The organism is Agromyces neolithicus (genome assembly GCF_039529735.1).
In the GTDB taxonomy this organism is placed as follows: Bacteria; Actinomycetota; Actinomycetes; order Actinomycetales; family Microbacteriaceae; genus Agromyces; species Agromyces neolithicus.
The window spans coordinates 226493-282075 of record NZ_BAAANJ010000001.1 but is presented as its reverse complement, the minus strand read 5'-3'; the positions used below and the strand labels follow the sequence as shown (position 1 = coordinate 282075).

General features: G+C 70.3%; 56 protein-coding genes and 1 pseudogene (2 of these 57 running past the window's edge). 31 read left to right on the top strand and 26 right to left on the bottom strand.

Annotated features, from left to right (window positions below):
* Positions 1–264: the end of a polysaccharide deacetylase family protein gene (locus ABD164_RS01345; RefSeq protein WP_344292632.1), read on the top strand. The gene continues 1194 nt to the left of window position 1, outside the view; only the last 264 of its 1458 coding nucleotides appear in the window; its start codon lies beyond the left edge, outside the window; it ends in the stop codon at positions 262–264.
* A gap of 164 nt (positions 265–428) precedes the next feature.
* Here ABD164_RS01345 and ABD164_RS01340 read toward each other — a convergent pair whose 3' ends face one another.
* Positions 429–923: a GNAT family N-acetyltransferase gene (locus ABD164_RS01340; RefSeq protein WP_344292631.1), complete on the bottom strand. Its 495-nt coding sequence runs from the start codon at positions 921–923 to the stop codon at positions 429–431.
* Positions 924–972: 49 nt separating this feature from the next.
* Here ABD164_RS01340 and ABD164_RS01335 point away from each other — a divergent pair, with 49 nt between their 5' ends.
* The 4 genes from ABD164_RS01335 to ABD164_RS01320 are packed head-to-tail and all read left to right on the top strand — an operon-like array spanning position 973 to position 6642.
* A complete protein-coding gene (locus tag ABD164_RS01335) occupies positions 973–1809 on the top strand; it encodes an SDR family oxidoreductase (protein ID WP_344292629.1) in 837 nt (278 codons plus the stop codon).
* Between the two features lie 59 nt (positions 1810–1868).
* Entirely contained in the window at positions 1869–3350 is a 1482-nt protein-coding gene (locus ABD164_RS01330; protein ID WP_344292627.1) for an MFS transporter, read from the top strand.
* On the top strand, positions 3347–6046 hold the full coding sequence (locus tag ABD164_RS01325) for a PEP/pyruvate-binding domain-containing protein (protein ID WP_344292625.1): 2700 nt from the start codon (positions 3347–3349) through the stop codon (positions 6044–6046). The genes ABD164_RS01330 and ABD164_RS01325 overlap by 4 nt, the downstream gene beginning before the upstream one ends.
* On the top strand, positions 6043–6642 hold the full coding sequence (locus ABD164_RS01320) for a TetR/AcrR family transcriptional regulator (protein ID WP_344292624.1): 600 nt from the start codon (positions 6043–6045) through the stop codon (positions 6640–6642). The genes ABD164_RS01325 and ABD164_RS01320 overlap by 4 nt, the downstream gene beginning before the upstream one ends.
* Before the next feature lie 36 nt (positions 6643–6678).
* Here ABD164_RS01320 and ABD164_RS01315 read toward each other — a convergent pair whose 3' ends face one another.
* Positions 6679–7113 (bottom strand): hypothetical protein, encoded by a 435-nt coding sequence (locus ABD164_RS01315; protein ID WP_344292622.1) that lies wholly within the window; start codon positions 7111–7113, stop codon positions 6679–6681.
* Positions 7110–8387, bottom strand: coding sequence for a serine/threonine-protein kinase (locus tag ABD164_RS01310; protein ID WP_344292620.1), 1278 nt, complete (start codon positions 8385–8387; stop codon positions 7110–7112). The genes ABD164_RS01315 and ABD164_RS01310 overlap by 4 nt, the downstream gene beginning before the upstream one ends.
* A gap of 27 nt (positions 8388–8414) precedes the next feature.
* Here ABD164_RS01310 and ABD164_RS01305 point away from each other — a divergent pair, with 27 nt between their 5' ends.
* Positions 8415–9626 (top strand): FAD-binding domain, encoded by a 1212-nt coding sequence (locus ABD164_RS01305; protein WP_344292618.1) that lies wholly within the window; start codon positions 8415–8417, stop codon positions 9624–9626.
* Between the two features lie 35 nt (positions 9627–9661).
* On the opposite strand, the gene ABD164_RS01300 is transcribed toward ABD164_RS01305, so the two are convergent.
* From ABD164_RS01300 to ABD164_RS01285, 4 genes are read right to left on the bottom strand one after another with little or no spacing between them, the layout of a single operon-like run.
* Positions 9662–10504 carry an exodeoxyribonuclease III gene (locus ABD164_RS01300; RefSeq protein ID WP_344292616.1) on the bottom strand — a complete coding sequence of 281 codons (843 nt, stop codon included), beginning with the start codon at positions 10502–10504 and terminating at the stop codon, positions 9662–9664.
* Between the two features lie 52 nt (positions 10505–10556).
* Positions 10557–11291, bottom strand: a complete 735-nt coding sequence (locus ABD164_RS01295) for a hypothetical protein (protein ID WP_344292615.1) — start codon at positions 11289–11291, stop codon at positions 10557–10559.
* Positions 11291–12031, bottom strand: a complete 741-nt coding sequence (locus ABD164_RS01290; protein ID WP_344292613.1) for a hypothetical protein — start codon at positions 12029–12031, stop codon at positions 11291–11293. The genes ABD164_RS01295 and ABD164_RS01290 overlap by 1 nt, the downstream gene beginning before the upstream one ends.
* Positions 12028–12381, bottom strand: coding sequence for a PadR family transcriptional regulator (locus tag ABD164_RS01285; RefSeq protein WP_344292611.1), 354 nt, complete (start codon positions 12379–12381; stop codon positions 12028–12030). The genes ABD164_RS01290 and ABD164_RS01285 overlap by 4 nt, the downstream gene beginning before the upstream one ends.
* Positions 12382–12508: 127 nt before the next feature.
* Here ABD164_RS01285 and ABD164_RS01280 point away from each other — a divergent pair, with 127 nt between their 5' ends.
* Positions 12509–13669: a DUF4232 domain-containing protein gene (locus tag ABD164_RS01280; RefSeq protein WP_344292609.1), complete on the top strand. Its 1161-nt coding sequence runs from the start codon at positions 12509–12511 to the stop codon at positions 13667–13669.
* Positions 13670–13766: 97 nt separating this feature from the next.
* On the opposite strand, the gene ABD164_RS01275 is transcribed toward ABD164_RS01280, so the two are convergent.
* Entirely contained in the window at positions 13767–14249 is a 483-nt protein-coding gene (locus ABD164_RS01275; RefSeq protein ID WP_344292607.1) for a DUF6328 family protein, read from the bottom strand.
* 97 nt (positions 14250–14346) lie between these two features.
* On the opposite strand from ABD164_RS01275, the gene cofE reads away from it, so the two are divergent.
* From cofE to ABD164_RS01240, 7 genes are all read left to right on the top strand, one after another.
* A complete protein-coding gene (gene cofE / locus ABD164_RS01270; protein WP_344292605.1) occupies positions 14347–15120 on the top strand; it encodes a coenzyme F420-0:L-glutamate ligase in 774 nt (257 codons plus the stop codon).
* Positions 15121–15687: 567 nt separating this feature from the next.
* Entirely contained in the window at positions 15688–16686 is a 999-nt protein-coding gene (locus ABD164_RS01265; RefSeq protein WP_344292603.1) for a TIGR03557 family F420-dependent LLM class oxidoreductase, read from the top strand.
* Positions 16683–17378, top strand: a complete 696-nt coding sequence (gene cofC, locus ABD164_RS01260; RefSeq protein ID WP_344292601.1) for a 2-phospho-L-lactate guanylyltransferase — start codon at positions 16683–16685, stop codon at positions 17376–17378. Before ABD164_RS01265 ends, cofC begins: the two co-directional genes overlap by 4 nt.
* The gene (gene fgd / locus ABD164_RS01255; protein ID WP_344292599.1) at positions 17375–18397 is read left to right on the top strand and encodes a glucose-6-phosphate dehydrogenase (coenzyme-F420); all 1023 of its coding nucleotides are present in this window, start codon (positions 17375–17377) and stop codon (positions 18395–18397) included. Before cofC ends, fgd begins: the two co-directional genes overlap by 4 nt.
* A 73-nt stretch (positions 18398–18470) precedes the next feature.
* Complete coding sequence (locus ABD164_RS01250) at positions 18471–18923, top strand: nuclear transport factor 2 family protein (protein WP_344292597.1); 453 nt, start codon at positions 18471–18473, stop codon at positions 18921–18923.
* A 57-nt stretch (positions 18924–18980) separates the two neighbouring features.
* Positions 18981–19142, top strand: a complete 162-nt coding sequence (locus ABD164_RS01245; RefSeq protein WP_344292595.1) for a hypothetical protein — start codon at positions 18981–18983, stop codon at positions 19140–19142.
* Positions 19139–19483: a type II toxin-antitoxin system PemK/MazF family toxin gene (locus tag ABD164_RS01240; protein WP_344292593.1), complete on the top strand. Its 345-nt coding sequence runs from the start codon at positions 19139–19141 to the stop codon at positions 19481–19483. Before ABD164_RS01245 ends, ABD164_RS01240 begins: the two co-directional genes overlap by 4 nt.
* 28 nt (positions 19484–19511) lie before the next feature.
* Here ABD164_RS01240 and ABD164_RS01235 read toward each other — a convergent pair whose 3' ends face one another.
* Positions 19512–20075, bottom strand: a complete 564-nt coding sequence (locus ABD164_RS01235) for a dihydrofolate reductase family protein (RefSeq protein WP_344292591.1) — start codon at positions 20073–20075, stop codon at positions 19512–19514.
* Between the two features lie 22 nt (positions 20076–20097).
* A complete protein-coding gene (ggt, locus tag ABD164_RS01230; RefSeq protein WP_344292589.1) occupies positions 20098–21903 on the bottom strand; it encodes a gamma-glutamyltransferase in 1806 nt (601 codons plus the stop codon).
* A 157-nt stretch (positions 21904–22060) separates the two neighbouring features.
* On the opposite strand from ggt, the gene ABD164_RS01225 reads away from it, so the two are divergent.
* Genes ABD164_RS01225 through ABD164_RS01215 form a run of 3 tightly spaced genes read left to right on the top strand, consistent with a single transcriptional unit; the run spans position 22061 to position 25369 of the window.
* Positions 22061–23347 (top strand): LolA family protein, encoded by a 1287-nt coding sequence (locus ABD164_RS01225; protein WP_344292587.1) that lies wholly within the window; start codon positions 22061–22063, stop codon positions 23345–23347.
* Positions 23344–24351, top strand: a complete 1008-nt coding sequence (locus tag ABD164_RS01220) for an ABC transporter ATP-binding protein (protein WP_344292585.1) — start codon at positions 23344–23346, stop codon at positions 24349–24351. The genes ABD164_RS01225 and ABD164_RS01220 overlap by 4 nt, the downstream gene beginning before the upstream one ends.
* Positions 24341–25369, top strand: a complete 1029-nt coding sequence (locus ABD164_RS01215; protein WP_344292583.1) for an ABC transporter permease — start codon at positions 24341–24343, stop codon at positions 25367–25369. The genes ABD164_RS01220 and ABD164_RS01215 overlap by 11 nt, the downstream gene beginning before the upstream one ends.
* A gap of 3 nt (positions 25370–25372) precedes the next feature.
* Here ABD164_RS01215 and ABD164_RS01210 read toward each other — a convergent pair whose 3' ends face one another.
* From ABD164_RS01210 to ABD164_RS01180, 7 genes are all read right to left on the bottom strand, one after another.
* Positions 25373–25867 (bottom strand): nucleoside/nucleotide kinase family protein, encoded by a 495-nt coding sequence (locus tag ABD164_RS01210; protein ID WP_344292581.1) that lies wholly within the window; start codon positions 25865–25867, stop codon positions 25373–25375.
* Between the two features lie 123 nt (positions 25868–25990).
* A complete protein-coding gene (locus ABD164_RS01205) occupies positions 25991–26857 on the bottom strand; it encodes an ABC transporter ATP-binding protein (protein ID WP_344292579.1) in 867 nt (288 codons plus the stop codon).
* The gene (locus ABD164_RS01200) at positions 26854–27858 is read right to left on the bottom strand and encodes a putative F420-0 ABC transporter permease subunit (RefSeq protein WP_425545878.1); all 1005 of its coding nucleotides are present in this window, start codon (positions 27856–27858) and stop codon (positions 26854–26856) included. The genes ABD164_RS01205 and ABD164_RS01200 overlap by 4 nt, the downstream gene beginning before the upstream one ends.
* A gap of 242 nt (positions 27859–28100) precedes the next feature.
* A complete protein-coding gene (locus ABD164_RS01195; RefSeq protein WP_344292575.1) occupies positions 28101–29111 on the bottom strand; it encodes a putative F420-0 ABC transporter substrate-binding protein in 1011 nt (336 codons plus the stop codon).
* 167 nt (positions 29112–29278) lie between these two features.
* On the bottom strand, positions 29279–30295 hold the full coding sequence (locus ABD164_RS01190) for an EamA family transporter (protein WP_344292573.1): 1017 nt from the start codon (positions 30293–30295) through the stop codon (positions 29279–29281).
* 45 nt (positions 30296–30340) lie between these two features.
* On the bottom strand, positions 30341–31423 hold the full coding sequence (cofD, locus tag ABD164_RS01185) for a 2-phospho-L-lactate transferase (protein WP_344292571.1): 1083 nt from the start codon (positions 31421–31423) through the stop codon (positions 30341–30343).
* 149 nt (positions 31424–31572) lie between these two features.
* Positions 31573–32970, bottom strand: coding sequence for an HNH endonuclease signature motif containing protein (locus ABD164_RS01180; protein WP_344292569.1), 1398 nt, complete (start codon positions 32968–32970; stop codon positions 31573–31575).
* Positions 32971–33259: 289 nt separating this feature from the next.
* Between ABD164_RS01180 and ABD164_RS01175 the strand changes: the two genes are divergently transcribed.
* A complete protein-coding gene (locus tag ABD164_RS01175) occupies positions 33260–35407 on the top strand; it encodes an elongation factor G (RefSeq protein WP_344292566.1) in 2148 nt (715 codons plus the stop codon).
* Between the two features lie 22 nt (positions 35408–35429).
* On the opposite strand, the pseudogene ABD164_RS01170 reads toward ABD164_RS01175, so the two are convergent.
* Positions 35430–35576, bottom strand: a pseudogene (locus tag ABD164_RS01170) (DNA polymerase IV); the annotation flags it as partial.
* A gap of 240 nt (positions 35577–35816) precedes the next feature.
* Here ABD164_RS01170 and ABD164_RS01165 point away from each other — a divergent pair.
* Positions 35817–36485: a hypothetical protein gene (locus ABD164_RS01165; protein ID WP_344292565.1), complete on the top strand. Its 669-nt coding sequence runs from the start codon at positions 35817–35819 to the stop codon at positions 36483–36485.
* A gap of 9 nt (positions 36486–36494) precedes the next feature.
* Positions 36495–36713, top strand: coding sequence for a hypothetical protein (locus ABD164_RS01160; RefSeq protein WP_344292563.1), 219 nt, complete (start codon positions 36495–36497; stop codon positions 36711–36713).
* Between the two features lie 190 nt (positions 36714–36903).
* On the opposite strand, the gene ABD164_RS01155 is transcribed toward ABD164_RS01160, so the two are convergent.
* Positions 36904–37989 (bottom strand): DNA polymerase IV, encoded by a 1086-nt coding sequence (locus tag ABD164_RS01155; protein ID WP_344292560.1) that lies wholly within the window; start codon positions 37987–37989, stop codon positions 36904–36906.
* A gap of 75 nt (positions 37990–38064) precedes the next feature.
* On the opposite strand from ABD164_RS01155, the gene ABD164_RS01150 reads away from it, so the two are divergent.
* Positions 38065–38631: a GrpB family protein gene (locus tag ABD164_RS01150; protein ID WP_344292559.1), complete on the top strand. Its 567-nt coding sequence runs from the start codon at positions 38065–38067 to the stop codon at positions 38629–38631.
* A 15-nt stretch (positions 38632–38646) separates the two neighbouring features.
* On the opposite strand, the gene ABD164_RS01145 is transcribed toward ABD164_RS01150, so the two are convergent.
* Together ABD164_RS01145 and ABD164_RS01140 are read right to left on the bottom strand one after the other, a co-directional pair.
* Positions 38647–39636 (bottom strand): epimerase, encoded by a 990-nt coding sequence (locus tag ABD164_RS01145; protein ID WP_344293363.1) that lies wholly within the window; start codon positions 39634–39636, stop codon positions 38647–38649.
* 68 nt (positions 39637–39704) lie between these two features.
* The gene (locus tag ABD164_RS01140) at positions 39705–40607 is read right to left on the bottom strand and encodes an alpha/beta fold hydrolase (protein WP_344292557.1); all 903 of its coding nucleotides are present in this window, start codon (positions 40605–40607) and stop codon (positions 39705–39707) included.
* A 144-nt stretch (positions 40608–40751) separates the two neighbouring features.
* On the opposite strand from ABD164_RS01140, the gene ABD164_RS01135 reads away from it, so the two are divergent.
* A complete protein-coding gene (locus ABD164_RS01135) occupies positions 40752–40973 on the top strand; it encodes a hypothetical protein (RefSeq protein ID WP_344292556.1) in 222 nt (73 codons plus the stop codon).
* Positions 40974–41015: 42 nt separating this feature from the next.
* Here the strand turns inward: ABD164_RS01135 and ABD164_RS01130 are convergent, their stop codons facing one another.
* The 3 genes from ABD164_RS01130 to ABD164_RS01120 all read right to left on the bottom strand — a co-directional run bounded on the left by ABD164_RS01130 (position 41016) and on the right by ABD164_RS01120 (position 43714).
* Positions 41016–41669 (bottom strand): hypothetical protein, encoded by a 654-nt coding sequence (locus tag ABD164_RS01130; RefSeq protein ID WP_344292554.1) that lies wholly within the window; start codon positions 41667–41669, stop codon positions 41016–41018.
* A 106-nt stretch (positions 41670–41775) separates the two neighbouring features.
* Positions 41776–42207, bottom strand: coding sequence for an MmcQ/YjbR family DNA-binding protein (locus tag ABD164_RS01125; RefSeq protein ID WP_344292552.1), 432 nt, complete (start codon positions 42205–42207; stop codon positions 41776–41778).
* 112 nt (positions 42208–42319) lie between these two features.
* Complete coding sequence (locus ABD164_RS01120) at positions 42320–43714, bottom strand: aminotransferase-like domain-containing protein (RefSeq protein ID WP_344292550.1); 1395 nt, start codon at positions 43712–43714, stop codon at positions 42320–42322.
* Between the two features lie 238 nt (positions 43715–43952).
* On the opposite strand from ABD164_RS01120, the gene ABD164_RS01115 reads away from it, so the two are divergent.
* The 9 genes from ABD164_RS01115 (at position 43953) to ABD164_RS01075 (ending at position 54482) form a co-directional block, all read left to right on the top strand.
* The gene (locus ABD164_RS01115; RefSeq protein WP_344292548.1) at positions 43953–44801 is read left to right on the top strand and encodes a nitrilase-related carbon-nitrogen hydrolase; all 849 of its coding nucleotides are present in this window, start codon (positions 43953–43955) and stop codon (positions 44799–44801) included.
* Positions 44802–44898: 97 nt separating this feature from the next.
* The gene (gene hydA, locus ABD164_RS01110; RefSeq protein ID WP_344292546.1) at positions 44899–46362 is read left to right on the top strand and encodes a dihydropyrimidinase; all 1464 of its coding nucleotides are present in this window, start codon (positions 44899–44901) and stop codon (positions 46360–46362) included.
* Positions 46363–46479: 117 nt separating this feature from the next.
* On the top strand, positions 46480–47511 hold the full coding sequence (locus tag ABD164_RS01105) for a TIGR03842 family LLM class F420-dependent oxidoreductase (RefSeq protein ID WP_344292544.1): 1032 nt from the start codon (positions 46480–46482) through the stop codon (positions 47509–47511).
* Positions 47512–47648: 137 nt separating this feature from the next.
* Entirely contained in the window at positions 47649–48500 is an 852-nt protein-coding gene (locus tag ABD164_RS01100; protein ID WP_344293361.1) for an ABC transporter permease, read from the top strand.
* A complete protein-coding gene (locus ABD164_RS01095) occupies positions 48497–49330 on the top strand; it encodes an ABC transporter ATP-binding protein (RefSeq protein ID WP_344292542.1) in 834 nt (277 codons plus the stop codon). The genes ABD164_RS01100 and ABD164_RS01095 overlap by 4 nt, the downstream gene beginning before the upstream one ends.
* Positions 49330–50142, top strand: coding sequence for an ABC transporter permease (locus ABD164_RS01090; protein WP_344292540.1), 813 nt, complete (start codon positions 49330–49332; stop codon positions 50140–50142). Before ABD164_RS01095 ends, ABD164_RS01090 begins: the two co-directional genes overlap by 1 nt.
* A 217-nt stretch (positions 50143–50359) precedes the next feature.
* Positions 50360–51508 (top strand): ABC transporter substrate-binding protein, encoded by a 1149-nt coding sequence (locus ABD164_RS01085; protein WP_344292538.1) that lies wholly within the window; start codon positions 50360–50362, stop codon positions 51506–51508.
* Between the two features lie 91 nt (positions 51509–51599).
* Entirely contained in the window at positions 51600–52928 is a 1329-nt protein-coding gene (locus tag ABD164_RS01080) for an aspartate aminotransferase family protein (RefSeq protein WP_344292536.1), read from the top strand.
* A gap of 3 nt (positions 52929–52931) precedes the next feature.
* Positions 52932–54482, top strand: coding sequence for a CoA-acylating methylmalonate-semialdehyde dehydrogenase (locus ABD164_RS01075; RefSeq protein WP_344292534.1), 1551 nt, complete (start codon positions 52932–52934; stop codon positions 54480–54482).
* A 51-nt stretch (positions 54483–54533) separates the two neighbouring features.
* Here ABD164_RS01075 and ABD164_RS01070 read toward each other — a convergent pair whose 3' ends face one another.
* Together ABD164_RS01070 and ABD164_RS01065 are read right to left on the bottom strand one after the other, a co-directional pair.
* Positions 54534–55307 (bottom strand): enoyl-CoA hydratase/isomerase family protein, encoded by a 774-nt coding sequence (locus ABD164_RS01070; protein ID WP_344292532.1) that lies wholly within the window; start codon positions 55305–55307, stop codon positions 54534–54536.
* 112 nt (positions 55308–55419) lie between these two features.
* On the bottom strand, positions 55420–55583 hold the end of the coding sequence (locus ABD164_RS01065) for a LysR family transcriptional regulator (RefSeq protein WP_344292530.1). It continues 754 nt past the right edge of the window; only the last 164 of its 918 coding nucleotides appear in the window; its start codon lies off the right edge, out of view; it ends in the stop codon at positions 55420–55422.

The window sequence follows — 55583 nt, the reverse complement described above, 5'->3', positions numbered from 1 at the left end:
GTCGGCCTGCCGCTCGTGGTGTGGGACGTCGACACGCTCGACTGGACCGACCCCGGCCCGGATGCGGTCGCCGAGCGGGCCGTGGGGCAGTCGTCGCGCGGCAGTATCGTGCTCATGCACGACACGCACTCCCAGACCATCGCGGCCGTGCCCGACGTGGTCGACGGCCTGCGCGATCGCGGCCTCACGCTCGCGACGGTGAGTGACCAGTTCGGCGGCGCACTGCCGCCGGCCGGGCAGACCGTGTCGCATGGGCCGCGCTGAGCGCCGGCCAACCGCACGCTGTGCATCCCTTCCCGCGTTCAGGGGGTGCTTTCGCGCAACATCCTGCGTCGAATCACGGTGGAAATGGCGCGAAAGCACCCCGGAGTCGTTGGTGCTGCGTGAAGCGGGCCGCGTCGGCCTGCGTGGCGAAGGTGCCCGAGCGGTCAGACGTCCTTGAACATGTGCAGCGAGGTCGTGAGGTACCCGAGGCTCTCGTAGAGCCTGATCGCCGGCACGTTGTTCGCGAACACGTTGAGGCCGAGCGACGCGGCACCGTGTTCGCGGGCGATGCGCTCGGCCTCGAGCATCGTCGCGCGGCCGATTCCGCGGCGCTGGAAGGCGTCGTGCACGCGGATGTCCCACACCCACCACGGGTCGCCGTCGCCGCCGTCGCCGTCGGTGTCCTTCCAGGGGCCGATCCACAACCAGCCCGCCTCGTCGCCGTCGGCGAGCACCGTGAAGATGAGCTGGCCGGCGGCGGGGCGGCCGTCGGGGAAGAACCGCGCCTCCGACTCCCTGCGTGCCACGATCGCCTGTTCGGGGGTGTCACCGGCGGCGACACGGGCCTTCTCGTACTCGGCCATCGACTCGACGAGCCAGCGCTCGAGCTGCGCGCCGGTCTTCGGGGCGAGGGTGATCGAAGCGGTTTCGGCGGCCATGGCACCCATGGTGCCACGAGCGGTCGGAAGCGTGCGCGAAGATGGAGGGATGACGAGAACGGTGCGTGGCGCGAGCGTGCTCATCACGGGTGCGGCCGGTGGCATGGGGCGCATGTACGCCGAACGCGCCGTGGCCGAGCACGCGGCATCCGTCACCCTGTGGGATCTCGACTCGGCAGCGCTCGCGCGCACTGCCGACGCGCTGGGCGCGATCTCGCAGGGGCGCACGCGCATCTCGTCGTACGTCGTCGACGTGGGCGACCTCGGCGCCATCGCCAAGACCGCGCAGAAGGTGCGCAGAGACATGGGCAACCCCGACGTGCTCATCAACAATGCCGGCATCGTGCGCGGCAACCGGTACTTCTGGTCGACCGACAACGGCGACGACACCCGTCCGACGATGCAGGTCAACGCGCTCGCGCCGATGTACATCACCCGCGAGTTCCTGCCCGGCATGATCGCGAACGCCTACCGCGAGGCGCGCATCGTGAACATCGCGTCGGCGGCCGGCACGCTCGCCAACCCGCGCATGGCGGTCTACGCCGCGTCGAAGGCCGCGCTCATCGGGTGGAGCGACTCGCTGCGACTCGAACTCGAACAGGCCGACCACGGCAACGTGAAGGTCACGACGGTGACCCCCAGCTACGTTTCGACGGGCATGTTCGCGGGTGCTCGCGGGCCGCTGCTCGCGCCTGTGCTCGAGCCCGGGTACGTCGTCGACAGGGTGTGGCGCGCGATGCTCGCCGGTCGGCCGCTCGTGCAGCTGCCGTGGAGCGTCGGGCTCTCGCGGGCACTGCGCGGACTGCTGCCGACGCGGGCGTTCGACCGCATCGTCGGCGACGGGTTCGGGGTGTACCGCACGATGGAGCGGTTCACCGGAAGATAGTCGCGATCCAGCCGATTGAGGCGTAGAGTACGAATCGTACTCTACGCGGAGGACGCAACATGCCCGGCACCACCCGACGGCTCTGGCCGATGCTCACGTGCCTCATGGTCGTGATGCTGCTCGGTGCGATCGACCAGACGGCCTCGGCGCCGGCGCTGCCGTTGATCGCGCAGGAGTTCGGCGGCGTGCACCTCATGCCGCTCGTCGTGGTCGCCTACCTCGGTGCCGCGACCGCGGCGATGCCCGCCTACGGAAAGCTCGGCGATCGATTCGGGCGCCGCCCGGTGCTGCTCACCGCGATCGTGCTGTTCGCGGCCGGCGCCGTCGTGGCCGCGACGGCGGCGAGCCTGCCCATCTTCGTCGGCGCCCGCATCGTGCAGGGGCTCGGCGGCGGCGGGCTGATGCTCAGCGCGCAGGCGATCATCGGTGAGATCGTGAGCCCGCGCGAGCGCGGCCGCTACCTCGGCTGGATCGGCATCGTCTACGTCATCGCCGCCGTCGGAGGGCCACTCATCGGTGGCGTCGTGATCCAGACCGTGGGCTGGCGGTGGATCTTCGTCGGCTATCTTCCGCTCGCCGTCGTCGCGTTCGTGCTCGCGGTGCGCACGCTGCGCCTGCCCCGACCGAGCGAAAAGCGCCCGCTCGACATCGTCGGCGCGGTCTCGGTGGCCGTGCTCATCGCCGCGGTCGTGGTGCTGGCGAGCGTCGTGGAGCGCGGGCAGCCGTGGCCGGCCATCACAGCCCTCATCGGCGTGATCGCCCTCGCGGCGACGACTTGGATCATCACGGCACTGCGGGCGACCGACCCCGTGATCCCGCTCGGCCTGTTCCGCGACCCCGCATTCAGCGTGCCCGTCGCGGTGAGCCTGCTCATCGGCGTCGCCCTGTTCGGCACGATCAGCTTCCTGCCGGCCGTGGTGCAGCTCGGCCTCGGGGTCTCGCCCGTGATCGCCGGCTCGACGGTCACCGTCGCGATGGCGGGGGTCATCGTGACGATGACCGTGTCGGGGCGCATGATCGCGCGCACCGGGCGATATCGCGTGTACCCGGTCGTGGGCACGGCGACGGCGGCCGTCGGGCTCGGCCTGCTCGGCCTGCTTCGCGCCGACACGCCCCTCTGGGCGGCCGCGCTCGTGCTGCTGATGATCGGCGCCGGCATCGGGCTCGTCATGCAGGTGATGCTGCTCGCCGCGCAGAACGCGGTGGCGCATGCGAACCTGGGTGTGGCGACCTCGACCGTGGTCTTCATCCGGCAGGTCGGCGCGACGATCGGCGTCGCGGTCACAGGCGCCCTGATCAACGTGCGCAGCGAGGCCGCAGCGCCCGGCGAGTACCTCGACGCCGTCGCGCCGGTGTTCGGGTACGGGTCGATCGTGCTCGTGCTCGCCTTCGCGCTCACGCTCATGCTGCCCGAGCGCCCGCTGCGCACGACCGCGCATCGTGGGACCGAGGAGTCGGACGAGCCCGAGGAACCCGGGAAGCCCCGGGCGAGCGGTGAGCGCGCATCGTCGCGCGATCGAGAAGGAGAGTGGACGGCATGACCCAACGCGACACCGCACTGGTCCGCGACACTGCATCGGTCGTGGGGCTCGACGACGTCGGTCGCACCGATCTCGCGATCGCGGGCGGCAAGGGCGCGAACCTCGGCGAACTGATCCATGGCGGCTTCCACGTGCCCGCGGGGTTCGTGGTGACGACCCACGCCTACCGGGAGGCGTTCAAGGCGGCCGGGCTCGCGCTCGCCATCCGGCCGGGCATGGGCGACGCCGATGCCGATTCCGTGCGCGAGGCGGTCGGCGCGCTCGCCGTTCCCGCTGCGATCGAGTCGGCGATCGTCGACGCCTACCGCAGGCTCGGCGGCGGGGCATCCGGTGCCGGCGCGAAGCCAGACGTGGCCGCCGATGCAGCGGTCGACGCAGCCGCGGTCGCAGTCGCGGTGCGCTCGAGCGCCACCGCCGAAGACCTGCCCGGCGCCACGTTCGCCGGGCAGCAGGACTCGTTCCTGAACGTCGTCGGCGAGCGGGCCGTGATCGACGCCGTGCGCCGGTGCTGGGCCTCACTGTGGACACGGCGGGCGGTGGCGTATCGCAACCGCGCGGGCATCGACCACCGGCAGGTGCAGATCGCCGTCGTCGTGCAGCGGTTCGTCGACGCCGACATGGCCGGGGTCATGTTCACCGCGAATCCCGTCACCGGGGTGCGCGACGAGACCGTCATCGACGCGAGCCCGGGGCTCGGTGAGGCGGTCGTCTCGGGGCGGGTGACGCCCGACCACTTCGTGGTCGGCCCCGATGGCCGCGTGCGCCAGCGGCGACTCGGTCGCCGTGAGGTCGTGATCCGGGCGAACGCCGATGGCGGCGTGCGCGAGGACGTCGAGGAGGCCGGCACCGACGGCACCGGCCACACCGGCGGCACCGACGGCACCGACCGCACCGACGGCACCGACCGCACCGGCCGCACCGGCCACACCGGCCGCACCGACGGCACCGGCCGCGCCGACCACCTCGGCGATGCGATGTTGCGATCGATGGCCGAGGTCGGCACGCGTATCGCGCAGCACTTCGGCGCACCACAGGACATCGAGTGGGCCGTGGCCGGTTCTGCCCTGTGGATCGTGCAGGCACGCGCGCTGACCGCGCTGCCCCCCGAGCCGGTCAGGGTGAACCCGATTCGGCGGATGATCGCCGGCATCGTCGCCGAACTCCTGCCGGTGCGGCCCTACCCGCTCGACATGACCACGTGGACCGTGCACGGACACGGCCGCATCCTCACACGGATGGTGGCCGAGATCCCCGCGCTGCGCCTGTCGATCGCCGACATCCTGCCAGAGGTCGACGGTGTCGTCGATCGCATCGTGCCCCCCGAGCCCCGGCCGTCGGTGCGTACGCTTGCAACGCCGTTGCGCATGGCGCCGAGGATCCGACGATTCCGCACCGAGCAGTGGACGGCTGATCCTCGCTTCGCGGTCTTCGACCGCGAGGTCAGCGCGCTGCGCGCGATCGATCCGGCCGCACTGGACTGGAATGAACTCGTCGCGATTCCGCGTCGCGCACTCGAGATCCTCGACGGCCTGATCACGTTGCGCATCGACTACCTTCCCCGGGCGGGGTTCGACCTCCTTCGATTCCGGCTGCTGCTCGCAGTCCTCGGTCTCGGTCGCGAGTCGGGGTCGCTCATGCGCGGGGTGCACACGCGAACCGGTGACGCCAACGCGGCTCTGTCGGATCTCGCGCGCGCAGTGGCCGAGCACCCTGCCTGGCGAACGGCGTTCAGCGCGTCCGACGACGACGCCCTCGCCGCACTCATCGAATCGTCGAGCGAGTTCGCCGAGCTGCGCCCACGCATCGATGCCTTCGTCGACGAGTACGGCCACCGCGAGACCACGAGCCCGTTCCTCGCCTCCGAGCCGACCTGGGGCGACGACCCCGCTGTGCTGTTCGGCGCGATCCGCGCGCTCCTCGCCCTGAGCACGCACGACGGGAGCACGGCGAGCGGCGACCCGGGCGGCGCCGACGCTGCCGCCGAGCGGCGCGTCCTCGGCCGCAGGCGCGTGCGGATGCTCCGACTCGGGCACCGGATCGTCGCGGCGGCGCAGCACGCCCGCGCCGCCATCGCACTGCGCGAAGACACCCACTTCCACGCGATGCGCCCCCTGCCGCCACTGCGACGGGCGCTGCTCGAGGCGGGCTCACGCCTCGCCTCTGCGGGCATCCTCGCCGAGCCGAGCGACGTCTTCCACCTGCGCTACGAGGAACTGCTCGACATCGAGCACCCCACCGGGATCCCCGATCGCACGCGTGCGCATCGCGCCGCGATCGTCGAGCGCCGTGCGGGGCTGCGCGCCGCATACGGCGGCGCACCGCTGCTGTCGCCGCTGACCCTCAGAGCCGCCGAGCGGTCCGACGACGAGGCGCTCGTCGCGGGTACGCCGGCGGGCGGGGGCCGCGCCACCGGTCCGGTTCGGGTCATCCGAGAACCCGCGGACTTCGGACGGCTGCGACCCGGCGACATCCTGGTGTGCCCCTACACGAATCCCAGCTGGACGCCCCTGTTCCAGATCGCCGCAGGCGTCGTCGTCGACACGGGCGGGCTCGCATCGCACGCCGCGATCGTGGCACGCGAGTACGGCCTGCCGGCCGTCATGGGCACCGGCAGCGGCACGTCGCTGCTGCGCGACGAACAGGTCGTCACCGTCGACGGCAACACCGGTCGCGTCGACCTCGAGCGGCCGGCATGATCGCGCCCGACCATCGATCGGGGCCCCGCCGGCGGGGCGACGAACTGCGCGGGGCGATCTTCGATGCTGTGCTCGCCGAACTCGCCGAGACGGGCTACGCGGGGCTCAGCATCGACGCGGTCGCTGCGCGAGCCCGGGTGAGCAAGGCCTCGCTCTACCGCAGGTGGCCGGGCAAGCCCGAGCTCGTCATCGACGCGGTCTACACGACCCTTCCGGTTCCGTCGGAGTCGGACGACACCGGGTCGCTGCGCGGCGATCTGTTCGCCGCGTTCAGTCGGGTCGCAGACTCCCTTCAGGGGCCGTCGGGTCAGGCGTTGAAGGGGCTCATCAGTGAGACGCTGCGCGACCCCGACGTCGCCGAGCGATTCCGTGCCCGCGGACGCGGTCGTGGCCTCGAGACGATGCGCACGCTCGTCGCCCGCGCAGTCGCCCGTGGTGAGCTCGGGAGTGCCGCGGTGTCCGAACGCCGGCTCGAGGTCGGGCACAACCTCATGCGGCACGAGTTCCTGCTCAACCGCGACATCACGCCCGAGTTCCTCGCGTCGCTCATCGACGATGTCGTGCTCCCCCTGCTGAGGGTGCCCGACGGCGGCTGATGCGTCGCACCTGTCTGGACGAGCAGCAACGCAGGTTCAGTCGTCGTCTTCGTCGCCGCCCCTGTCCTTCTTGCCGTTGCCGTCGTTGCGATTGTCGCCGCTGTTGCCCGGCCCGCTGTTGTCGCCCCCGCCCTCGTCGTCAGCGTCGGTGGGCGTGGGAGTCGGGGTCGGCGTCTGCGTCGCCGCGGCGTCGAGGTCGGAACGGACCAGTTCGATCGCTGCGCGAATCTCGGTCTCACGCGCGTTGTCGAGCTCTCCGGCGGCGACCGCTGCATCGACGGCGCGCTCGAGCAGCAGCAGCTCGGCCATGGCCCCGGTGAAGTCTTCGGCGGCCGCCTGCCGGCCGATCTGCACGACCGACGCGTGCAGGCCTTCGGAGAGCGACGGCTGTGGTGCGGCACAGCCGCCGATGCTCAGGGCCAGCGCGGCCGTCATCACCGTCGCCGTCAGGGTGGTTCGAAGACGCATCATGGGGTCACCGCCTCATCGAGTTGTCGCAGGTGCTCGCCGAGTTCGCCGAGTTCGGCCGGAAGCGTGGGCAGGGGTTCGGGCGTCGCCGGCTCGGGATCGAGCGCGGCGAGCAGCCCGGGGATGAGCAGCACGCCGGCAACGACCGCGGCCGCGGCGATGACGAGGGTCGCGACGAGGGGCCCTCGGCGGCGACGCCCGCCTCGCTTCGCCGGCGGCACCCCGTTGGCGCCCGATGGCGCGGCCCCCGGCGCGGCGCCCGGCGCAGTCATGACGCGCGTCTGCGCGGTCGCGAGCGCCGGCTCAGCACCCCCGAGCGGCGGCTCAGCACCCCCACGCGCTGCCACCGTGTCTGCGGTCGCCGCGCCCGCGGGCAGCAGCCTGGTCGCGGCGGTCGCATCGTCGACCGGTGCAGATGCGGATGACCCGTCGTCGAGCCGCCCCGCGGCGACCGCGACGTCGAGGGCGGTCGGCCGGGCACCGGGATCGCGTGCGGTCATGGCGCGCAGCAGCTCGACCCACCCGTGCCCCAGCGCATCGGGGATCTCGGGGTCGCGCACGAGTCGCGCACCGGCGGCCTCGGCAGCGGGCCCCGGGAACGCGGTGCGCCCGGTGCGCGCCTCGAGCAGCAGCAAGCCGAACGCGTAGACATCGGTGGCGCTGCCGACGACCTCGCCGCTCACCTGCTCGGGGCTCAGGTAGCCGGGTGTTCCGATGAGCAGTCCGGTGCGGGTGATGCGGGCGTCGTCGATGAGTCGCGCGATGCCGAAGTCGGCGAGCTTCGCATTCCAGGTGCGCGTGGGCAGATGGGCCGGCTCGAGCAGCACGTTCGCGGGCTTGATGTCGCGATGCACGATGCCGCGCGAGTGGATGACGTGCAGCGCCTCGCCGATCTCGGCCGCGAGGCCCGCGGCATCGGCCGCACTGATCGGCCCCGAACGCAGCGTCTCACGCAGATCGCGTCCGCCGACCAACTCCATGACGAGATACTCGCGCCCTGACGTGTCGTCGTGCGCGGCGTCGTAGAGCCGCACGAGCGCGCGGTGCTCGACACTCGCGAGCAGCGCCACCTCGGAGCGGCGCCGGGCGGCGTCGTCGATGCCCTCGGCGGCCTCGGCGAACACCTTCACGGCGACCGTGCGCCCGAGCGAGATGTCGGTGCCGCGGTACACCGTCGCCATGCCGCCACGGCCGATGACGGCGTCGATGCGGTACCGACCGCCGAACACGACGCCCGTGAACGCGTCGGTCGTGGTGGGATCGGGGGTGGTCGTCATCCCTTCGAGGGTAACCTGAGGAGCCTGATGAGAATCGGCATCAACGGCATCGGCGTCGCCGGGCCCGCCCTCGCCTACTGGCTCGATCGCCTCGGGCACGAGCCGGTGCTGTTCGAGAAGGCGCCCGCGTTGCGCACCGGCGGCTATGTGATCGACTACTGGGGGCTCGGCTACGACCTCGCCGAGCGCATGGGAATCCTCGGCGAACTTCGCGAGCGCGGGTATTTCATCCACAGCCTCGTGACGGTGGATGCCGCGGGCCGGTCGACCGCGACGCTGCGGGTCGATCCTCTGCGCGAGGCGATGGGCGACCGTTTCGTGAGCATTGCGCGATCCGACCTGTCGGCTGCGGTCTTCGCCGCGTGCACGGATGTGCCGGCGAACTTCGGAGTCTCGATCGACGCGGTCGCACAGGATCCCGACGGCGTCGACGCGACCATGTCGAACGGACGCACCGAGCGCTTCGACGTCGTGGTCGGCGCCGACGGGCTGCACTCCCGCATCCGTGCCCTCGAATTCGGCCCCGAGGAGCGGTTCGAACGGCCACTCGGATGCGTCGTCTCCGCGTTCCGGGTGCGCGGCTATCCGCACCGCGACGAGCTGGCGTACGTGTCGCACACCGTGACGAAGCGGCAGGTCGCGCGCATCGCGCTGCGCGACGACGAGACGCTGTTCCTGCTGATCTGCCGCGACGATGTCGTCGACATGAGCACGCTCGACTCGGTCACGCTCGACCGCGATGCCGAGCAGAAGGCCGCCCTTCGGGCCGCGTTCGGCGACATGGCGTGGGAGGTTCCCGAGATCCTCGACCTCATGGACGAAGCCTCTGACTTCTATGTCGACCGGGTCAGCCAGATCCACCTCGACCGCTGGTCGTCGGGCCGGGTCGCGCTGGTGGGCGACGCCGCCGCGTGCGCCTCGTTGCTGGCAGGCGAGGGCACCGGCCTCGCGATGGTCGAGGCGTATGTGCTCGCCGGCGAACTGCACCGGCACGGCAACGACGTGCGTGCGGGGCTGCGCGCGTACGAGCAGCGCCTGCGCGTGTTCATCGAGGGCAAGCAGCGCTCGGCGCTGCGGTTCAGAGGCTTCTTCGCCCCGCGTACGTCACTGGGCGTCGCGGTGCGAAGCCTCGGAGTGCGGGCGGCGTCGATCCCGCTGTTCGCGCGGGCGATGCTGCCCGGCAGCCTGCGGGACCCACTCGAGCTTCCCCGCTACGAAGACGCCCTGCCGAAGCAGTAGGGCCGCGCGTTCGGCACGATGCGGTCGTTCGCCGCTCAGCCGAAGATCATCGGCAGATCGCCGTCGTCGCCGCCGAGGGCGAGGTCGACGAGCACCGGCACGTGATCGCTCGGCGCGACGCCCTTGCGTTCGTTGCGGTGGATGGACGCGTCGGTGACCGCGTCGGCGAACGCCGCCGACCCGAGGATGAAGTCGATGCGCATGCCCTCGTTGCGCGGGAACCGCAGCTGCTTGTAGTCCCAATAGGTGAAGAGGCCCTCGGGCACCCGGGCTCGAGCCACGTCGGTGACTCCGGCCTGCTCGAGCGCGAAGAACGCCTCGCGCTCGGCGGGCGAGACGTGGGTCGTCTGCCCGACGACGACGGTCGGGTCGCCGTTGTCGACGTCGAACGGCGCGATGTTGAAATCGCCCATGAGGGCGAACGGCACGTCTGGGCGAGCGGATGTCTCGGCTCGCGTGTATTCGGTGAGCGCGGCCAGCCAGTCGAGCTTGTAGGTGTAGTGCGGGTCGTCGAGCGAACGCCCGTTGGGCACATAGAGGCTCCACAGCCGAACGCCGTCGACGGTGGCGCCGATCGCCCGCGCCTCTTTCGGCAGGTCGGGACCCTCGTGGCCCTTCAGGAACCCGGGCATGCCCGGAAATTCGGTCTCGACATCGCGGATCGGCGAGCGGCCGGCGATGGCCACGCCGTTCCACTGATCAAGGCCGTGCAACGCCAACTCATAGCCCGCGACCTCGAACGCCTCGGCCGGAAACTGCTCGGGCTTGCACTTGATCTCTTGCATGGCCAACACGTCGACGTCTTCACGCACCATCCAGTCGACGACACGGTCGACGCGGGTGCGGATCGAGTTGACGTTCCAGGTGGCGATGCGCATGGCTCAAGCGTATGGCAGCCCTCCGACAGCAACGGCGCGCCCGGGCGCACGGTCAGTGCATGTTGTCGTTGCCGGTGACGTGGGTGGCGTAGCCCGAGCATCCCGCGTCCTCCCAGCGGTACGCGGCGCCGGCGCCAGCGTGGCCGTACATGGCGTCCCACCAGGCCTGCGTGCCGTCGTCGAACTCGCCGAAGCCCTTCTCGGTCATGCACGACCGGATCACCTCCTGGAACGCCGCCCAATCCTCGGCCTCGGTGGGCGCATTCGGGTCGGGTTCGGGTATGGGCGCGGAGAGCGGGGTTCCGGCCGCGCGGGCGACCGCCACGGCGTGCTCCCCCACGCCGAGGCATCCTCGCTGCGTCCACTCGGAAGCGGGCACCGACCAGTCCTCTCGCGCCTCGCCATAGAACGCGTCGAGCCACATGATGGACTGCTCGAAGCTCAGTCCTCGCGGCTGCGCGTGCTGGTTGAGCCAGGGTGCGGCCGGCAGATATTCCACGTTCCTCTCGGCCATGCACTCGGCGATGACCTGCTCGCGGCCCATGTACTCCGAGCGGTCCTCGTCTGACACGAGCTCGGTGTCGAACGTTCCCGGCGGCAGGGCTTCGCCGGCCGACGAACTCGCCCCATCGCCGGAGTCGACGGACTCGCCTGCCGCCGCGGCGACCGCCGGCGGTGGTTCGAACAGGCGTATCCCGAACGCACCGGCGGCGGTGAGGGCGACCGCGGCGGCGCAGGCCAGCAGGCCGCCCATCGCCAGCGGGGCGGCCAGGCGCCTGACGTCCATCACGATGCCTCGTCGGACTCAGCGGCGGAGGCCCTCGGCGAGGTCCACCACGCGGCGATCGAGAGGAAGAAAAGCACCGCTGCACCGGTCGCGACCCGGTTCAGCAGCACCACCTGCGCGGTCGAGGTCGCGTAGAACGCCGTGAAGCTCACGCTCGTCTCGATGAGCGCATACGTGCCGAAGCGGACGAGCAGGTACGCCGCGATCGCGAGCACGAGTCCGGCGAACGCCTGTCGGCGCGCGACCATGAGCAGCCACGATCCGACGATGGCCAGGAGGAGTCCGGCCACCGAGAGCTCGGCGACGTCGGCCGCCCCGTGCCAGTCGCCGATGAGCACGCTGCGCGCGATGCGCCAGACGATGAACCCGCCCCAGGCGACGAGCGCGATCGCCGCGAGGTGCGCGAGCGCCGGCATCGCGAGCGGGTACGTGCCCCGCGGTGCGCCCAGCGCAGCCCGACGCAGTCGCGCACCACGCCACGCGAGGTCGGCCGGGATGCCGCGGACCGCCCGCCAGAGGATCGACCCCGTTGCACGGGCCCCGGAGTGCTCGCGTTCCTCGAAGAGATCGGAGGCGAGTTCGGCCCGGCGTTCGGCTGCGACCGCGTCGGGCAGGTCGGCGGTGTACCACCGGCACCAGCCGAGTACCGCCGCGTCGACACGCCCCGCCGCGCGGTGGCGAATGCGAGCGGATGCCTCGAGCTCGACCCCGCCGTCGGGCTCGAGCATGACGGCACTCATGCGAAGGCCGATCTCGGGCTCGGCGCGAGCAGGGAGCGCTGCTCGGTCTCGGCTCGGCAGGCGGCCACGCCTGCGCCGGTCACCCGGTAGAGGCGTCGCCGGGGCCTGCCCGCTTCGGCGGCGATGCCCGGGTCCTCCCATTCGGACTCGACGAGGCCGCGTTCGGCGAGGCGGCTGAGCGCCTTGTAGAGGGTGCCGTGCGCCGTGAGCGCGGTGGCTCCGGCGCGGTCGGCGATGCGCTTCGCGAGTGCGAAGCCGTAGAAGTCGTCGTGCTCGGCCTGCAACTCGATGCCTGCACCGAGGATGTCGACCTCGAGGTCGACCAGCCGCCCTTCCCGCCTGCGTGGCATGCACCCAGCATAGGAAGATATCGCTCAGAAGTATAGGAAGATATCCGTCTGCACTATAGGAAGATACCTGCCCATATGCTAGCGTCCACCCCGAGCCGTCTTATCTGGCGGCGAAGAAGGGAACGACATGTACACCAAGAGGGTGGTGTTTCGAGCGATCGCCGGGGTGGCGTTGACGGCGACGCTCGCAGGGGGATCGGCGGTGATGGCCGGCGCGACCGACGCGGGTGGGCTGGACCCCATCGGCGTAGCGCTCCCATCGGCGGTGACCAGCGAGGTCCTGGCCGCCGAGCCGACCAGGACGTCCACCGCCGCGACCGCCGAGGACCTGGCCGCAACGACGGCGGACGCGGGGAACGGCCCGGCGACATCTCAGGCACACAAGGACGATCACGCCGGGCTGGCAGGCCCCGATCACTGCGAGGACTGGAACCTCACCATGGCCTACCGAGAACGCCCCGACCTGTCGACCTCTGAGGCCCTCGGGTTCGATCTGGTCTTCACGAACGTCGGGTCGCAGCCGTGCTCGTTCGACGGCTGGCCCGGCCTGGTCGCGGAGGGTGCCGATGGCGCAACCCTGACCTGGGCGCTCTCCTCCGGATCGACGAGCACGCTGGTGGTCCTGCCACCGAACGGCGGCCAGGCCGTCGCAGAAGGCACGTCCGCGCTCCCGTCCGTGTCGGGTTGTGCCGCGGCGACGTCCGACCACCTGCGGGCCTACATCTCCTCGGATGGAGCCGGTGGCGGAATCGTCGACGACGCCCAGGTCTCGGTCTGCGCCGACGGCACGTGGTCGCTCTGGCTCGGACCCCTGATGGCCCTCCACGGCGCACCGGGCGAGGTCACCCCGCCTGAGGAACCCGAGCCGCCGCTCCCCGCGAAGTGCCAGGACGAGCAGCTGACGCTCGAGTACGTCGCTCGGCCCGATCTGTCGGTCGCCGGGGCCTCCGGATTCGAGCTCGTGTTCACGAACACGACCGACGCCGAGTGCTCGATCTGGGGATGGCCCGGCCTCATCGTGGAGTCGGCCGACGGCACGCGGATCGGCTCGTCGTGGACGATCGGCGAGATGGGCGAGCCGTTCGTGCTCGCGAACGGCGACGCCGCCATCGTGCTCGGCACGGCGCCCGACCCCGCAGCGTGGGGCTGCGAGGCGATCACGGCCGACCACCTGCGGGCCTACGTCACGTCCGACGGCGCCGGCCCCGGCGTCGTCGGCACGGCGCAGATCCCCGTGTGTGCCGACGGATCGACGGTGCTCGAGATCGGGCCGCTCACCGCCGCCTGAGAATCGGCCGCCCAAGGTGCGACGGCGCCGTCGAGTTCGCTCGCGGCGCCGTTGCACCTGCTGACCGGAGCCGCCTCACGAGCGGGCGCCGGCGTGTTCAGTCGCTCGCCGGCAACCGCGGCACGACCGCCCAGAGCAATGCCGCCGCGGCGATGGCGACGGCAAGCCCGATGAACCCCGCCGTGCGCCCGAGTGTGACATCGAAGATGAACCCCGCGACGCCGGCCGCGAGCAGCGAGACGACGACGAGGTCGATGAGCAGCAGCCGATTGCCCGTGCGCACCAGGCGGTCCTTCTTCGCTTGCCCGAACAGCCTGCGGTGCAGGATCACCGGACCGAGCCCGAGCAGCGTCGCCGCGCTCGAGAGCGCGACGAGCACGAGGTAGAACGCGAGCTGGTACCCGTCGAGGTCATGGAAGGTCGGCTGGAACGCCGTGGCGAGCAGGAAGCCGGTGATGATCTGCGTGCCGGTCTGCACCGACCGCAGCTCTTGGAGGATGTCGTTCCAGTTGCGATCGAGGCGTTCGAGGGGCGTCTCGTCGCGCCCCGCCGGCTGGTCGACCCCGGGATCCGTGGCCATACGAGATGGTAGCGCCGCGACATCCGTGCCGCCATGCACCGCCGGCCCGCCCGAACTGGGAAGATACGAGGGTGTCAGCGGCGGCAGGGGGGCGACGATGAGGTTCAGTGTCGAGGGTGTCGAGGGCATTCCCGAGATCGCGAACGGCGACGATCTCGCCGCGGTCATCGCGGGCGCGACCGAGCTCGGTGACGGCGACATCCTCGTCGTCACGTCGAAGATCGTCTCGAAGGCTGAAGGGCGCGTCGTGCAGGCCGCCGATCGCGAGCAGGCGATCACCGATGAGACCGTGCGTGTCGTGGCCGTCCGCGAGCACGAGGGCGGCGTGACCCGCATCGTCGAGAACCGCCAGGGCATCATCGGCGCGGCCGCAGGCGTCGACGCGTCGAACGCCCCTGAGGGCACGGTGCTGCTGCTGCCGGTCGACCCTGATGCTTCGGCGCGCGCGCTCGCCACCGGCCTGCGTGCGCTCACGGGCGCTCGCGTCGGCGTGATCCTCTCTGACACGCTCGGCCGTCCGTGGCGCGAGGGCCAGACCGACATCGCGATCGGCGCGGCAGGGGTCTACGTCTTCGAAGACCTCCGCGGGCAGACGGATGCCTCGGGCAAGGCCCTCGCCGTCACGATGCCCTGTGTCGCCGATGAACTCGCGGGGGCCGGTGAGCTCGTCAAGGGCAAGTCTTCGGGGGTGCCTGTGGCGGTCGTGCGGGGGCTCGGCCGGTACGTCGGCGATCTCGACCTGCCGGGGGCCCGATCGATCCAGCGGCCCGCAGAGCGCGACCTGTTCCGGCAGGGCGCCGATGAGGCCTATGACGACGGCTATCGCGCCGGCTTCGACGAGGCGCAGGCCGAGGGGCCGCTCGCCGAGTAGCGATCGTCGGTCGAGTAGGCGCGCCAGCGCCGTATCGAGACCCGGGACGAGGTCTCGATACGCTCCTTCGTCGCTACTCGACCGCCGGGTTGGACGAGGTCTCGATACGCTCCTTCGTCGCTACTCGACCGGCGGTTGCGGGAGGTCTCGATACGCTCCTTCGTCGCTACTCGACCGGCGGTTGCGGGAGGTCTCGATTCGCTCCTTCGTCGCTACTCGACGGGCGGTTGCGGGAGGTCTCGATTCGCTCCTTCGTCGCTACTCGACGGGCGGTTGCGGGAGGTCTCGATTCGCTCCTTCGTCGCTACTCGACGGGCGGTTGCGGGAGGTCTCGATACGCTCCTTCGTCGCTACTCGACCGGCGGTTGCGGGAGGTCTCGATACGCTCCTTCGTCGCTACTCGACCGGCGGTTGCGGGAGGTCTCGATACGCTCCTTCGTCGCTACTCGACCGGCGGTTGGACGAGGTCTCGATACGCTCCTTCGTCGCTACTCGACCGGCGGTTGGACGAGGTCTCGATTCGCTCCTTCGTCGCTACTCGACCGGCGGTTGCGGGAGGATGGACGGGTGCCAGCCCACATCGGATACGCCGCGATGCTCGAGCGCTTCCCTCCCGCCGAGGCGGTCGAGTACGCCGACCTCGCTGAGGCGCACGGATTCCGCGGCACGATGGCGAGCGATCACTTCCAGCCGTGGGTGCCGTCACAGGGCGAGTCGTCGTTCGTGTGGAGCGTGCTCGCGGCGATCGGCGCTCGCACCACGGGCGACCTCGGCCCGGGCGTCACGACGCCGACGTTCCGCATGCACCCGGCGGTCGTCGCGCAGGCCGCCGCGACCCAGGCGGCGCTCTACCCGGGCCGCACGTGGCTCGGCATCGGCTCGGGCGATGCGCTCAACGAGCACATCGTCGGCGCGTACTGGCCCGAGGCGCCCGAGCGCATCAATCGCATGTTCGAGGCCGTCGACGTCATCAAGAAGCTCTTCTCGGGGTCGATCGCCGGCCGAGACGTACGCCACTCGGGCCCGCACTTCACCCTCGAGGCCACCCGGCTCTGGACGATGCCCGACGTCGCCCCGCCGATCCTCGTGGCGGCGTCGGGGCCGATCACCGCGCGCCGCGCCGGCCGCACGGTCGACGGCATGATCACGACGGGCGCTCCGCTCGAGAAGCTCGCGACATTGCTCGCCCGGTTCCGTGACGGCGCGCGCGAGGCCGGACGCAACGCCGACGGCATGCCCAAGGTGCTGCAGCTGCACCTGTCGTGGGCCGAGACCGACGAGCTGGCGATGCGCAACGCCCTCTCCGAGTGGCCCAACGGCGGCATGCGATTCCCGCGCAGCGACATCCGCTCGCCATTCGAGTTCGAGCAGTTCGCCCGTACCGTTCGACCCGAGGACTTCACCGACCGCATGGTCGTCTCGGCGGACCCCGCCGTGCACCGCGCCGCGATCCAGCGCCTCCTCGATCTCGGTTTCGACCGCATCTACCTGCACAACGCGGGTCGCAACCAGCGCGAGTTCCTCGAGGTCTTCGGTCGCGAAGTGCTGCCCGGGTTGCGTTCGTGACCGATGCAGCGGATGTCCCGGGTGCGTCGATCTCGTGGACCCTGGTCATCCCCGTGAAGGGCGCTCCGGCGGCCAAGACACGGCTGGCACCCGAGGTCGCCGACGATGCACGGGCCATGCTCGCGCGGGCGTTCGCGCTCGACACGATCGCGGCCGCGCTCGCCGCGCGGTCGGTGGCTCGTGTCATCGTGGTCGGCGACGACCCCGGGCTCGCGGGGGGTGCCGAGTTCCTCGCCGAGCCGATCGACGTGCCGCGCAGCCTCGGCGGGGCGATCGCGCACGGCATCGCGCACGCGCGGGCGGGCCTCGACGGGCTCAGCCGGCTCGACCGGCGCGAGGGCATCGCAGTGCTGCTCGGCGACCTGCCGGCACTGCGGCCCGACGAGCTCGACACCGCGCTCGAGGCCGCGTCGCGGCATCCGCTCGCCTTCGTGCGCGACGCCGACGCAACCGGCACGACGCTCGCGACAGCGACGGCCGGCGCGACCGCCGCGTTCGAGCCGCGGTTCGGCCCCGACTCCGCAGCGCGGCATGTGGCTGCGGGGTTCGTCGAACTCGCGGCATCCGACCTCACCGGACTCACTCGCGACGTCGACACGGTCGACGCACTCGAAGCCGTGCTGCACGATGGAGTCGGCGACCACACCGCCGAAGTCGTCGCGCACCTCGCCGATCGAAAGGGAACGATATGACGCTCACCCTCGGATACAAGGCCTCGGCCGAGCAGTTCGCCCCCCGCGAGCTGGTCGAGATCGCGGTCGCCGCCGAGGCCAACGGCTTCGAGTCGGTGTTCACGAGCGACCACTTCCAGCCGTGGCGGCATGCGGGTGGGCACGCCCCGTTCTCGCTCGCGTGGATGGCCGCGGTCGGCGAGCGCACGTCGACGATCCGCATCGGCACGAGCGTGATGACGCCGACGTTCCGGTACAACCCGGCGGTGCTCGCGCAGGCGTTCGCGTCGCTCGGCGTGCTCTACCCGGGGCGCATCATCGCGGGCTTCGGCACGGGTGAGGCGCTCAACGAGATCGCGACGGGGTTCCGCGGTGCGGGCGAGCAGGACTGGCCCGAGTTCAAGGAGCGGTTCGCGCGCCTGCGCGAGTCGGTGCGCCTGATGCGGGCGCTGTGGAAGGACGAGCGCGTCAATTTCGAGGGCGAATACTACTCGACGCATGACGCGTCGATCTACGACCGACCGGATGCCCCGGTGCCGGTGTACATCGCCGCAGGCGGGCCGACCGTGGCGAAGTACGCCGGCCGCGCCGGCGACGGGTTCATCTGCACGTCGGGCAAGGGTGCCGGGCTCTACGTCGATCAACTCATTCCCGCCGTTCGCGAGGGCCTGGCTGCCCGCACCGACGAACGCACGTTCGACGCACTCGACCGGATGATCGAGATCAAGGTCTCGTACGACACCGACGCCACCGCGGCGCTCGAGAACACGCGGTTCTGGTCGCCGCTCTCGCTCTCGGCCGAGCAGAAGCACGACATCACCGACCCCGTCGAGATGGAGGCCGCCGCCGACGCCCTGCCCATCGAGCAGATCGCCAAGCGCTGGATCGTGGGCAGCGACCCCGACGAGGTCGTGGCCGGTATCAAGCAGTACGTCGACTGGGGCTTCAACCACCTCGTGTTCCACGCGCCCGGGCACGACCAGTTGCGCTTCCAGGAGCTGTTCGCCCGCGACCTCGCGCCGCGGCTGCGGGCGCTCTGAGGGCGGGCGCCGGTTCAGCGAACCTGGGCCAGCCTCTCGTGACAACCATGGTTGTGCAACTTAGGTTGTCGGAATGACGAACGAAACCACTGCAACCGACGCTCCGGTGAGCGAGACGCCGGCGAACGAGGCGCTGGTACGTGAGCTCATGCGGGCAATCGAGTCGGGCGAGCACGGCGATGCGCTCGCGCGATTCTTCACTGATGACGCGGAGCAGGTCGAGTACCCGAGCATCATGCGACCTGCGGGCGGGTCGCGTGGAGTGCAGGCCATGCTCGACGGCTCGGTCGCGGGCGCGCAGATGCTCGCCGAGCAGTCGTACGACGTGCTCGAGTTCATCGACGGCGGCGACCGTGCCGCCGTGCGCCTGACCTGGCGCGCGACGACGGCCACCGCGATCGCCGGCCTGCCCGCCGGCTCGACGCTCACCGCCCACATCGCGCAGTTCTACGAGTTCCGCGACGGGCGCATCATCCGACAGCGCTCGTACGACTGCTACGAGCCGCTTGGCGCGGCGAGCGTCTGATCGGCCGCACCGAGCGCGACCTCTGGTCCATGGGTCTCCCTGGGCGCGCTCGGGGGTATGACCAGACGCGCCGGTCGTCGCCTGGTCGAGGAACTCGAGGGCGAAGCTGAACTGACGGCGCTGGCGAACTCGGTGATCGAACGCGTCGGGCAGCCCTCCGCGGGCAGCCCGTTCCTGCATGAGTCGGAGCGCACGGTGCGCGAGGGCACTGACTGGTGATCTCCCACGGCGACATCGTATGGGTCGACTTCGGGTCGCCCCGTGGATCGGAATCGGCAAAGCGTCGGCCGGCGGTCGTCATGCAGGAAGACTGGCTGCTTGCCACCCAGATCGCGACGGTCCTCATCGTGCCGCTGACGTCGAACGTCGCACTTGAAGCATTCCCCGGCAACGTGCTCGTACCGGTCGACGCTTCTGGACTCGGTAAGGACTCCGTCGCGGTGGTGTCCCAGGTAGGCCCGGTCAGCCGCGAATTCCTCGGACCGTACCCGGTCGGGCACGTACCCGGCTACATGCTCTCCAAGATCGCCGACGGTATCCGACTGGCCATGGGCATCTGAGCCCGCTCACCGCCTGCATGGGGTTCGGTCAGCGCGCCACCCGGTAGCGCAGGTAGACGACTCCTGAATCGAAGGTGCGGGACTCGACGAGTTCGAGATCCACCTGGCGCTCGTGCTGGGGAAAGAACGGAATGCCACCGCCCACCAGCACCGGGTACACAACGACCCGGTACTCGTCGATCAGGCCCGACGCGGCCGCCTCGGCGGCGAGAACCGCACCGCCGATCGCGATGTCGCCTTCGCCCGGTTCGGCTCGCAACCGCTCGATCTCGCCCACCAGGCCATCTGAGGCCAAGCGGGCGTTGCCCTGCACCTCGGACAGCGTGGTGGAGAACACCACCTTCGGGAGGGGCTTCCAGAGTGCGGCCCACTCGAGCTCTGCGTCGTCGAGCGATTGCTCCTGCTCGGCGGTCTCCCAGTACAGCATCGCCTCGTACAGCCGCCGTCCCAACAGGTGCACGCCGACATCTCGAATCTCGTCGATCCAGAAGCGAAAGACGTCTTTGTCGGGCACTGCCCAGTCGAAGCCGCCGTCGGGCCCGACGATGTAGCCGTCGAGCGAGACGCTCATCGAATACGTCACGCTGCGCATCGGGAGTCCTCGTCGGTCGGTCTCACGGCGCCGGCTGCACCACCAGTCCGGTACCGCCACCCCTGCGAACGGGTTCAGCTGCTGCGGTCATGAGCCCGTCGGCATCGACCTCGATGGCGGCCACCGCACCGATCTCGGCCGGGTTCCCGAACCGGTGGCCGTACGGCGTGAGCTCGGAGGCGTAGGCGTCGAGGAACGCCTGCTCGGCAGAGACATTGGCCGTGTTGCGCTGGGACGCCCGGGGCGCAGCCACGGCCTCGGGCAGGGTCATCCCGAGGTCGATGCGGTTCATCAGCACCTGGGTGACCGTCGTGATGATCGTCGACCCGCCTGGGGAGCCGACCACGAACCGCACATCACCGCCGTCGAGCACGATGGTCGGCGACATCGACGACCGCGGGCGCTTGCCGGGCTCGACGATGTTCGGGTCGGCCGGGTTCGGCACGAAGTTGAAGTCGGTGAGCTCGTTGTTCAGCAGAAACCCGCGCCCCGGCACCGTCATGCCCGAGCCGCCGGTCTGCTCGATCGTGAGCGTGTAGGCGACCGCGTTGCCCCACTGGTCGACGACTGACAGGTGGGTCGTCGAGATGTTCTCGGTGTCGACGTCGACTTCGGCGGCCGCGGTGACGCAGCCGGCTGCGTCGAGCGGCGCGGGGGCGACGGGCTTGACCGATGCGGCATCGGGGTCGATCACGCAGGCGCGCGCGTCGGCGAAGTCCTGGCTGAGCAGGGTCGCGGTCGGCACGTCGACGAACGCCGGGTCGCCGACGTACGCGTTGCGGTCGGCGAACGCGTGCGCGGTGGCCTCGAGGTAGAGGTGCAGGGCCTGGGGCACCTCCTCGGCGGCGAGGTCGTAGTTCTCGAGGATGTTCAGCGACTCACCGACCGTGGTGCCGCCCGACGACGACGGCGCCATGCCGTACACGTCGAGCCCGCGGTACTCGATGCGGGTCGGATCCTGGAAGAGCACCTCGTAGTCGGCGAGGTCGTCGGGCGTCATGAAGCCGGGAAACGCGGGCAGCGTCGCGGCGGGGTCGGTCTCGGGATCCTGCACGATGGCCGCGATCTCGTCGGCGAGCGCTCCCTCGTAGAACCGGTCGGTGCCGTGGACCGCGATCTCGCGGAGCGTCGTCGCCAGGTCGGGGTTCGTGAACGTCGACCCGACCTCGGGCGGGGCGCCGTTCGGCAGGAACAGCTCGGCCGTGGCGGGGAAGGCCGCGAACCGCGCCTGGTTCGCGGCGGTCTGCGCGGCGAAGGTTTCGTCGACGCGGAAGCCGCGGGTCGCGAGCAGGATCGACGGCTTCAGCATCTCTTTCAGCGATTCGGTGCCGAACTCGTCGAGCGCAGCCTCCCACGTCGCGAGGGTGCCGGGGACGCCGACCGAGAGGCCCGATGACACCGCGGCGGCGAACGGATACGGCAGGCCGGTGGCCGGGTCGATGAACGCGTCGCTCTGCATTTCAGCGGGCGCCGTCTCGCGTCCGTCGATCGTGGTCACCTCGCCGGTCGCCGCGTCGAAGTACACGAAGTAGCCGCCGCCGCCGATGCCCGCGCTGTAGGGCTCGGTCACGCCGAGCGCCGCGGCGGTGGCGACCGCGGCATCGGCGGCATTGCCGCCCTTGCGAAGCACCTCGAGGCCGATGGCGCTCGCCTCGGCGTCGACCGATGACACGGCGCCGCCGAAGCCCGTCGACGTCGATGGGGCCGGTGGCGCTGGACGCCCCGCGGCAGACGCGGGCGCCCCGACGGCGACGGCGCCGACGGCCAGCACGGCGCCGAGCGCGAGGCTGAGACCGCGGAAAGCGGAGCGATGAGTGACGTGGACCATGAGAACCCCCCGAATTGGGCACAACGGCGACGAATGCCCTCACCGTAGCCCGCGGTCGGGGTCGGCGGCAATGGTCGTCTCGTCGCCGCATGCCCCAGATCCTGAGTGTTCGCCGCCGATCGATGACGGATGTCGCGGCTCGGCGTAGCCTGAACGCATGCGCGCCCGACCAGGCTCCGGGGCGTCCCGACGGCTGAGCCGCTGGATCCCCGCCATCACCGCGCCGATCGCGATCGGCGTCGCCGTCGTGGTCGTGCCGATGCAGGCGAACGCGGCCGTCGACCTGCCCGACCTCACCCCCGCCGAACTGCTCGAGTTCGCGGCGGCGAGCGATGTCGATGCCCTGTCGGGCACGGTCGAGCAGACCTCAGAACTCGGGCTCCCCGATCTGTCGGGCCTCACCGGCACGATGGGCGGGGGTGCCGGCGGCAGCGGCGGGTTCGGATCGGGCGGCGGCCCGGGCGGGCCGGGCGCATCGGACGAAGCCGGTGACGCGGCATCCGCCACCGATCTCGACGACCTCATCTCGCTCGCGACCGGCACGCACACCGCCCGGGTCTACCTCGACGGCATGAACGCGCGCCTGCAGGTGCTCGACGACCTCGCCGAGCGCAACGTCTACGTCACAGAAGACGGCGCGTGGATCTACGATTCCCGCGAGCAGGCGGCCACGCACGTCACCGTCGACCGGGCGGCGGTCGACGCGCTGAAGGCCGAGGCCGAAGCTGACGCCGAGGCCCACGCCGATGCGGCGCGCGACCGGCTCGAGGCCGAGCTCGGCACGCCGCTGCCCACCCCCGACGAGGTGCTCGACCAGGCGCTCGCGCGGCTCGACGAGACCACCGAGGTGAGCGTCGGCACCGACGCGCGCGTCGCGGGTCGCGAGGTCTACGAGCTCGTGCTCGAGCCGCGCGATGCCGACACCCTCATCGGTGAGATCTCGGTGGCCGTCGACGGTGAGACGGGCGTCGCGCTCGCCGCCTCGGTGACCGCGCGCGGGGCCGATGAGCCCGCGTTCAGCGTCGCGTTCACCGAAGTCGCGTTCGACGCGCCCGATGCGTCGGTGTTCGAGTTCACGCCCCCTGAGGGCACCGCGGTGACCGAGCACGAGGTGCCGGTCCCCACGCTCGCCGAGCTCGAGCAGATGAAGGCCGAGCACGACGGCGACGACGGCGAGACGAGCGATCGGATGCCGCGGGCCGAGGTCATCGGTGAGGGCTGGTCGACCGTGGTCGTGCTCCCGATGGCCGCGAGCGGTGCCGATGTGATGGCCGGCCTCGACCCCGAGGCATCCGCTCTTCTCGCAACACTCACCGAGCCGGTCGACGGCGGGCGCATCCTGCAGACCTCACTCGCGACCGTGCTGTTCACCGACGACGGGCGGGTGCTCGCCGGAGCCGTCACCGCCGACCGCCTGCTCGACGCCGCCACGAGCGGGCGTTGACCGACGGATCGCCCGCGGGCGCGGGCACGACTGCTGAGGCGACCACCGGCGACCTCGCGATCGAGACGCACGGCCTCACCAAGCGGTTCCGCTCGCAGGTCGCCGTCGACGGCGTCGACCTCGCGGTGCCGCGCGGCGCGGTGTTCGGGTTCCTCGGGCCGAACGGATCGGGCAAGACGACCACCATCCGCATGCTGCTCGGACTCGTCGCCGCGAGCGCGGGCGGCGCCCGGCTGCTCGGCGCCGACATGCCGCGCCACGTCGACTCGGTGCTGCCGCGCGTCGGCGCCCTCGTTGAGGGTCCGGCCTTCTCGCCCTACCTCTCGGGCGTCGCGAACCTGCGGCGGTTCGATGCCGCCGACCGGCATGCGCCCCGACGCACCCGTTCGGCCCGCGTCGACGAGGCGCTCGACCGCGTCGGACTCTCGCACGCCGGCCGCAAGAAGGTGCACGCGTACTCGCTCGGCATGAAGCAGCGGCTCGGCATCGCGAACGCGCTGCTCATGCGGCGTGAGCTGCTCGTGCTCGACGAGCCGACGAACGGGCTCGACCCGCAGGGCACCCGCGAGGTGCGCGCCCTCATCCGGTCGCTCGCCGACGACGGGACGACCGTGTTCGTGTCGAGCCACCTGCTCGCCGAGGTCGAGCAGGTGTGTTCGCACGTCGGCGTGATGAGTGCGGGAAAGCTCGTGGCGCAGGGCACGCTCGAGGAGTTCCGCAACGCCGGTGAGGCGCGCGTGCTCGTGCGAACACCCGACGCGGCGCCGGCGCGACGGGTGCTGACGCGACTCGGCATGCGCGTCGACGGCGATCTCGGCGTCGGCGGTGGCGGTGGCCGAGTCGTTGTCGCCGCCAGGTTCGCGTCGTCGGATGTCGCGCCCGAGGCCATCGTCGCGGCGCTCGTCGCCGACGGGGTGCGGGTGCGCGGGTTCGAGGTCGAACGCGCGAGCCTCGAGCAGCGCTTCGTCGAGCTCACCGGTGAGGGGTTCGACGTTGTCCAGTGAGGGTGAGGGCGGCCCCGGGGGTCTCGATACGCCTCCTTCGTCGGCTACTCGACCGGCGGGGGCGGGTCTCGAGACGCCTCCTTCGTCGGCTCCTCGAGCGGCGGGGGCGGGTCTCGAGACGCCTCCTTCGTCGGCTCCTCGAGCGGCGGGGGCGGGTCTCGAGACGCCTCCTTCGTCGGCTCCTCGACCGGCGGGGGCGCACGGCGGCACCCTCGCGCTCTTCGCCTCCGAACTGCTCACGCTATTCCGACGCCGTCGCACGTGGGCCCTGCTCGGCGCCCTCGCGCTGATCCCGGTCCTCATCGCCGTGGCGATCCGCGTCGCGGGCGACGCCCCGAGCGGGCGCGGTCCGGCGTTCCTCGGGCAGATCACCGAGAACGGCCTGTTCGTCGGCGTCACGGCCATGGTCGTGGCGATCCCGCTGTTTCTGCCGCTCACGATCGGCGTCGTCGCGGGCGACACCGTCGCGGGCGAGGCGAGCCACGGCACCCTGCGCTACCTGCTCATCGCGCCGGCGGGCCGCATCCGCCTGCTCATCGTCAAGTACACGGCCACGGCCGTGTTCTGCGCCGCGGCGACCCTCACGGTCGTCGTCGTCGGCACGATCATCGGCTGGGCGCTGTTCCCCGTGGGGCCGATCGCCCTGCTGTCGGGGGCGACCGTGAGCGTCGGCGAGGGGCTGCTGCGCTTCGTCGCCATCGCCGCCTACGTCACCGTGTCGCTGCTCGGCCTGTCGGCGATCGGACTGTTCCTCTCGACGCTCACGACGGTGCCGGTCGGGGCGATGGCCGCGACGGCCATCCTGGCCGTGGTCGCGCAGATCATGGGTGCGCTGCCGCAACTCGAGTGGCTGCATCCGTGGCTCTTCACGCAGTACTGGCTCGGATTCGCCGACCTGCTGCGCCAACCGCCGGTGTTGGACTCGTTCGCCGACAACGCACTGCTTCAGGCCGGCTACCTCGTGGTGTTCGGCGCGCTCGCGGTGAGCCGCATGCTCACGAAAGACGTGCTCTCGTGAACGCTACGCCGTGCGCGCCGTGATGGTGCGGTCTCCGGCGCTCGGCGGCAGCGCGCAGTAGTCGTAGAAATAGCGCAGCGGCGCGTCGTCGTCGGTGACGTCGACGATGACGGATGCCCCGGCGTGCGGCAGCTCGTCGCCCGCGAGGGTCCACAACGAGAAGTGCCACATGCCGCGCGCCGACACGGTGAGCAGGTCGCGGCCGTCGATGACGAGCACCGTGTCGTGCTCCTCACCGGGCATGGTTCCCGCGCGGAACGGGTCGACCGTGGTCGCGCGCAGGTCGGCCTCGGCGACGGCGCCCACCGATACGCGAAGGGTGTGCTGGCCCGCAGCCTCGAGCCGTTCAGCGAGGTCGTCGGCGAACCGGGCGGCACGAGGTTCGTCGGCTCCGTCGACGGCGATCAGGCGTCTGCCGCGCGGCGAGTTGTGCAGGAACTCGGCGACGATGCCGTCGAGCATCTCGGTTCGGTTCTGGATCGTCAGCGGCTTGGGCATGACTTCAGGCTACGCCCGGACGCTCGCCACACCCCCGGCTCATCTCCGCGTTCCAGCCCGGCGCAAGTGAGGAGAATTGCACTGACGGCGGCTGGGAGGCGCCCTGGGCGCAATTCTCCTGAATTAGGCGAGGGATTCGCCGGTGGGCAGTGGCGCCGGCAGCGGTACGGGCTGCGGCACGGGCAGCGGCGCGCCCGCGATGCCCGCGTACGCAATGAGGGGGCGGCCGGTCGCCGGGTGTTCGATGACGGATGCCTCGACGCCCCACACGTCGCGGATGAGCTCGGGTTCGAGCACCGCATGAGGGTCGCCTGCGGCGACCACCCGACCCTCGGCGAGCACCACGACATGGTCGGCGTACGCGGCGGCGAGTGAGAGGTCGTGCAGCGCAGCGAGCACGGTGAGCCCTCCCCGAGCGAGCTCGCGCACGAGCCCGAGCATCGTCAACTGCGCGCGGATGTCGAGGTGATTCGTCGGCTCGTCGAGCAGCAGCAGTTGGGGCTCCTGAGCGAGGGCGCGGGCGAGGTTGACGCGCTGGCGTTCGCCGCCCGACAGCGAACCGTAGTCGCGATCGGCGAGGTCGAGCAGCCCGGCGTCCTCGAGCCCACGGGCCACGATCGCCCGGTCGCGCTCGCTCGGCCCCGAGAAGGCGCCGAGGTGCGGGGTGCGCCCGAGGGCGACGACTTCGGCGACCGTGAGGCCCGGGGCATCCGTGACCTCTTGCTCGGCGAGCGCGATCGCGCGCGCCCGATCGCGCCGTCGCAGGGAGGCGAGGTCGCGGTCGCCGAACCTGGCGGCTCCGGCGTCGGCCCGCTCGATGCCGGCGATGAGGTGCAGCAGCGTGCTCTTGCCTGCGCCGTTCGGGCCGAGCAGTGCGCCGACCGCCCCGGCGGGCACGGTGCAATCGAGGTCGTCGATGATGAGCCGGTTGCCGCGGGTGAAGCGCACCCGGTCGACCCGAAGGCCGTCGGCGTGGCCGGCGCCGGTCATCGCAGCCCCCTGTTCCGCAGCAGGAGCAGGGCGAACACCGGACCGCCGATGAGGGCGGTGAGGATGCCGACGGGCAGCTCGCGTGGGTCGAAGAGCGTTCGGGCGCCGGTGTCGACCCAGACCAGGAAGATCGCTCCGGCGAGCGCCGACAGCGGCAGCAGTGCACGGTGGCGGGAGCCGACGATGAGCCGCACGCCGTGGGGGAGGATGAGGCCGACGAATCCGATCGACCCGCTCACGGCCACGAGCGCTCCGGTGAGCAGTGCGGTCGCGGTGAGCAGCAGGGCACGGCTGCGGCCGACGTGCACGCCGAGGGCGGCTGCGGCGGTGTCGCCGAACGCGAAGGCGTCGAGGGTCTTCGCGCTCGTGAGCAGCGGGATGCCGATGACGAGGACGGCTCCCCCGGCGATCGCGACCGAGGTCCAGTCGGTGCCCGCGAGCGAGCCGAGCAGCCAGTTCAGGATCTCGCGGTAGCTGTCGCCGGTCGCGCTCCAGAAGATGACGAGGCTCGTCACCGCGCCGAACACCGAGGCGACCGCGAGCCCGGCGAGCACGGTGCGGGTGGGGGTGAGCGAGCCGCCCGCCCCGGCCCGGCCGCCGCTTGCGCCGGCAGCGAGGGTGAGGGTGGCGGCGAGGGCGACGAGCGCACCGAGGAACGCCGCGACCGGGAGCAGCAGGCCGACGCCGAGCACGATCACGATGACCGCGCCGACGGAAGCGCCCGACGACAGGCCGAGCAGGTAGGGGTCGGCGAGCGGATTGCGGGTCAGGGCCTGCATCACCGCACCGCACAGCGCCAAGCCCGCGCCGACCGCGGCGGCGGTGAGCACGCGGGGCATGCGCAGCTCCCACACGATGCCGTCGCGCAAAGGGCTCAGGGTCGGCTCGCCGATGCCGAGATGCGCGGCGATGCTCGCGAACACGTCGGCGGGGGCGAGCGCGGCGGGTCCGATCGTGACGGCCACGATGACGGATGCCCCGAGCAGGACGATGAGGCCCACGGCCCACGCCCCCGTGCGCACGCCCCGGCCCACCGGTCGCCCGGGTCGAGCGGGTCGAGCGGTTTGAGCAGGCGCGCCAGCGCCACGGCCCGCGCCCGGGCCCACGGCATCCACCCACGTTCCGAAAACAGGAACCGGTTGCTCGGAGGGGCCGCCCGCGCCTGTTCCCAGCTCCGCGTCGGCGCGTCTTCCTGTTTTCGGAACGCGCGTGACGGGCGTGACGGACGGGGTGGGGCGCGTCATCAGCCGAGCGCCTCCAACTGGTCGACGAGCGACGCCACCGCGCCGACGTTGCGCACACCGGCTTCGGTCGCCGGGAAGTCGACGACCAGATACCGCTGCTGCGCCACCGCGGGCAGCGCCGCGGTCGCGGGGTTCGACTCGAGATGCTCGATCTTCTGCTCGGCCGTGTTCCACGCCGCGTCGACGAGCACGATGACGTCGGGGTTCGCGGCGACGATCGCCTCCCAGCCCATCGCCGTCCAGGTGTCTTCGACGTCGGCGGCGACGTTCTCGAGCCCGGCGGCCTGCATGATCATCTGCGGCGCGCCGATGCCCGCACCGACATAGGGGGTGTCGTCGCCCGAGCTGTACCAGAGCGCCGTGAGGCCGTCGGCGTTGGGCTCGATCGCGTCGAGCTCGGCGCGCTGTTGCGCCACGAGCTCGGCCGCGGCATCCGAAACACCGAAGATCGCACCCGCCTCTTCGAACTCGCGGAAGACCTCGTCGAACGTGAGCGGGTTCGGCATGTAGCCCTCGCCCTTGCACGCGGCGGGCGCCACGTAGCTCGCGACGCCGAGCTTGGCGAGCGTGTCGCGGTCGCCGGCCCCCTCGGCCGAGAGGTTCGACTCCCAGCCGGCGAACACGAGGTCGGGCTCGAGGGCGAGCGTCGCCTCTTGCGACGGCACCTTCTCGGAGAGCACGTCGATGCCGGATGCCGCATCCGCGAGCTCTTCGGGAACCGGGCCGTCACTGAACGCGCTGCCGATGACGCGATTCTCGAGTCCGAGCGCGAGCATGAGCTCGAGCGTCGACGACTTCACGGTGACGACGCGCTCGGGCGCCGACTCGAACGTCACCTGGGTGCCGCAGTTGTCGATCGCGAACGGGTAACCGGATGACCCGGTGTCAGTGTTCGCCGGTTCGTTCGCGGTTGATTCGGGCGACGCGGTCGAGGTGCCGGCGCAGCCGGCCAGCAGCAGTGCGGCGGCCGGGAGTGCAACGGCAAGAGCCAGGGAGCGGGGGAAGGGCATGGGGCCTCCGGGACGGTGTGCAAGTGACATTCCGACGGTGTCGGCGACTCGCGACCCAATCCCGGGCCACTCACACCGGTCAGATCCAGACCGGCGGTCGGTTCCATCGTAGTCCCGCGGTGAGGGCCTGTCAGCCGATCGCGCTCACGACCCCACCACTCGTCGACTCACGCCAGTCCGAGCATCACCGACGCGGTGACGGCGAGCACGATTCCCGTGGCCTGCACCGCGTTGACCCGCTCGCGCAGCAGCACCCAGGCCAGCAGCACGGTAGCGACGGGGTACAGGTTCACGAGCACCGCGACCACGGCGACGCTGCCCGCGTGCAGGGCGACCATGAGCAGCACGTTCGCGCCGCCGATGAGCAGGCCCGCGATGGCGGCGAGCAGGCGTGCGCGGTTGCGCCGCGTGTAGTCGTCGACGGTGACCATGGCCGAGCCGGGCGTCGGTGTGGTCGAGAGGTGCGCAGCCGTGGCGGAAGCGGCAGCCGCAGCCGCGTGCCCCGGGCCTGGCTGGGGCGCCTCGTGCGCCGGGCCTGGCTGGGACGCCTCGTGCGCATCGAGCACAGCCACGAATCGGCGCACCGCAGGCACCGCGCGCGAGAGCCCGACAAGTCCGAGCAGCAGCACGAACCCGAGCGTGGTGTCGAGGAATACGGGCACCATGCCCGCGTCGTCGGGCACCGCGTCGAGTGCGACCGTGGCGAATCCGAGGCAGAGCCCCGCGATCACCGCGTACAGCAGTGTGCGAGGCCGAGCGCCGCGGGTGTCGACGCGACGTTCGACGCTGATGAGCACCGAACCGAGGATGGCGAGGGCGATCGCGGCCCATGCGACTGGGCCGAGCTCGTCGCCGATCGCGAACGCCACCACCACGGGCACGGCCGAGCTCAGCAGGGCCATGAGGGGTGACATGAGCGAGATGGGCCCGGCCGCGAGGGCGGCGTAGAAGGCGAGGAAGCCGATCGCCGCCAGCACGCCCGCGATGATGCCGCCGGCCACCGCGGACTGCGACCAGACGCCGCCGGCCGCGAGCAGCGCGATGACGAGCACGATCGCCGCGAACGCGTAGTTGATGGTGCTCGCGGCGAGCACGGGGATGCGGCGCGCGGCGACACCGCCGAAGTAGTCGCCGACGCCGTACAACAGTGCCGACCCGAGCGCGAGCACGACGATGAGGGTCATCACGTCAGTCTGCCCTGATCTGTACGGGGTGGGAGCCTGGGCCCGTTACGAGGTGGGTCGCCCGAGTGCCACCCCGAGGTCGATGGCGGCTCCCGCGAGGGCGGACGAGGTGGCGAGATCGCGCATCCAGAGTGGCACCGCGCGCGCGACGACACCGGCCCCTTCGAGCGGCGCCAGCGCCGGGGCATCCGTTTCGTCGACGAGCCAGCCGTCGAGCAGCCCGCCCCTTGAGCGCGCACCGTAGTGACGGCCGACCGCCTCGGCGCTCGTCTCGACGCCGATGACCGGAAGGCACGCGTCGGCCATGCCGCGCACCACCTTTCCGCCGATGATGGGCGAGAGGCCGACCACCGGAGCCTGCGTGGTGGCGATGGCCTCGCGGATGCCCGGTATCGAGAGGATCGTGCCGATCGAGACGACCGGATTCGACGGGGCGAACAGCACGAGATCGGCCTCGATGATCGCCTCGACGACTCCGGGTGCGGGGCGCGCCGCATCGAGGTTGCGCTGCCGGAATGCACGCGCCGGAAGCATCGCCCGATGCCGGGTCCACCACTCCTGGAAGTGCAGCTCGCGCTCGCCGCCCGGCGCATCGGGGTCGGCGACGAGCACGTGCGTGTCGACCTCGGTGTCGGTCGCGGGGATCAGCCGCACCCCGAGCGGCCAGCGACCCTGCAGCCGCTCGGCGACCTGCGATGGCGTCTCGCCCTCGCGCAGCCACGACGTGCGGGCGAGATGCGTGCCGAGGTCGAGGTCGCCGAGGGTGAACCACGGCCAGCCGACGCCCCACTCGCGAAGTTCGGCGGCGACGCGTTCGGTCTCGCCCGCACGACCCCAGCCCCGCTCGGTGTCGTTGACACCGGCGAGCGAGTACAGCAGCGAGTCGAAGTCGGGCATCAGGCGCACGCCCGCGAGCCACAGGTCGTCGCCGGTGTTCACGATGACGGTGACGGATGCCTCGCCGCCGTCTCTCCCGTCGGGCCGGTCGCCTGCGGTGCGGCCTTCGCCGCCTTCGCCGCCGTGCGCATCGCCGGAAGCGGGCTCGGGCCAGCGCCGCCGCACCTCTTCGCGCACGCCGCGCACGAAGCGCGCGCCGCCGACTCCACCCGCGAGCACCGTGATCTTCACCCTGCCACGCTATCGGCGCCGCGAGGCGCGGGCGACGGCGCACGGCCGCGCTGGCGCACGGCACGGCCGCACGGCCGCGCCGGCGCACGGCCCCGCAGCCGCACGGTTGCGGGTTCCCAGTCGTTCAGCACTGGCGCGTGTCGCACCGATCACGCAGTGCGCGCGCGGGCGAGTTCGAACCGGGCGCGCCCGCCGAGTCGCGGAGCTTGCTGCGGATCGATATGCGGTGGCGGAATGAACCAGACTTCGTTGCGGCCCGCGCGTATTCGCCACCCGTCGCGATGCACCATGTGATGGCAGAAACTGCAGAGCATCACGCCGTTCTCGAGGTCGCTCGGCCCGTCGTCGCGATGCCACCAGAGGATGTGGTGCGCCTCGACGTAGGAGATGTTCTGGCCGCACGACGCGCAACCTCCGTCGCGCTCGCCGAGCGCGAGGCGTTGCGCGCGGGAGAAGAACCGTGCGGCGCGCCCGAGGTCGAGGGGAATGCTGTCGCCGCCGAGCACGGCGGGGATGAGCTCGGCATCGGCGGCCATGCGCCTCGCTGTGCCGGCCGAGATGGGCTGTTCGAGGCCGTCGATGCGCGCATGCCCGACGCCGTCGACGAGGGCGTCGAGGTCGAGGCGAACCACGACCGCGGTCTTCACGAGCGGGGTCAGCGTCTGCGTGCACCCGAGTGTGTGCCGCGCCAGCATGGCGAGTGCGTCGACCTGGATCTGCGGGATCGTGCGCTCGTCGTCGACCGCGGGCCCCGGTTCGCACTCGGTGGGCTCGCGTCGACGCAGCACGTCGCTGACGAGTGCCTCGATCGCCGCCTTGATCGGCGCGGCCGACTCGGGGTCGAGCCGGGCATGCAGGTGCACCATGCCGTTGCCGGCCTCGCGCATGGTGAGTGAACGCTCGCCACGCAGGAGTTCTTCGCAGGGTTCGACACCGTCGGCGTCGAGTCGGGCCTCGGCCTCGCGCACGCCACGCATGAGGAGTTCGAGCGGCACCTGCGTGGCGAGTTCGACGAGCGCGCCCTCGGCGACGTCGGCGAGTGCGGGATCAGCGCGCAATGCGACCCGGTCGAGCATCGACGTGATCGCGGATGCCGCGTCGATGCCGATCGCTGCGGTCTGCAGAGCGGCCGCGACGTGTGGATGCTTCGACGCCACGCGCTCGCCACCGAACGTCTGCCGCTCGGCCGTGGCCGCGCCGACGCCGATCAGCCTGGCCGCGTCGCTGCGCGTCGACCCGGTCGATGCCGCGATCAGCCGCACAGGATTGTGGAACCCCCGCGCCTTCGCGAGCCCGATGTCACCGAACTCGGGGCCTGAGCGCCGCGCTACCTCGGCGGCGACCCGGGCCAGTACCACCTCGGCGTCGCGCCGCACCCGAGCGAGCAGGTCGGTGACCGCGACGAGGCCCGAGTCGCTCATCTGCTCGAGTTCGGACTGTGTCGTGCCGGGAATCGCACCGAACGCGGGCATCGAATCGGCCCACGCGCCCCGCAACGCGTCGAGGTCTCGCTCGAGCGGTGCGAGCGGTTGCGGGCTGCGTTCCATGGTTCGATCCTGCACCCACCCACTGACATCAGGATCGCAACGGAAATAAACGCTGATCGGGAGAATCGACCTGTGGATAACTTCGCGCGAAGCTCGCCTGTGGAGGACGAGTCGGCACAACGAGACATCCGATACCCGCGACATCCGACCGCTCGCGAACGCGCCGCGGCAGGCTCGCGAACGCGCCGCGGCAGGCTCGCGAACGCGGTTCCCGTAACTCCACCTCTGGCATTCGCGCGCCGACGGGTACACGATGGATGCACGGATCCGCAGCGGCGCGGGAGGCCACATGAACCAGGTACCCACCTCGACCCACCGCACGGTCGCCCTCGTGGGCGCGGCCGGCGCGGGCAAGACGACGCTCGCCGAGGCGATGCTGCTCCGGGCGGGAGTCATCCCGAGGGCGGGCACCGTCGAGCAGGGCACGACGGTCTGCGACCATGAGCCCGAAGAGATCGCCCGGGGAACATCCCTCGGGCTTTCGCTCGCCCACCTCACCTGGCGGCCCGGCGATGCAGGCGGCAGCAGCGCCGGAGCCGCCGACGGCGAGTGCACGATCACGCTTGCCGACACGCCTGGGCGGTCGGATTTCGTCGGCTCGGTCGACGTCGCGCTGGCGGTGGCGGATGTCGCGGTGGTGGTCGTGAGCGCGGTCGACGGGGTCACGGCGGGCACACGGTTCGTATGGGGCGCCGCAGAGGCGGCGGGACTGCCGCGTATCGTCGTGATCACGCAGGAGGACAAGACGCGCGCCGACTTCCATCGCGTGCTCGGAGAGCTGCGCGCAGCGTTCGGCGATCGCCTGTGGCCGCTCGAGCTGCCGCTCGGTGAAGAGCAGTCGTTCCACGGCATCGCCGACGTGCTCAGTGAGCAGGCGCTCGAGTACGACGAGTCGGGTCGCCACCACGACGGCCCGATGCCGGCCGACGCCGAAGCCGAGGAGCACCAGATGCACCTCGACGTCACCGAAGAGATCGTCTCGCACGACGACGAGCAGCTCGAGGCCTACCTCGAGGGCAACGAGCCGTCGCCCGCCGAGCTCGAGCGCACGCTCGCGAGGGAAGTCGCGTCAGGCGGCGCGGTGCCGGTGATCGTCTGCTCCGGCGTGACCGGCACGGGCGTCGACCGCGTGCTCGACCTGCTCTGCGAGTTGTCGCCGTCGGCTCTCGAGCGCGAGGCGCGCATCGTCGTCGGCGGGTCGCCGAAGGGCGCGAACGGCACGGATGCCGCGACCGGGGCATCCTCTGCTTCGAAGGGCGGCGGCAGCGGGGCAGAACTCCGCGTCGCCCCGAACCCCGACGGCGAGGCGCTCGTGTACGTCTTCCGCACGGTGGCCGATCCGTTCGTCGGACAGGTCTCGATGCTCAAGGTGCTCTCGGGCGTGCTGCACCCGAGCGACCGGCTGCACAACGCCACCACCGGCGCCGATGAGCGCATCCACGGGCTCTTCCAGCTGCGGGGCGCCGAGCACCTGCAGGTCGGGGCGCTGCGCGCGGGCGAGGTCGGCGCCGTCGCCAAGCTCACCGGGTCGCCGTCGGGCACGCTGCTCTGGTCGCGCCCGAGCGGCACCGCCCGCCCGGCCCCGTTGCCGACGCGCCCCGCGGTGTTCGCGGTGAGCCTCACCCCGGCCACGCAGTCGGACGACGAGAAGATGTCGACCGCGCTCGGGCGGCTCGTCGCCGAGGACCCGACGCTCGTCATCGACCGTGCGGGCGATCAGACCATCCTGCGCGGCCTCGGTGACATGCATGTCGAGGTCGCCGTCGAGCGTCTCGCCCGCGTCTTCGGGGTGCACGTCGACACCGGCCCCGCGCCTGTGGCGTACCGCGAGACGATCGCGGGCAGCGCCGACGTCGAGGGCAAGCTCAAGAAGCAGTCGGGCGGCCACGGGCAGTTCGCCGTGGTGCAGCTTCGCGTCTCGCCCCTGAAACCGGGCGAGGGGTTCGAGTTCGTCGACTCGGTGGTCGGCGGCTCGGTGCCCCGCACCTACATTCCCGCGGTCGAGAAGGGCGCACGCGATGCACTCGCCGGGGGCGGTCCGCAGGGTCATCCGGTCGTCGACGTGCGTGTCGAACTGTACGACGGCAAGTCGCACTCGGTCGACTCCTCGGAGATGGCGTTCCGCACCGCGGCCTCGATCGGCGTGAAGGCCGCGCTCGCCGAGGCCGGCACCGTGATGCTCGAGCCGGTGTCGGTCGTGACGGTGACCGTGCCGGCCGACCTGCAGGGCACCGTGCTGACCGACCTGTCGGGCCGCCGCGGCCGGGTGAGCGCGACCGAGACGGCCGACGACGGCCGGGCCCGGGTCGTCGCGAGCGTGCCCGAGGCCGAGCTCAGTCGCTACGTGCTCGACCTGCGCTCGATGACGGGCGGGCAGGCCGAACTCACGATCACCCCCGACCGTTACATGAAGGTGCCGAGCGGCGCGAAGGTCTGAGCCGCTCACCGCTTGAGCTCGCTCACCGCCCGCTGCGCGTCGGCGTGTGCCCCTCGCGGGTCTCCTCGGGCATGGCCATCTCGGCGCGCAGCCCGAGCAGCCGAATGGGCCGGTCGGGCTCGATGCGCGCAACGAGGTCCATCACGCGCGCCATCACCTCGTCGCGGTCGACGGAAAGGACCACCGCCTCCACACGGCAGTTTGAGGGTGAGCCCCATCCGGCCTTCGATACATCTGACATGCTGCGCGGATGTGCGGGAATGTGCGCGCATGCTACGCCCGGTGACTCGCTGCGATAGCTTGGGACTCGGGTCGCTGACTATTGTCTCGGTTGGCCGCGCTGGGGGGTCGCGGGGGACTGAAGTCGACGCCGTTTCAGTGATCGAATTGAGTGATGAGGGGGGCGCATTTGCGCACAGAACTCACGTATGTGACCGCTGGTGCGGTCGCGGCGGTGATCTTGGCTGGAGCCTTGCCGGCGAATGCTGACGAGGGTGAGCCTGGTGAGGTGCTGGTCGCGACTGTAGCGGAGGCCGTCCCCGAGTTGGTGGAAGATGCCGTTCACCTGGCGAACACTACGAGCGGCGTGGAGGCAGTTCTCGAGAACGGCGAGGTCTCTCTGCCGGAGTCCTCGAACGAACCGATCCAGGTGGAAGCGGCCGACGGAGCCGAGTTCTCATTCACCCTCCCCGAAGCCGGGTCCTCTGAAGCCGGAGTGTCAGATGGCGCAGCCAGCTACGACCATGGCGACGGCAGTTCGTCGGTGGTCTTGGTCAACCCAGACGCAAGCGTGACGATCACGAGTGTGATTGAGGGGCCAGATGCGCCGAGCACATTCTCGTACGAGTACGACGTGACGCTCGAACAGTTCGAGGATGGCGGCGTGGTCGGGTATGACGCTGCTGGGGAGCTTGCGGTAACGATCGCGCTGCCATGGGCGCTCGACGCCAACGGCAACAAGGTAGACACTTGGTACCCCGTGGCGGGCAACACCCTGACACAGCACGTTGCCCATCGCGCCGAAGGTGTGGCGTATCCCGTCGTTGCCGACCCGCTGAACTACGGTCGCGCTCTGTAACCCGTGATCATGCGAGCGATCATCTGGGCAGGTGTCTGTGTCGTCGGCACCTGTGGTGGTGTCACAGGCGCAGTCATGCTGTTCAACAGTGGGGTCGTTGCCGACGCATCGGGCACATCGGGTAGCTCACCGTTGGGCTGGATCATCCTCGTCGCCAGCGCAATTGTGGCGTTCCTCGGATTTGTGAAGCTCATCCAGGCGCTGCCGAAGTCAGGGAGCCGCGAATAGCTCGACAGTAGTTCTTGAACCATCGGCCTCGGTCGGCCCTTCTTCCGGATGGGTCGGCCGAGTGCTTCGTGCGAAGCTGAACGATCCAGGTCGATCGGAGATTCCGACCGGCTGGGCGCCGTACCGCTGCAGCGATGCTTCGCGGACGACGACTGGGACGAAACGCTTGGCGAGGTATCGAGGCGCTCGCTCACCACCCGCTCCGCGTGGGCGTGTGCCCCTCGCGCGATTCCTCGGGCATGCGCATCTCGGCCCGCAACCCGAGCAGCCGCACCGGCCGGTCGGGCTCGATGCGGCCGACGAGCTCCATCACGCGCGCCAGCACCTCGTCGCGGTCGAACGTCTCGGTCACCTTCTTCGTGAACGTCTTGGTGATGAACGGCGCATATCTCACCTTCAGTGCGAGCCCGACGACCGGGCGGCCTTCGGCTGCGACATCCGCGAGCACCTGATCAGCCAACGTGCGCACGGCAGCCTCGATCTGCGCGGGCTCGGTCAGATTCTGCTGGTAGGTCGTCTCGCGGCTGTGGCCGCGCGCCACCCACGGGGTGTCGTCGACGACCCGCGCCCCGTCGCCGCGGCCGAGCTGGGCGTACCACGGACCCATCCGCGGGCCGAACTCGGCGACGAGTCCGTCATCGTCCGGTGAGGCGGCGGCAAGCTCGGCCACCGTCGAGATGCCGATCGCGGCCAGGCGCCGCGAGATCTTCGAGCCCACGCCCCACAGGTCGATCGTCGGCCGGTCGCCCATCACCTCGAGCCAGTTCTCGGCCGTGAGCCGGAACACGCCCTGGGGCTTGCCGAACCCCGTCGCGACCTTCGCGCGCACGAGGGTGTCGCCGATGCCGACGCTGCAGTGCAGGCGCGTGCGTTCGAGCACAGCCCGCTGCAGCGCCCGCGCGTACTCCTCGGGGTCGTCGGTCTGCACGCCGACGAACGCCTCGTCCCAGCCGAGCACCTGCACGACGGCGCCCGGCTGTGCGCGAAGGGTCGCCATGACCGCATCGGATGCCTCGTTGTAGGCCACGTGGTCGACGGGAAGGATCACCGCGTCGGGCACCTTGCGGGCCGCGATGCGCAACGGCATGCCCGAACCCACACCGAACTCGCGGGCCTCGTACGACGCCGTCGAGACCACGGCGCGCTCGGTCGGATCGCCGCGTCCGCCGACGATCACCGGCCTGCCCGCGAGTTCAGGATGCCGCAGCACCTCGACCGCGGCGATGAACTGGTCGAGGTCGACGTGCAGTACCCATGCGTGACTGCGCTGGCTCACGCGACCAGTCTGCCGGGAGCCGCCGACGTCTGCATCGGGCACGCCCACCGGCACTCGCACTGCGAGAATGCCTGTGTGAGCAGAAGTCGCACGCCGCGCCGGCCCGACGTGACGACCGTTGAGCTGGTGGGAGGAGTCGAGGCGCTCGAGCTCGAGCTCCATGACTACGACGAGCGTTGGGCGGGCCGCTACCTCGATCACCGGCGGCGAATTCGTGATGCTCTCGCGGCGGCAGACATCGAGATCGAGCACATCGGTTCCACCGCGGTCCCTGGACTGGCAGCGAAGCCCATCATCGACATCGTGGTGACGGTGGCCGACATCACCGCTGAAGAGGACTACCTCGATGCGCTGCTGACTGCCGGATACGAATTGCGGGTGCGCGAACCCGGACATCGGCTCGTGCGTACACCAGCACGCGACGTGCATGTGCACCTCTACGAGCGCGGCGATCCCGCCGTGGATGAGTATCGCCTCCTGCGCGATCACCTTCGCTCGGATGCTGCCGATCGTGCCGTCTACGAGCGCACCAAGCGAGCGCTCCTCAGCACGCCGTGGAACGACATGAACGACTACGCCGACGCCAAGACCGATGTCATCCTCGCGATCAAGGAACGAGCGAGGGCGCGGCGAAGGCAGTGATTCAGAGACGAGCCCTCAGCGAGCCCTCTGGCTGGAGGTGACGTCCTTCAAGGCCTCTCGGAGGTCGGGGTGTCGAAAGGTGAATCCGGCGGCGGTGAGTGTGCCGGGCAGCACCCATCGGCTCTTCAGCACCAGTTCCGGCTCGGTCCTGAGCGCCCACATGGCCGGTTCGAGCATCCATCGCCATGCGGGCATGCCGACGGGCATGCCGACGGTTCGGCGAAGGGTGCGCATGAGTGTGCGGTTGTCGCTGGGGTTGGGACTGGCGATGTTCACCGGGCCCGAGATGTCGTCACGGTCGCGAAGGAACCGGATGGCGCCGATGACGTCATCGATGTGCACCCAGCTGAACTTCTGGTATCCGCGGGTGCGATGCCACGACGCCCGACTGCCGCCTGTGGGTGCCGGGCCGATTCCCCGGTAGCGGCGGTGAGGAAACCACCAGCCGTCGAACTGCGGCCCGCCGAGCCCCAGCCGCGCGAGTGCGATGAGCTTGTTCGTCGCCGGGCCGTCACCGAGCACAATCGCCATCCGCAGCGCGACGCGACGTGTTCGCGGGAGCTCGTCGGCGAAGAATTCCTGCTCCCAGCGCCGTGCCACGTCAACCGAGAAGCCCTCGCCGAGTTCGCCATCTGCTTCGGTGTTCGCGCGATCCATCGCGTGCCGGTAGATGGTCGCGGTCGACGCGTTCAGCCAGACCGCGGGCGGCCTGCTCGCAGATGCCACCGCCTCCCGGAGCGCCCGAGTCGTGTCGATCCGTGACCGCAGGATCTCGTCACGATTCGAGTCGCTGTAGCGGCAATTGACCGACATGCCCGCCATGTTCACCAGCACGGCAGAGCCCTCAATCGCTCGAGTGATGCCGGCGGCATCGGCCCAGGTCACTTCACCGGCACGGCCGATCCGTCGCACCTGGTAACCATCGTCGACGAGCGCGCGCACAAGGGCGGCGCCGACGAAGCCACTCGCACCCGCGACCACCGCCACCGGTGCATCCGCCACCAACGCCTCCAACTGCCAGAGAGTGAACCTCGGTCGAGCCTAGCGCCGCGGACCCTTTCCTCCGTTGGTGGTCAGCCGTCGTCGCGCAGCCAGTTCACGACGTATGCCGGCGCGGTGTCGGCGGCCTCGAGTGCGAACGCGACATGCGATCCGTCCATCCAGTAGAGCTCGGAGCCGGTGATATGCGCGTGGGCGTACTCGGCGCTAGCCGGGGGCACGTTCTTGTCGGAGCGCCCGTGCAGGATCAGTGTCGGGCAGGTGATGCGATCGAGCGGTGCGGGAGTGAAGGTCGTGAAGTCATTCCTCATGCCCTGTCGTCGTCGTGCCGCACCGAGCGAGGCACGAAGCGTCGCCTCCAACGTCGCCGTGCGGCCGGGGATTGCCGCGAGCGTCGTGGCGCGGTCGGAGGCGGCCGCCTTGGTCTCGGTGCCGACGAGTCGGAACAGCGCGGTGAGGGTCGGCCTCGTCGCGTGGGTCAGGAGCCAGATCTGCGCCCTGGCGAAGGTGTCCCTCGCCGCAACCTGTGTCGCCACCGCCGGAATCGGGCCCGGGATGCAGACCCCGTCGACTTGAACGAGCTTGGCCACTCGGCCGGGGTGCCTGGCTGCGAGCTCGTAGCCCGCGGGGCCGCCGCCTGAGACGGCGAACACGATGATGCTGTCCATCCCGAGCGCATCGAGCAGCGCCGCGAGGGCATCAGCCTGTTGGGCGAAGGTCCGCCCCGTCGACAGCGGCGTCCCCAAGTAACCGGGCCTGCTCGGGGCGATGATCCGGAACCCGTTCACGCGCAGAAACTCCGCCGCCACGAGCCCTTGATCCCACCCGCCGAGGGTGCCGTGGATGGCGAGAATCGGCTCGCCCCGTCCACGCTCGGCGTACTCGACAAGTCCCGAAGCCGTCGAAACGGTTCGCGGTGTTTCCGCCAAGCACTCGCGGAGGTCTTCCGGCGATGGCGATCTCGGCGCCGTGGCCATGATCAACTATCGCAACGAACACGCCTGTCGACCAGAGTGAGCTTCAGGATTGTCGGATCCTGTAGGGACGATCCCGACCACGATCGACAGCGGCGCCGGCAGCAGCGCGACGTTCGGGCTATTCACGAGGCTAGGGTTGTGCGCATGGGAGACGAAGAGGACTCCACGCCACCGGCGAACGGCGTCGCAGACAGACCCGAGCCGCCGTACCAGGCGCTCCTGCCGAATCTCGACAAACTGAGTCGGTCGTCGTTCGACAAGGGCACGGTCAGCCGACGGCGCATCAACCGCGCGCTGCTCATCCTCGCGCTCATGGCGGTCGCAGTGCTCGCCGTGATCTTCCTGCCGCCGCTCATCAACGGCTGAACGCCATGCTGATCTCCTCGATGGGCGTGTCGGTCGACCGGTTCATCGCCGCGGGGCGATGATGCTCACGGTTCGGGTGGACGCAGGCCTGGTCGCGAGCACAATCGCGAGCACCCCGAGGAAGACCACGGCGGTCGACCGTACCAGCTGATCGAGACCGACCAGTACGGTCACTGCAGCCTGGCTCGACGAGGACGAGCCGACCGCGAAGATCAGCAGCTGCAGCAGCGATGGCACGATGACCGCGATCAGTGCCCAGAACGGCGCCCAGTTCCACGGGGACGGAACAACACCGGCTCGCGCGACCTGCACGGCGGCCACGGCTGCCAGTATCGCCGCCATCAAAGTGCCGACGGTGCCGAGCACGACCTGTTGATCCAGCGCCAGACTTTCGTCAGGAATGAAGTCCCATACGAATCGGCTCGCGAACGTCCAGAGCGCGAGCACGGCGAGTGCCCCGGTGCCGAGCGGGCGGCGTGCGGTCACGCTGCCGGCTCGGCGAATGCCGAACGCGAAGATCAGCAGCGCGATCGAGAACAACGCGGGGCCCGCGAACCCTGAGCCGGGGATGGTCCAGAGCATCGGAGCTGCGATGGTGCCGACCAGTGTTGAGACGATCAGCAACGCTCCGCCGATCGTCCATGCGCGACGCGCGTCTCGGGTGGTCGCATCGTTGCGCGGTAGGGCACTGGTCACGCCCGGCAGCATATCCGGCATCGTCGGGCCGGCCGGGTGCCGCCTCGCCGAAACAAGTCGCGGCAGCGCTCAATGCCGGCGCCGCGGCATGCGCCAGAGACCGTACTCAGTCACCGCGACGACGTGCAGCCATTGTGTCGGCGTCCCCGGCATGCTCGAGCGCCTCGAACTCACGCCGCAGATACTTGGGAGCCTGAACACGCCACGCCTCGGTCACGAGCTCGGCGAGATGGTCGTCGTCGATGCCGGCCATGCGGAACGCGACCTTCGGCTCGCCCCACCTGGTCGTTGTACGCAGGAACACGTCGGGCGCCATTTCGACCAGGGCGAGCGCGTCGAGTCGGTCGGCGACCTTCACCCCGACGACGAGTTCGCTCGCGATGATCTGGCGCATGTCGGCGGGAATGCTCGGCCAAGGGTGGCATTCCCACGCGTACAGCTTGCCGCGCACGAACCACGCGGCACCGCCCGTCATCGCGCGCTCCTCGCTGCCGGGAAGCCCCATGGTCGTGCGCCGTAGGTCGTCGAGAGTGGCCACGGCGTGATCCTATGCTGCACCACTGGCAGCGACCACTGACAGTGACCACTCCCAACGACCACTGACAACGATCACCGGCAACTGCCACCCGCATGGCACACCGAGTGTGGCCTCAATACCCCCCGGCCACCACATGCTGCGCCGCCGTCGCGAGCGCATCGGCGACCTCATCGACGTCGTCGCGCACCATGCCGACCGTCACGCGCACGAACTCCCCCGGCCGACGCGAACGGGCCGCGCCCGAGGCATCCGACCCGTTCGCCGCAGCGAGGAACGGCGATCCCGCCGCCACCCGAATGCCGGCGGCCGCCAATTGCACGAGGGCCGACCGCTCGCTGAGCACCGGCATCCACAGGTTGACCCCGTCTGCCGGCGCAACCGTCACTCCGCGCGCTCGTAGCGCGTCACCGAGCGCGCGCTGCCGCGAGAAGTACTGCCGGCGCGCCTCGGCGACTGCGTCGAGCGACGACCCGTCGGTGAGCAGGTCGAGCAGGATCGTCTGCAGCATGCGCGAGGTCCACCCCGGTCCGAGCATGCGGCGCGCCGTGATGCGGTCGATGAGCTCGCGCGGGCCGCCGAGGGCGGCGATCCTGAGGTCGGGGCCATGCGACTTCGAGAAGCTGCGCACGTGCACGACCTGCGCGGGCACCCAGGTGCCGAGCGTCACGTCGCCTTCGGTCGAGATCATGCCCGAGTGGTCGTCTTCGATCACGATGAGCGCGTCGCCGTCGGGCGAGTCGCGGATGACCCGTGCCAGCGCCTCGGCGCGATCCGGAGTCATCGAGGCGCCGGTGGGGTTCTGAGCCCGCGGCTGCACGAGTGCCGCGACCGGCCGGCTGCGCAGCGCCGTGGCCAGCGCCTCGGGGATCATGCCCTGCTCGTCGAGCGCGACCGGCACCGCGACGGCGCCGAGCACGTCGAGCAGGTCGAGGAACGGCGGGAATCCGGGGTGCTCCACCACGACCCGGTCGCCGAAGCGCACGACCTGTTCGAGCGTGCGCGAGAGCGCGTCGAGGGCGCCGTCGACGACCATGATGCGCTCGGCCTGCGACGGCCACGAGTCGGCCAGCACGGCCGCGAGCGCGGGGATCACCGGCACCGATTGGTAGCTGCCCGTCTCGGCTCGGGCCGAAACGCGCGAGAGCGCGGGCGCGAGCGCGGGCAGCAGCAGGGGATCGGGGGTGCCCCGTGAGAGATCGAGGCGCACGGGGTCGTCGGGTGCGGCCATGCCGCGCATGCGCAGTGCGAGGCGACCGGCGGATGCCTCGCGCACGAAGCTGCCCGCTCGCCCGCGTGATTCGATCAGGCCGGCGCGGGCGAGCGCCTGCCAGGCCTGGCTGACGGTGGCGGGGCTCACGCCGAGTTCGGAGGCGAGCTCGCGCACCGTGGGCAGACGTTCGCCGGCCTCGAGCTCGCCGCTCGTGACCAGCCGGGCCAGGTCGCCCGCGATGCCCTTCGGCGTCGTGTCGCTGAACGACGCGAGCGAAGTGAGGTGCGAGACATCCATACGAATACCCGAACGCACCATTGCCTCCTTACGCCGTAGGCGACAGGATGATTAACCACCACGTCACTAGGTGAAACATAAAGGAAATGTTCACGCCGAACAATAACGGAACGGGCCGCTAGGCCCGTCGGGCAGCATCCATCGGCACCACCACCCGGCGTTCGACCACCGCCCGGTAGGTACGAGCACCACACCTACCGAACCGACGGCAACGGCGCCGACCGACTCAGGAGGCAACATGACGATCGTCAGAGCGGCCATCACGCAGACGACCTGGACCGGCGACAAGCAGTCGATGCTCGACAAGCACGAGCAGTTCGCCCGCGACGCCAAGGCGCAGGGCGCCGAGGTGATCTGCTTTCAAGAGCTCTTCTACGGCCCGTACTTCGGCATCACCGAAGACGTGAAGTACTACGACTACGCCGAGCCCGCCGACGGCCCCATCGTGCAGCGCTTCGCAGCGCTCGCGAAAGAGCTCGGCATGGTCATGGTGCTGCCGATCTACGAAGAAGAGCAGCCGGGCGTCTACTACAACACCGCGGTCGTCGTCGACAACGACGGCACGATCCTCGGGTCGTACCGCAAGCACCACATCCCGAACCTCGACAAGTTCTGGGAGAAGTTCTACTTTCGCCCCGGCAACCTCGGCTACCCGGTGTTCAACACTGCGGTCGGCCCCATCGGCGTCTACATCTGCTACGACCGGCACTTCCCCGAAGGATGGCGCGAGCTCGGCCTCAACGGCGCGCAGATCGTGTTCAACCCGAACGCCACGAAGCCGGGCCTCTCGAACCGGCTCTGGGAGATCGAGCAGCCGGCGGCAGCGGCAGCGAACGGCTACTTCGTCGCCGCCGCGAACCGCGTCGGCCTCGAAGACAACGAGTACGGCGACCTCGCGGTGAACTTCTACGGCAAGAGCCAGTTCGTCGACCCGCAGGGCAACATCGTCGGCGAGTACGGGTCGGGCGAGCACGAAGAGATCGTCATCCGCGATCTCGACCTCGACATGATCCGCGACGTGCGCAACGCGTGGCAGTTCTACCGCGACCGCCGGCCCGACTCGTACACCGCGATCCCCAAGCCATGACGTCGGTCGAGTAGCGACGAAGGAGCGTATCGAGACCACGACACGAGATCTCGATACGGCCTGGCGGCCTACTCGATCGACGAAGAGAGGAGCAGTAGTGACCACCACCCTCATCACCGGCGGCACCGTGGTCGGCGCCACCGGCCGCGCCCCCGCCGACGTGCTCATCGACGGCGAGACCATCCGCGCCGTGCTCGAACCGGGCAGCAGCCTGCTCGGAACGGATGTCGCGGCATCCGTCGACCGTGTCATCGACGCGAGCGGCAAGTACGTCATCCCGGGCGGCATCGACGCGCACACGCACATGGAGCTTCCGTTCGGCGGCACCGCCGCGAGCGACACGTTCGAGACCGGCACGCGCGCAGCCGCGCACGGCGGCACGACGTCGATCATCGACTTCAGCGTGCAGACCTACGGCCAGCGCGTGCAAGACGGCCTGGCCGCCTGGCACGAGAAGGCGGCCGGCAACTGCGCGATCGACTACGGCTTCCACCAGATCGTGGGCGGCGTCGACGAGGACTCGCTCGCGGCCATGCGCGCACTGCCCGACGAGGGCGTCTCGAGTTTCAAGCTGTTCATGGCCTACCCGGGCGTGTTCTACTCCGACGATGCGCAGATCTTGAAGGCCATGCAGGTTGCCCGCGACACGGGCATGCTCACCATGATGCACGCCGAGAACGGCCCCGCCATCGATGTGCTCGCCCAGCAGCTCGTCGACCAGGGCAAGACCGATCCGTATTACCACGGCATCGCCCGTGCCTGGGAGATGGAGGAGGAGGCCACGCACCGCGCGATCATGCTCGCGAAGGTGACGGATGCTCCGTTGTACGTCGTGCACGTCAGCGCGAAGCAGGCCGTCGAACAGCTCGCGACCGCGCGCGACAAGGGCTGGAACGTCTTCGGAGAGACCTGCCCGCAGTACCTCTACCTCTCGCTCGAAGACCAGCTCGGCGCGTCGAGCGACGAGTGGGGCGCGTTCGAGGGGGCCAAGTGGGTGTGCTCGACGCCGCTTCGGGCCCGGGCCGACGGCCACCAGCACGCCATGTGGCAGGCGCTGCGCACGAACGACCTGCAGATGGTCTCGACCGACCACTGCCCGTTCTGCATGAAGGGCCAGAAAGACCTCGGCCTCGGCGACTTCCGCAAGATCCCCAACGGCATCGGCTCGATCGAGCACCGCATGGACCTCATGTACCAGGGCGTCGTCACCGGCGAGATCACGCTCGAACGCTGGGTCGAGCTCACGTCGACGACGCCGGCGCGCATGTTCGGGCTCCACGGCCGCAAGGGCGTCATCCAGCCCGGGGCCGACGCCGACATCGTCGTCTACGACCCGAACGGGCACACGTCGATCGGCGTCGGGCTCGATTCTTCTGGGAACCCTACGGGCCGGGCACACCACATGAACATGGACTACTCGGCCTGGGAGGGCTACGAGATCGACGGCCACGTCGACACCGTGCTCTCGCGGGGCAGGGTCATCGTCGACGGCGACGAGTACCTCGGCGCCAAGGGCGACGGCCGGTTCCTCAAGCGGGGGCTCAGCCAGTACCTGCTCTGACCGACCCGGCGGTCGAGTAGCGAGCGCAGCGAGCGTATCGAGACCCCGCAACCGACACATCGGTCTCGATACGGGCCTGGCGGCCCTACTCGACCACCGGAGAGAAAGGAAACGCAGATGGACTTCGGAGTCGTCCTCCAGACCAACCCGCCCGCGTCGCGCACGGTGCACCTCGCGAAGCTCGCCGAGCAGTACGGTTTCAGCACCGCGTGGACGTTCGACTCGCACCTGCTGTGGCAGGAGCCGTACGTCATCCACAGCAAGATCCTCGCCGAGACCCACCGCATCAAGGTGGGCCCGTTCGTCACCAACCCCGCGACCCGCGACTGGACCGTGACGGCGTCGATCTTCGCGACACTCAACGAGATGTACGGCAACCGCACCATCTGCGGCATCGGCCGCGGCGACTCGGCGGTGCGGGTCACGAACGGCAAGCCGGTCACGATCAAGGAGCTGCGCGAGTCGATCCACGTGATCCGCGAGCTCGCGAACTCCCGGCCGGTCGAGTACAAGGGATCGCAGCTGCAGTTCCCGTGGTCGCGCGGCTCGCAGCTCGACATCTGGGTCGCGGCCTACGGGCCGATGGCGCTGACGCTCGCGGGAGAGGTCGGCGACGGCTTCATCCTGCAGCTCGCCGACATCGACATCGCCGCGTGGATGATCCAGCACGTGCGCGACGCCGCCGAGGCGGTCGGCCGAGACCCCATGTCGATCAAGTTCTGCGTGGCCGCGCCCATGTACATCGGCGACGACTGGCAGCACATGCGAGACCAGTGCCGCTGGTTCGGCGGCATGGTCGGCAACCACGTCGCCGACATCGTCGCCAAGTACGGCTCGAATTCGGATGCCTCGGGCGGGGCGGTGCCGCAAGCCCTGACCGATTACATCAAGGGCCGCGAAGGGTACGACTACAACGAGCACGGGCGCGCCGGCAACGTGCACACCCAGTTCGTGCCCGACGAGATCGTCGACCGGTTCTGCGTGCTCGGCACCGCCGACGAGCACATCGCGAAGCTCAAGCAGCTGGCCGACCTGGGCGTCGACCAGTTCGCCGGCTACCTGCAGCACGACAACAAAGAGGAGACGCTGCGCGTGTACGGCGAGACCGTCATCCCGGCGCTCTCCGAGCACATCACGGCGAAGGCATGAGAGACACCCGTCGGTCGAGTAGGCCCCCAGGGGCCGTATCGAGACCCGATGATGCGCCTCCCGAGGTCTCGATACACTCGCTGGCGCTCGCTACTCGACCGGCGAAGCACGACCGACGCGCGCGGCAGATCGGCGTGATGGTGTGGGGTGCCGTCGGCATCCTCGCGATCGCGCTGATCTGGGAGGCGTACAAGCTGCTCGGCCCCGCCGACGGCGTCGTGATCGCCGGTGCCCGGGTGCTGCCCCGCTCGACCGACCTGGCGATGCCGCACGTCTGGGACATGCTCGGCAGGCTCGCCGAACCCGTGACGCGCTCGCCGTCGGCGCTGCCGCTCTGGGCGGTCGTCGGCCTGGCCGCGCTCACCACCCTCGGCATCGCTGCGGCCGGCTGGCTCGTCGGCCTCGTCGTCGGCATCGGGCTCGCGCTCGTCATGCAGCGCTGGCGCATCGCCGAGTGGGGCCTGCTGCCCTGGATCGTCATCAGCCAGACCGTGCCGCTCATCGCGTTCGCCCCGGTGGTCAAGAGCTGGGGGTCGCGCGTCGAGATCGGCTCGTTCGAGTGGCAGGACTGGATGTCGGTCGCACTCATCGCGAGCTACCTGGCCTTCTTCCCCATCGCCATCGGCGCCCTCAAGGGACTGCAATCGCCCGACCGCATCCACGAAGAGCTCATGCAGACCTACGCGGCGGGGTACTGGCCGACGCTCACGAAGCTGCGCTTTCCCGCGGCAGTGCCCTACCTGCTGCCGGCGTTGCGGCTCGGAGCGGCGAACGCGGTCGTCGGTGCGGTCGTCGCCGAGGTGTCGACCGGACTGCAGGGGGGCATCGGTCGCATCCTCATCCAGTTCGCCGGGCAGGCATCGGGAGACCCGGCGAAGGCGTGGGGTCCGATCTTCGGCGCGATCGTGCTGGGACTCGTCGCCGCAGGCTCGGTCGCGCTGCTCGGCCTCATCTTGAAGAACTACCGACGAACGGAGGAGGCCGCATGACGGATGCGGATGGTGGGGCCGCGGTCGAGGTGCGCGGCGTCGACAAGGTCTTCGAGACCGCGTCGGGGCAGGTGCAGGCGCTCGACGCGATCGACCTCACGGTGGCTGCGGGCGAGTTCGTGTCGCTGATCGGCCCGAGCGGGTGCGGCAAGTCGACCCTCATGCGCCTCATCGCCGACCTCGATGCGCCGAGCGCGGGCACGGTCTCGGTGTTCGGCAAGACCGCGAAGCAGGCACGGCTCGACCAGGAGTACGGCATCGCGTTCCAGTCGGCGGGGTTGCTTCCCTGGCGAACGGTCGCCTCGAACGTCGCTCTGCCGCTCGAACTCCACGGCGTGGCATCCGCTGCTCGTGCCGCCCGCGTCGCCGAACTGCTCGAAATGGTGGGCCTCGCCGACTTCGCCGACCGCTACCCCGACCAGCTCTCGGGCGGCATGCAACAGCGCGTCGCGATCGCCCGGTCGCTCGCCGAGCAACCGCGGCTGCTGCTCATGGACGAGCCGTTCGGCGCGCTCGACGAGATGACCCGCGAGAAGATGCAGGCCGAACTCGTGCGCATCGCCGCCGAGACGGGTGCTGCCGTCGTGTTCGTCACGCACTCGATCCCCGAGGCCGTGTTCCTCTCGGACCGGGTCGTGGTCATGTCTCCGCGGCCGGGTCGCATTCGCGACATCGTGCAGATGCGGCTGGGCGCCGACACGCGCCGAGCCGCCCGCACCGAAGAGCTGCGCGAGGAGCGCGGCTTCTTCGACATGGTCACCGCCGTGCGTGAGGCGCTGCACGGCGATGCACCGGTCGCCGTCGGCCCGCGCGGAGTGGAGACCCGGTGATGTCGACCGTCGCGGCGACCGGGCGAGGGCGGATGAGCCCCCGCACCGAGTCGACGCTGCGCATCGTCGCGCCGATCGCGGTCGGACTCATCGTGCTCGCCATCTGGCAGTTCCTCGTGAGCGTCGTGGGTGTCTCCGACTACCTGCTGCCGAGCCCCGCCTCGATCGTCGAGGAGTTCATCGCCTACTGGCCCTCGATCGTGCAGGCCACGCTCATCACCGGCACGAACGCGCTCGTCGGCCTCGTCTTCGGCTCCATCCTCGGCATCGCCCTCGCCGCTCTCGCCGCACGGTGGAAGGTCATCGACCGCATGAGCGCGCCCGTCGTCGCCGCGCTCGCCGTGGTGCCGATCGTGGCGCTCGCCCCCGTGCTCAACTCGATGTTCGGTGCCGACAGCCAGTTCGGCCGCCAGGCGATCGCCGGCATCGCCTCGTTCGTGCCGGTGTTCCTCAACACCCTGCGCGGATTCCGGCAGACCACGCCCGTGCACCGCGACCTCATGAAGGCGTACGCCGCGAACTCGGGCCAGGTGCTGCGCACGCTCACGCTGCCGACGGCCCGGCCGTTCATCCTCACCGGCATCCGCATCGCCTCGTCGCTCGCGGTCATCTCGGCGCTCGTCGCAGAGTACTTCGGCGGCCCCCGTGGCGGGCTCGGGGCACTCATCTCGACCTCGGCCGCGTCGAGCGCGTACGCCCGAGCGTGGGCCTACGTCGTGGCATCCATCGTGCTCGGCCTCATCTTCTATCTCGCGACGCTCGCCCTCGAACGCCTCGTGCAGCGCGGCCGCCCGGCCGGAGCGGCCCGATGACCCGCACCCGCCCTCGCACCCTGCGCACCCGCACCCTGCGCACCCGCACCCTGCGCACCCGCACCCTGCGCACCCGCACATCCTCCGTTCCGGGGGTGCTTTCGCGACAGAATCACGCGCTCCCGCCCCCGAATATTGCGGGAAAGCACCCCCGGAACGCGATTGAACGTCCCCGCACGGCGCGGGCACGACACCGACGCACCACGAAAGGATCGACATGAACCACAGCAGACGTCGCCTCGCGACGATCGGCGGTATCGCCCTCGCGGCGGCGCTCGCCCTCACGGCGTGTTCCTCATCGGGCGACGGAACAGACGGCGGCACGGCCGAGGGTGAGCTCACCCCGGTCAAACTTCAGCTGCAGTGGCTGCCGCAGGGACAGTTCGCCGGGTATTTCGCGGCAGCCGACCAGGGCTACTTCGAAGAGGAGGGCCTCGAAGTGGAGATCATCCCGTCGGGCGGCGACATCGTGCCGCAAGACGCGCTCGCCAACGGCGACGTCGACTACGCGATCGCGTGGGTGCCGAAGGTGCTCGGATCGATCGAGCAGGGTGCGAACCTCACGAACATCGCCCAGATCTTCCAGCGTTCGGGCACCCTGCAGGTGTCGTGGGCCGACTCGGGCATCGATTCGGTCGCCGACTTCGAGGGAAAGAAGATCGGCTCATGGGGCTTCGGCAACGAGTGGGAGATCTTCGCGGCGATGGCCGCCGAAGGCCTCGACTCGTCGACCGTGCAGATCATCACGCAGGACTTCAACATGAACGCCTTCCTGCAGGGCGACATCGACGCGGCCCAGGCGATGACCTACAACGAGTACGCGCAGCTGCTCGAGAGCGTGAACCCCGACACAGGTGAGCTCTACCAGCCCGAGGACTTCAACGTCATCAGCTATCAAGACACGGTGGGCGCCATGCTGCAGGACGCGATCTGGGCCGACACCGAGCGACTCGAGAGCGACGAGGCCTACCAGGAGACGACTGTCGCGTTCCTCAAGGCCGTCATCAAGGGCTGGGTGTACGCCGCCGAGAACCCACAAGAGGCATCCGACATCACGATCGCCGAGGGATCCGGCTGGGGCCCGAGCCACGAGCTCTGGATGGTCAACGAGACGAACAAGCTCATCTGGCCCGCGCCCGACGGCATCGGCATGATCGACGAGGCCGCCTGGAACGCCACCGTCGAAGGTGCCCTGAGCGCCGTCAACGAGGCGGGCGCGAGCCCGATCACCGAGGAACCCCCGGCCACTGCGTGGTCGAACGACTACATCACGCAGGCGCTGGAGGCGCTCGAGGCCGACGGCGTCGACGTCACCGGCGAGGGTTTCGAACCGATCGAGGTCGAACTCGCCGAGGGCGGCAACTAGCAGTCGCCGGTCGGGTAGCGGTCGACTTCGTCGCCCCCTACTCGACCGGCACCCGATCGGCGCAGAATGGAAACAGAAAGGCAGCGAAGCCATGACCGACAGCCTCACCGAGGGCCTCGACGAACTCGCACGCGAGCTCGACAAGGACCACGTCTTCCACTCGTGGTCGGCACAGTCCCACGCCTCGACGCTCACGATCGCGAGCGGTCGGGGTGCGCGGGTCTGGGATCACGCCGGCCGCGAGTATCTCGACTTCTCGAGCCAGCTCGTGAACGTCAACATCGGGCATCAGCACCCGGCGGTCGTGCAGGCGATTCGCGAGCAGGCCGAGCTGCTCACCACCATCGCGCCGTCGACGGTGAACCTCGCCCGCGGCGAAGCCGCGAAGCGCATCGTCGCGCACGCGCCATCCGGATTCCACAAGGTGTTCTTCACCAACGGCGGCGCCGACGCCAACGAGAACGCGATCCGCATGGCGCGGCTGCACACGGGCCGCGACAAGATCCTCTCGACCTACCGCTCGTACCACGGCAATACGGGTGCCGCGGTCGTCGCGACCGGCGACTGGCGGCGGGTGCCCAACGAGTTCGCCCGCGCCCACGTGCACTTCTTCGGGCCGTACCTCTATCGCTCGGAGTTCTGGGCGTCGAGCCCCGAAGAGGAGTCCGAGCGCGCCCTGCGTCACCTGCGCCGGGTCATCGAGGCAGAGGGGCCGTCGTCGATCGCGGCGGTGCTGCTCGAGACCATCCCCGGCACGGCCGGGGTGCTCGTGCCACCGCCCGGCTACCTCGCCGGGGTGCGCGAGCTCTGCGACCGGCACGGCATCATGCTGATCCTCGACGAGGTGATGTGCGGGTTCGGGCGCAGCGGCAGGTGGTTCGCGTTCGACGGCTACGACGTGCGCCCCGACCTCATCACCTTCGCGAAGGGCGTGAACTCGGGCTACGTGCCCGCGGGCGGCGTCGTCATCTCGGACCCCATCGCCGCCACGTTCGACGACCGGGTGTTCCCCGGCGGGCTGACGTATTCAGGGCATCCGCTCGCCATGGCGTCGATCGTCGCGACACTCGATGCGATGGCGTCCGAGGGCATCGTCGACCACGCCCGCGAGATCGGCGCCGAGTCGATCGGCCCTGCGCTCGAAGACCTCGCCGAACGCCACGCGGTCATCGGCGAAGTGCGCGGCGAGGGCGTCTTCTGGGCCGTCGAACTCGTCACCGACCGCAAGACCCGCGAAGCGCTGCCCGCCGCCGCGATGGGGCGCATCAAGTCCGCCCTCGTCGGGCGCGGCCTGCTGCCGTTCGTGCAAGACAACAGGATCCATGTGGTGCCGCCGTGCGTGGTCACGGCCGAAGAGGTCGCCGACGCCATGGCGATCTACGACGAAGTACTGGGCACCGCACTCGAAGGAGAGGGCTGAATCATGAGCCAGATTGCACCAGAAACACCGTCACTGACTGAAACCCAAGGAAGAGGCGCCGCAACCGCCACCGTCGACCATTGGATCGACGGGGCATCCGTCGCCGGAACATCCGACCGCAGCGGGCCCGTCTACAACCCCGCGCTGGGTGTCGAGCAGAAGCGCGTGCGCTTCGCCTCGACCGAAGACGTCGACACCGCCGTGCAGGCCGCGGCCCGCGCGTTCCCGGGCTGGCGCGACACCTCGATCGCGAAGCGCCAGGCGGTGATGTTCAAATTCCGCGAGCTTCTGGCCGGTCGCAGCGACGAGCTCGCCGCGATCCTCACGAGCGAGCACGGCAAGGTGCTCTCAGACGCCGCCGGCGAGATCGCGCGCGGACTCGAGGTCGTCGAGCTCGCCTGCGCCATGCCCGGGTACACCAAGGGCGAGTACAGCGAGAACGTGTCGACGGGCATCGACGTCTACACGACCCGGCAGCCGGTGGGGGTGGTGGGCATCATCTCGCCGTTCAATTTCCCGGCGATGGTGCCGCTGTGGTTCTTCCCGCTCGCGATCGCGACCGGCAACACCGTGGTGCTGAAGCCGTCCGAGAAGGATCCGAGCGCCGCCGTCTGGCTCGCGAAACTCATGCAAGAGGCCGGGCTGCCCGACGGCGTGCTGAACGTCGTGCACGGCGACAAGGTCGCGGTCGACGCCCTGCTGCATCACCCCACGGTGCGCTCGATCTCGTTCGTCGGCTCGACGCCGATCGCGCAGTACATCTACTCGACCGCCACGGCCAACGGCAAGCGCGTGCAGGCACTCGGCGGTGCGAAGAACCACATGCTCGTGCTGCCCGACGCCGACCTCGACCTCGCCGCCGACGCCGCGGTGAACGCCGGGTTCGGCTCCGCAGGCGAGCGCTGCATGGCGATCTCGGCGGTGCTCGCGGTCGATTCGATCGCCGACGAGTTCGTCGCGAAAGTGGCCGAACGCATGGCACGGCTGAAGACCGGCGACGGAACCAGGGGTTGCGACATGGGGCCCCTGATCACCCGCGAGCATCGCGACAAGGTCGCGGGCTACCTCGACGTCGCGGCATCCGATGGCGCCGACGTGGTCGTCGACGGACGCGACCCCGAGATCGACGGCGACCCCGACGGATTCTGGATGGGGCCGACCCTCGTCGACAAGGTGCCGACATCGTCGGCCGTGTACCGCGACGAGATCTTCGGGCCCGTGCTGTCGGTCGTGCGCGTCGAGGGCTACGAAGACGGGCTCGAGCTCATCAACTCGAGCCGCTACGGCAACGGCACGGCGATCTTCACGAACGACGGCGGCGCCGCGCGCAAGTTCCAGCGCGAGGTGACGGTCGGCATGGTCGGCATCAACGTGCCGATCCCCGTGCCCGTGGCCTACCACTCGTTCGGCGGCTGGAAGGACTCGCTGTTCGGCGACGCCAAGGCCTACGGCGCTCGCGGGTTCGACTTCTACACACAAGAGAAGGCGATCACGTCGCGCTGGCTCGACCCGAGCCACGGCGGGCTGAACCTGGGGTTCCCGCAGCACGACTGATATGGAGGTGCCGGGCCCGGCGCCCGGAGGTGCCGGGCCCGGCGCCCGCGGTCAGCGCTTCGCGAAGGCGGCGATGCGGGCTTGCGCTTCGGGGGTGACGAACGCGGCGGCGATCGTCGCAGCCTCGTCGTCGAGCGCGTCTTGGAACGGGCGGGCGAGGCCCGAACGCACGAGTCGCTTGGCCTGCCCGAACGCCGCGGTCGGGCCGTCGAGCCACGACGCGGCGATCTCACGGGCGCGCGCCTCGAGCGACTCGGGCGCGACGACCTCGGCTACGAGCCCCCAGTCGAGCGCCTCGGCCGCCGACAGCGTGCGCGAGGTGAGCGTGAGTTCGAGCGCGCGCCGGGTGCCGACGGCTTCGGGAACCAGCGTGCTCACGCCGCAGTCGGGCGTCAGCGCGACATCGGCATATCGGCTCGCGAACGTGGCGCGCTCGGAGGCGACGATGAGGTCGGCGACGAGCATGAACCCGAGGCCGCCGCCGGCGACCGGCCCCTGCACCGCTGCGACGATCGGCTTCGCGCTCTCGCGCAGCGTGCGGTGGCCGTCGTGGATCTGGTCGGCGAGCGATCGGATGACCCGGCCCGCGTCGCTCTCAGAGCCGGCGAGCCGCGACATCGCGAGCACGTCGCCGCCCGCGCAGAACGCCCGGCCGACCGCGTCGAAGAGCACGGCTCCGATATCGTCGCGCTCGGCGATCTCGTGCGCGTAGCGCTGCCAGAGGGCGATCGCGTCGGGGTCGACCGCGTTGAGCCGCGAGGGCCGGTTGAGGGTGAGGTGGGCGAGCCCATCGGTCACATCGAACAGGATCGCGTCATCGCTCATGGTCGGTGAGTCTAGTTCGGGACCCCGCACGGCGGTTCGTTGTTGGAGGTCGCCGACGAATGCGCAGGGTCGAGGGGCCTCCGCTCTGCGCGAGTCCGACGAAGCCCCGGCCTCAGGCGTCGGCGCGCGCCTGCTCGAGCCGGGCGGCGCGTGACACCAGCATGTCGAGCACGGTGCGCACGGCGAGCCGCTCGGCCACGTCGGGCCGCACGAGGGCGACGATCTGACGCGCGGATGCCACGCCGCGCAGCGGCTTCAGCACGATCGACTCGGAAA

What these genes read in the sequence shown, in the direction of transcription:
- ABD164_RS01285 (WP_344292611.1), bottom strand. Translation starts at nt 12,381, where the DNA reads ATGCCACGCAGGCGGGAAGGGCGGCTGGTCGACCTCGAGGTCGACATC.
- ABD164_RS01115 (WP_344292548.1), top strand. Translation starts at nt 43,953, where the DNA reads ATGACGATCGTCAGAGCGGCCATCACGCAGACGACCTGGACCGGCGAC.
- ABD164_RS01210 (WP_344292581.1), bottom strand. Translation starts at nt 25,867, where the DNA reads ATGCCCAAGCCGCTGACGATCCAGAACCGAACCGAGATGCTCGACGGC.
- ABD164_RS01300 (WP_344292616.1), bottom strand. Translation starts at nt 10,504, where the DNA reads ATGCGCATCGCCACCTGGAACGTCAACTCGATCCGCACCCGCGTCGAC.
- ABD164_RS01135 (WP_344292556.1), top strand. Translation starts at nt 40,752, where the DNA reads ATGGGAGACGAAGAGGACTCCACGCCACCGGCGAACGGCGTCGCAGAC.
- ggt (WP_344292589.1), bottom strand. Translation starts at nt 21,903, where the DNA reads ATGGTCCACGTCACTCATCGCTCCGCTTTCCGCGGTCTCAGCCTCGCG.
- ABD164_RS01305 (WP_344292618.1), top strand. Translation starts at nt 8,415, where the DNA reads ATGAGAATCGGCATCAACGGCATCGGCGTCGCCGGGCCCGCCCTCGCC.
- ABD164_RS01235 (WP_344292591.1), bottom strand. Translation starts at nt 20,075, where the DNA reads ATGCGCAGCGTGACGTATTCGATGAGCGTCTCGCTCGACGGCTACATC.
- ABD164_RS01245 (WP_344292595.1), top strand. Translation starts at nt 18,981, where the DNA reads ATGACCAGACGCGCCGGTCGTCGCCTGGTCGAGGAACTCGAGGGCGAA.
- ABD164_RS01315 (WP_344292622.1), bottom strand. Translation starts at nt 7,113, where the DNA reads ATGATGCGTCTTCGAACCACCCTGACGGCGACGGTGATGACGGCCGCG.
- ABD164_RS01340 (WP_344292631.1), bottom strand. Translation starts at nt 923, where the DNA reads ATGGCCGCCGAAACCGCTTCGATCACCCTCGCCCCGAAGACCGGCGCG.
- ABD164_RS01195 (WP_344292575.1), bottom strand. Translation starts at nt 29,111, where the DNA reads ATGCCCTTCCCCCGCTCCCTGGCTCTTGCCGTTGCACTCCCGGCCGCC.
- ABD164_RS01095 (WP_344292542.1), top strand. Translation starts at nt 48,497, where the DNA reads ATGACGGATGCGGATGGTGGGGCCGCGGTCGAGGTGCGCGGCGTCGAC.
- ABD164_RS01075 (WP_344292534.1), top strand. Translation starts at nt 52,932, where the DNA reads ATGAGCCAGATTGCACCAGAAACACCGTCACTGACTGAAACCCAAGGA.
- ABD164_RS01070 (WP_344292532.1), bottom strand. Translation starts at nt 55,307, where the DNA reads ATGAGCGATGACGCGATCCTGTTCGATGTGACCGATGGGCTCGCCCAC.
- ABD164_RS01180 (WP_344292569.1), bottom strand. Translation starts at nt 32,970, where the DNA reads ATGGAACGCAGCCCGCAACCGCTCGCACCGCTCGAGCGAGACCTCGAC.
- ABD164_RS01205 (WP_344292579.1), bottom strand. Translation starts at nt 26,857, where the DNA reads ATGACCGGCGCCGGCCACGCCGACGGCCTTCGGGTCGACCGGGTGCGC.
- ABD164_RS01100 (WP_344293361.1), top strand. Translation starts at nt 47,649, where the DNA reads ATGGTGTGGGGTGCCGTCGGCATCCTCGCGATCGCGCTGATCTGGGAG.
- ABD164_RS01160 (WP_344292563.1), top strand. Translation starts at nt 36,495, where the DNA reads ATGCGAGCGATCATCTGGGCAGGTGTCTGTGTCGTCGGCACCTGTGGT.
- ABD164_RS01090 (WP_344292540.1), top strand. Translation starts at nt 49,330, where the DNA reads ATGTCGACCGTCGCGGCGACCGGGCGAGGGCGGATGAGCCCCCGCACC.
- ABD164_RS01175 (WP_344292566.1), top strand. Translation starts at nt 33,260, where the DNA reads ATGAACCAGGTACCCACCTCGACCCACCGCACGGTCGCCCTCGTGGGC.
- ABD164_RS01330 (WP_344292627.1), top strand. Translation starts at nt 1,869, where the DNA reads ATGCCCGGCACCACCCGACGGCTCTGGCCGATGCTCACGTGCCTCATG.
- ABD164_RS01085 (WP_344292538.1), top strand. Translation starts at nt 50,360, where the DNA reads ATGAACCACAGCAGACGTCGCCTCGCGACGATCGGCGGTATCGCCCTC.
- ABD164_RS01290 (WP_344292613.1), bottom strand. Translation starts at nt 12,031, where the DNA reads ATGAGTGCCGTCATGCTCGAGCCCGACGGCGGGGTCGAGCTCGAGGCA.
- ABD164_RS01190 (WP_344292573.1), bottom strand. Translation starts at nt 30,295, where the DNA reads ATGACCCTCATCGTCGTGCTCGCGCTCGGGTCGGCACTGTTGTACGGC.
- ABD164_RS01120 (WP_344292550.1), bottom strand. Translation starts at nt 43,714, where the DNA reads ATGGATGTCTCGCACCTCACTTCGCTCGCGTCGTTCAGCGACACGACG.
- ABD164_RS01325 (WP_344292625.1), top strand. Translation starts at nt 3,347, where the DNA reads ATGACCCAACGCGACACCGCACTGGTCCGCGACACTGCATCGGTCGTG.
- cofE (WP_344292605.1), top strand. Translation starts at nt 14,347, where the DNA reads ATGAGGTTCAGTGTCGAGGGTGTCGAGGGCATTCCCGAGATCGCGAAC.
- ABD164_RS01335 (WP_344292629.1), top strand. Translation starts at nt 973, where the DNA reads ATGACGAGAACGGTGCGTGGCGCGAGCGTGCTCATCACGGGTGCGGCC.
- ABD164_RS01310 (WP_344292620.1), bottom strand. Translation starts at nt 8,387, where the DNA reads ATGACGACCACCCCCGATCCCACCACGACCGACGCGTTCACGGGCGTC.
- ABD164_RS01280 (WP_344292609.1), top strand. Translation starts at nt 12,509, where the DNA reads ATGTACACCAAGAGGGTGGTGTTTCGAGCGATCGCCGGGGTGGCGTTG.
- ABD164_RS01250 (WP_344292597.1), top strand. Translation starts at nt 18,471, where the DNA reads ATGACGAACGAAACCACTGCAACCGACGCTCCGGTGAGCGAGACGCCG.
- ABD164_RS01225 (WP_344292587.1), top strand. Translation starts at nt 22,061, where the DNA reads ATGCGCGCCCGACCAGGCTCCGGGGCGTCCCGACGGCTGAGCCGCTGG.
- ABD164_RS01105 (WP_344292544.1), top strand. Translation starts at nt 46,480, where the DNA reads ATGGACTTCGGAGTCGTCCTCCAGACCAACCCGCCCGCGTCGCGCACG.
- ABD164_RS01080 (WP_344292536.1), top strand. Translation starts at nt 51,600, where the DNA reads ATGACCGACAGCCTCACCGAGGGCCTCGACGAACTCGCACGCGAGCTC.
- ABD164_RS01140 (WP_344292557.1), bottom strand. Translation starts at nt 40,607, where the DNA reads ATGGCCACGGCGCCGAGATCGCCATCGCCGGAAGACCTCCGCGAGTGC.
- ABD164_RS01275 (WP_344292607.1), bottom strand. Translation starts at nt 14,249, where the DNA reads ATGGCCACGGATCCCGGGGTCGACCAGCCGGCGGGGCGCGACGAGACG.
- ABD164_RS01295 (WP_344292615.1), bottom strand. Translation starts at nt 11,291, where the DNA reads ATGGACGTCAGGCGCCTGGCCGCCCCGCTGGCGATGGGCGGCCTGCTG.
- fgd (WP_344292599.1), top strand. Translation starts at nt 17,375, where the DNA reads ATGACGCTCACCCTCGGATACAAGGCCTCGGCCGAGCAGTTCGCCCCC.
- ABD164_RS01320 (WP_344292624.1), top strand. Translation starts at nt 6,043, where the DNA reads ATGATCGCGCCCGACCATCGATCGGGGCCCCGCCGGCGGGGCGACGAA.